General features: G+C 62.2%; 43 protein-coding genes, 1 tRNA gene and 5 pseudogenes (1 of these 49 running past the window's edge). 17 read left to right on the top strand and 32 right to left on the bottom strand.

Annotation, left to right across the window (positions count from 1 at the left end):
* A protein-coding gene (locus tag NLY44_RS00250) for a sugar ABC transporter substrate-binding protein (protein WP_081725578.1) crosses the window boundary here: on the bottom strand, positions 1-158 show its start. 820 nt of this gene lie to the left of the window's left edge; only the first 158 of its 978 coding nucleotides appear in the window; it begins with the start codon at positions 156-158; its stop codon lies beyond the left edge, outside the window.
* A 264-nt stretch (positions 159-422) separates the two neighbouring features.
* Between NLY44_RS00250 and NLY44_RS00245 the strand changes: the two genes are divergently transcribed.
* The 4 genes from NLY44_RS00245 (at position 423) to NLY44_RS00230 (ending at position 4,450) form a co-directional block, all read left to right on the top strand.
* On the top strand, positions 423-1,649 hold the full coding sequence (locus NLY44_RS00245; protein WP_023702241.1) for an ROK family transcriptional regulator: 1,227 nt from the start codon (positions 423-425) through the stop codon (positions 1,647-1,649).
* Positions 1,650-2,096 (top strand): RbsD/FucU family protein, encoded by a 447-nt coding sequence (locus NLY44_RS00240; RefSeq protein ID WP_023684581.1) that lies wholly within the window; start codon positions 1,650-1,652, stop codon positions 2,094-2,096.
* A complete protein-coding gene (locus NLY44_RS00235; RefSeq protein WP_023805744.1) occupies positions 2,093-3,016 on the top strand; it encodes a carbohydrate kinase family protein in 924 nt (307 codons plus the stop codon). The genes NLY44_RS00240 and NLY44_RS00235 overlap by 4 nt, the downstream gene beginning before the upstream one ends.
* A gap of 291 nt (positions 3,017-3,307) precedes the next feature.
* On the top strand, positions 3,308-4,450 hold the full coding sequence (locus tag NLY44_RS00230; protein WP_023805745.1) for a DegT/DnrJ/EryC1/StrS family aminotransferase: 1,143 nt from the start codon (positions 3,308-3,310) through the stop codon (positions 4,448-4,450).
* 1 nt (position 4,451) lies between these two features.
* Here NLY44_RS00230 and cysQ read toward each other — a convergent pair whose 3' ends face one another.
* The 3 genes from cysQ to cysD are packed head-to-tail and all read right to left on the bottom strand — an operon-like array spanning position 4,452 to position 8,096.
* Positions 4,452-5,240, bottom strand: a complete 789-nt coding sequence (cysQ, locus tag NLY44_RS00225; RefSeq protein ID WP_031196090.1) for a 3'(2'),5'-bisphosphate nucleotidase CysQ — start codon at positions 5,238-5,240, stop codon at positions 4,452-4,454.
* A gap of 10 nt (positions 5,241-5,250) precedes the next feature.
* Positions 5,251-7,188, bottom strand: coding sequence for a sulfate adenylyltransferase subunit CysN (gene cysN, locus NLY44_RS00220; protein ID WP_023805746.1), 1,938 nt, complete (start codon positions 7,186-7,188; stop codon positions 5,251-5,253).
* A gap of 2 nt (positions 7,189-7,190) precedes the next feature.
* Positions 7,191-8,096 (bottom strand): sulfate adenylyltransferase subunit CysD, encoded by a 906-nt coding sequence (gene cysD / locus NLY44_RS00215; RefSeq protein ID WP_023805747.1) that lies wholly within the window; start codon positions 8,094-8,096, stop codon positions 7,191-7,193.
* A 414-nt stretch (positions 8,097-8,510) separates the two neighbouring features.
* On the opposite strand from cysD, the gene NLY44_RS00210 reads away from it, so the two are divergent.
* Both NLY44_RS00210 and NLY44_RS00205 read left to right on the top strand, forming a co-directional pair.
* A complete protein-coding gene (locus NLY44_RS00210) occupies positions 8,511-9,803 on the top strand; it encodes an O-antigen ligase family protein (protein ID WP_031202480.1) in 1,293 nt (430 codons plus the stop codon).
* Entirely contained in the window at positions 9,800-10,735 is a 936-nt protein-coding gene (locus NLY44_RS00205) for an NAD-dependent epimerase/dehydratase family protein (RefSeq protein WP_023670715.1), read from the top strand. The genes NLY44_RS00210 and NLY44_RS00205 overlap by 4 nt, the downstream gene beginning before the upstream one ends.
* On the opposite strand, the gene NLY44_RS00200 is transcribed toward NLY44_RS00205, so the two are convergent.
* From NLY44_RS00200 to NLY44_RS00135, 14 genes are all read right to left on the bottom strand, one after another.
* Positions 10,723-11,262 (bottom strand): sugar transferase, encoded by a 540-nt coding sequence (locus NLY44_RS00200; RefSeq protein WP_023684586.1) that lies wholly within the window; start codon positions 11,260-11,262, stop codon positions 10,723-10,725. The two genes, NLY44_RS00205 and NLY44_RS00200, sit on opposite strands and share 13 nt — an antisense overlap.
* A 17-nt stretch (positions 11,263-11,279) precedes the next feature.
* On the bottom strand, positions 11,280-12,212 hold the full coding sequence (locus NLY44_RS00195) for a glycosyltransferase family 2 protein (RefSeq protein ID WP_023732070.1): 933 nt from the start codon (positions 12,210-12,212) through the stop codon (positions 11,280-11,282).
* A 138-nt stretch (positions 12,213-12,350) separates the two neighbouring features.
* Positions 12,351-14,339 carry a nucleoside-diphosphate sugar epimerase/dehydratase gene (locus tag NLY44_RS00190; protein ID WP_031356084.1) on the bottom strand — a complete coding sequence of 663 codons (1,989 nt, stop codon included), beginning with the start codon at positions 14,337-14,339 and terminating at the stop codon, positions 12,351-12,353.
* Between the two features lie 178 nt (positions 14,340-14,517).
* A complete protein-coding gene (locus NLY44_RS00185) occupies positions 14,518-15,885 on the bottom strand; it encodes a sulfatase (RefSeq protein WP_023805749.1) in 1,368 nt (455 codons plus the stop codon).
* Positions 15,885-16,664 (bottom strand): sulfotransferase family protein, encoded by a 780-nt coding sequence (locus tag NLY44_RS00180; RefSeq protein ID WP_156941022.1) that lies wholly within the window; start codon positions 16,662-16,664, stop codon positions 15,885-15,887. Before NLY44_RS00180 ends, NLY44_RS00185 begins: the two co-directional genes overlap by 1 nt.
* A gap of 77 nt (positions 16,665-16,741) precedes the next feature.
* Positions 16,742-17,290, bottom strand: coding sequence for a sulfotransferase (locus tag NLY44_RS00175; protein ID WP_286456394.1), 549 nt, complete (start codon positions 17,288-17,290; stop codon positions 16,742-16,744).
* Positions 17,291-17,497: 207 nt separating this feature from the next.
* A complete protein-coding gene (locus NLY44_RS00170) occupies positions 17,498-18,967 on the bottom strand; it encodes a rhamnosyltransferase WsaF family glycosyltransferase (RefSeq protein WP_023805752.1) in 1,470 nt (489 codons plus the stop codon).
* On the bottom strand, positions 18,967-19,692 hold the full coding sequence (locus NLY44_RS00165) for an ABC transporter ATP-binding protein (protein ID WP_023687183.1): 726 nt from the start codon (positions 19,690-19,692) through the stop codon (positions 18,967-18,969). Before NLY44_RS00165 ends, NLY44_RS00170 begins: the two co-directional genes overlap by 1 nt.
* Before the next feature lie 36 nt (positions 19,693-19,728).
* A complete protein-coding gene (locus NLY44_RS00160) occupies positions 19,729-20,463 on the bottom strand; it encodes an ABC transporter permease (RefSeq protein ID WP_245263838.1) in 735 nt (244 codons plus the stop codon).
* 124 nt (positions 20,464-20,587) lie between these two features.
* Positions 20,588-21,517, bottom strand: coding sequence for a dTDP-4-dehydrorhamnose reductase (gene rfbD, locus NLY44_RS00155; RefSeq protein WP_023735563.1), 930 nt, complete (start codon positions 21,515-21,517; stop codon positions 20,588-20,590).
* Complete coding sequence (rfbB, locus tag NLY44_RS00150; RefSeq protein ID WP_023725246.1) at positions 21,514-22,608, bottom strand: dTDP-glucose 4,6-dehydratase; 1,095 nt, start codon at positions 22,606-22,608, stop codon at positions 21,514-21,516. The genes rfbD and rfbB overlap by 4 nt, the downstream gene beginning before the upstream one ends.
* A gap of 25 nt (positions 22,609-22,633) precedes the next feature.
* Positions 22,634-23,188 (bottom strand): dTDP-4-dehydrorhamnose 3,5-epimerase, encoded by a 555-nt coding sequence (gene rfbC, locus NLY44_RS00145; protein WP_023670703.1) that lies wholly within the window; start codon positions 23,186-23,188, stop codon positions 22,634-22,636.
* A 1-nt stretch (position 23,189) separates the two neighbouring features.
* A complete protein-coding gene (rfbA, locus tag NLY44_RS00140) occupies positions 23,190-24,071 on the bottom strand; it encodes a glucose-1-phosphate thymidylyltransferase RfbA (protein ID WP_023698135.1) in 882 nt (293 codons plus the stop codon).
* A 272-nt stretch (positions 24,072-24,343) separates the two neighbouring features.
* Complete coding sequence (locus tag NLY44_RS00135) at positions 24,344-24,937, bottom strand: biotin transporter BioY (RefSeq protein ID WP_023703207.1); 594 nt, start codon at positions 24,935-24,937, stop codon at positions 24,344-24,346.
* Positions 24,938-25,054: 117 nt separating this feature from the next.
* Between NLY44_RS00135 and NLY44_RS00130 the strand changes: the two genes are divergently transcribed.
* The gene (locus NLY44_RS00130) at positions 25,055-25,963 is read left to right on the top strand and encodes an MBL fold metallo-hydrolase (RefSeq protein WP_023692735.1); all 909 of its coding nucleotides are present in this window, start codon (positions 25,055-25,057) and stop codon (positions 25,961-25,963) included.
* 2 nt (positions 25,964-25,965) lie between these two features.
* On the opposite strand, the gene NLY44_RS00125 is transcribed toward NLY44_RS00130, so the two are convergent.
* Together NLY44_RS00125 and NLY44_RS00120 are read right to left on the bottom strand one after the other, a co-directional pair.
* Entirely contained in the window at positions 25,966-26,748 is a 783-nt protein-coding gene (locus NLY44_RS00125; protein WP_023703206.1) for a DUF1499 domain-containing protein, read from the bottom strand.
* 122 nt (positions 26,749-26,870) lie between these two features.
* Positions 26,871-28,499, bottom strand: coding sequence for a fatty-acid--CoA ligase (locus NLY44_RS00120; protein ID WP_023703205.1), 1,629 nt, complete (start codon positions 28,497-28,499; stop codon positions 26,871-26,873).
* Between the two features lie 312 nt (positions 28,500-28,811).
* Here NLY44_RS00120 and NLY44_RS00115 point away from each other — a divergent pair, with 312 nt between their 5' ends.
* The gene (locus tag NLY44_RS00115) at positions 28,812-29,171 is read left to right on the top strand and encodes a hypothetical protein (protein WP_023670697.1); all 360 of its coding nucleotides are present in this window, start codon (positions 28,812-28,814) and stop codon (positions 29,169-29,171) included.
* Positions 29,172-29,330: 159 nt separating this feature from the next.
* A complete protein-coding gene (locus NLY44_RS00110; RefSeq protein WP_023805753.1) occupies positions 29,331-29,720 on the top strand; it encodes a DUF427 domain-containing protein in 390 nt (129 codons plus the stop codon).
* 165 nt (positions 29,721-29,885) lie between these two features.
* Here the strand turns inward: NLY44_RS00110 and NLY44_RS00105 are convergent, their stop codons facing one another.
* The 3 genes and pseudogenes from NLY44_RS00105 to ppdK form a co-directional block, all read right to left on the bottom strand.
* A complete protein-coding gene (locus NLY44_RS00105) occupies positions 29,886-30,656 on the bottom strand; it encodes a polysaccharide deacetylase family protein (protein WP_050485822.1) in 771 nt (256 codons plus the stop codon).
* 89 nt (positions 30,657-30,745) lie between these two features.
* Complete coding sequence (locus NLY44_RS00100; protein WP_023805754.1) at positions 30,746-31,846, bottom strand: glycosyltransferase family 9 protein; 1,101 nt, start codon at positions 31,844-31,846, stop codon at positions 30,746-30,748.
* 175 nt (positions 31,847-32,021) lie between these two features.
* Positions 32,022-34,726 (bottom strand): annotated as a pseudogene (ppdK, locus tag NLY44_RS00095) (pyruvate, phosphate dikinase).
* Between the two features lie 215 nt (positions 34,727-34,941).
* On the opposite strand from ppdK, the gene NLY44_RS00090 reads away from it, so the two are divergent.
* Positions 34,942-35,286 (top strand): VOC family protein, encoded by a 345-nt coding sequence (locus NLY44_RS00090; RefSeq protein WP_023805756.1) that lies wholly within the window; start codon positions 34,942-34,944, stop codon positions 35,284-35,286.
* Between the two features lie 110 nt (positions 35,287-35,396).
* Positions 35,397-35,471, top strand: a tRNA-Gln gene (locus NLY44_RS00085).
* Between the two features lie 576 nt (positions 35,472-36,047).
* Here NLY44_RS00085 and NLY44_RS32885 read toward each other — a convergent pair.
* The 9 genes and pseudogenes from NLY44_RS32885 to NLY44_RS00030 form a co-directional block, all read right to left on the bottom strand.
* Positions 36,048-37,037, bottom strand: a pseudogene (locus NLY44_RS32885) (recombinase family protein); the annotation flags it as partial.
* A gap of 160 nt (positions 37,038-37,197) precedes the next feature.
* Positions 37,198-37,407 (bottom strand): hypothetical protein, encoded by a 210-nt coding sequence (locus tag NLY44_RS00070; protein ID WP_023705513.1) that lies wholly within the window; start codon positions 37,405-37,407, stop codon positions 37,198-37,200.
* A gap of 158 nt (positions 37,408-37,565) precedes the next feature.
* Positions 37,566-37,916 (bottom strand): hypothetical protein, encoded by a 351-nt coding sequence (locus tag NLY44_RS00065; RefSeq protein ID WP_286456387.1) that lies wholly within the window; start codon positions 37,914-37,916, stop codon positions 37,566-37,568.
* Positions 37,917-38,242: 326 nt separating this feature from the next.
* Positions 38,243-38,887, bottom strand: a complete 645-nt coding sequence (locus NLY44_RS00060) for a hypothetical protein (protein ID WP_023705515.1) — start codon at positions 38,885-38,887, stop codon at positions 38,243-38,245.
* A 602-nt stretch (positions 38,888-39,489) separates the two neighbouring features.
* The gene (gene hyoA, locus NLY44_RS00050) at positions 39,490-43,926 is read right to left on the bottom strand and encodes an NACHT domain-containing antiphage protein HyoA (RefSeq protein WP_023805759.1); all 4,437 of its coding nucleotides are present in this window, start codon (positions 43,924-43,926) and stop codon (positions 39,490-39,492) included.
* A gap of 261 nt (positions 43,927-44,187) precedes the next feature.
* Positions 44,188-44,574 (bottom strand): hypothetical protein, encoded by a 387-nt coding sequence (locus NLY44_RS00045; protein WP_032905156.1) that lies wholly within the window; start codon positions 44,572-44,574, stop codon positions 44,188-44,190.
* Positions 44,575-45,628: 1,054 nt separating this feature from the next.
* Positions 45,629-46,702 (bottom strand): annotated as a pseudogene (locus NLY44_RS00040) (IS110 family RNA-guided transposase).
* Between the two features lie 64 nt (positions 46,703-46,766).
* Positions 46,767-46,991: a helix-turn-helix domain-containing protein gene (locus tag NLY44_RS00035; RefSeq protein ID WP_023816847.1), complete on the bottom strand. Its 225-nt coding sequence runs from the start codon at positions 46,989-46,991 to the stop codon at positions 46,767-46,769.
* Between the two features lie 210 nt (positions 46,992-47,201).
* Positions 47,202-48,388: pseudogene (locus tag NLY44_RS00030) on the bottom strand (IS256 family transposase).
* A gap of 323 nt (positions 48,389-48,711) precedes the next feature.
* Here NLY44_RS00030 and NLY44_RS00025 point away from each other — a divergent pair.
* The 6 genes and pseudogenes from NLY44_RS00025 to NLY44_RS00005 form a co-directional block, all read left to right on the top strand.
* Complete coding sequence (locus tag NLY44_RS00025) at positions 48,712-54,531, top strand: beta strand repeat-containing protein (protein WP_286456384.1); 5,820 nt, start codon at positions 48,712-48,714, stop codon at positions 54,529-54,531.
* Positions 54,447-56,174 carry a beta strand repeat-containing protein gene (locus NLY44_RS00020; RefSeq protein ID WP_286456382.1) on the top strand — a complete coding sequence of 576 codons (1,728 nt, stop codon included), beginning with the start codon at positions 54,447-54,449 and terminating at the stop codon, positions 56,172-56,174. Before NLY44_RS00025 ends, NLY44_RS00020 begins: the two co-directional genes overlap by 85 nt.
* Positions 56,175-56,346: 172 nt before the next feature.
* Positions 56,347-56,544, top strand: a complete 198-nt coding sequence (locus NLY44_RS00015) for a hypothetical protein (protein WP_286456380.1) — start codon at positions 56,347-56,349, stop codon at positions 56,542-56,544.
* A 125-nt stretch (positions 56,545-56,669) separates the two neighbouring features.
* Positions 56,670-56,810, top strand: a complete 141-nt coding sequence (locus tag NLY44_RS00010; protein ID WP_286456378.1) for a hypothetical protein — start codon at positions 56,670-56,672, stop codon at positions 56,808-56,810.
* Positions 56,807-56,881, top strand: a pseudogene (locus NLY44_RS33165) (hypothetical protein); the annotation flags it as partial. The gene NLY44_RS00010 and the pseudogene NLY44_RS33165, both read left to right, overlap by 4 nt.
* A 467-nt stretch (positions 56,882-57,348) precedes the next feature.
* On the top strand, positions 57,349-57,671 hold a 323-nt coding region (locus NLY44_RS00005), incomplete at its 3' end, for an Ig-like domain-containing protein (RefSeq protein ID WP_353654454.1).

The following is a 57,671-nucleotide window of genomic DNA, read 5'->3' as shown; positions in this document are numbered from 1 at the left end:
CCGTCGATCTTGCCGGCATAGGTCTTGAGGTCGACGCCAAGTTCCTTGGCCTTGGCGGTCGCGCCCTCCTTCATCTTGACGAAGAAGGGGTTGGTGTCGGTCTTGGTGATCAGGCAGGCGCCGACGCCGGCGGCCGATGCTGTCGAAGCAAACGCCATCAGGCCGAGGCCCGCCGCGGCGAACACGGTGGACTTCAATAAAGCTTTGGTCACGATCTTCCTCCCATGGAACCATGCGGATGCCGCCAACCGGCATCTTGAGCGCATCCACTGAAGTTCTCCCAGTGTGGACGCGCCCTCAAATGACACCAGCGGGAGCCGCCTGTCAATAATTAAATCACTCTTATTTATTATTGACAGCTTTGCGCGGTTCACTCATTCTGCCGCAAAAGCGGTAAGAATAAACCAAGGGAAGGAACAAGGGTGGAGACCGGCATTGCGAGGCACGGTTCGCCCGAGGCGGCCGCCAGCCGTCTCCACCGTGGCACCAACCAGAGCGGCATGCGCGACCACAATGAGCGGCTGGTGCTGTCGTTGGTTCGCCAGCACGGCAGCTTGGCCAAATCAGACATTGCGCGCATGACCGGGCTTTCAGCGCAGACCGTCTCGGTCATCATGCGCGAACTGGAGGAAGACAGCCTGCTGCTGCGCCAGGCGCCGTTGCGCGGCAAGATCGGCCAGCCCTCCATCCCGATGGCGCTGAACCCCGAAGGCGCCTTCTTCATCGGCCTCAAGATCGGCCGCCGCAGCGCCGAACTGGTGCTGATCGATTTCCTCGGAACTGTGCGTTCCATGCTGCAGCACTCCTACCGCTATCCGGCGCCGCGCGAGACGGTTGAGTTCGTCACCGAAGGCATGAAGACGATGCGCGCCGAACTGACACCTGCGCAGGACAAGCGCATTGCCGGGCTCGGCATCGCCATGCCGTTCGAACTGTGGAACTGGGCCGACACCGCCGGCGCGCCGCGCGACATCATGGACGAATGGCGCCATCGCGACATCCGTGCCGACATCCAGGCGCAGTGCGAATTCCCGGTCTATCTGCAGAATGACGCCACCTCCGCCTGCGGCGCCGAACTGGTGTTCGGCCAGACCGGCGGGGCGCGCGACTTCGTCTATTTCTATATCGGCGCCTTTGCCGGCGGCGGCATCGTGCTCAACGGCCGGCTGTTCGGCGGGCCAACCGGAAATGCCGGGGCGCTGGGTTCGATGCCGGTGCCGGGGCCGGACGGCAAGCCGACGCAGCTCATCGACGTCGCCTCGATCGCCATGCTGGAAAAGGCGCTTAACGCACGCGGCGTCGAGGCTTCGCATCTGTGGACGTCGCCTGAGGATTGGGGCGAGATCGGTCACGAGCTCGACGACTGGATCGCCAATGCCGCTCAGGCGCTGGCCTATGCCATCGTATCGGCGTCCTCGGTGATCGATTTCGAGGCCGCGGTGATCGACGGCTGGATGCCGCTCGCTGTCCGGCGCCGGCTCGTCGATGCGATCAGGCAGGCGATCGGTACGATCGATGGCGAAGGGCTGAAGCTTCCGGTGGTGCGCGAAGGCACCGTCGGCATCCATGCCCGCGCGCTGGGCGGCGCCAGCCTGCCGCTGTCCGAACGCTTCCTCATCGGTTCGACCACGATTTCCAGGAGCATCTGAATGCTGATCGGTATTCCGTCGCTGCTCGGTCCGGAGCTTCTGGCGACATTGCGCGCCATGGGCCATGGCGACGAGATCGCGCTCGTCGACGGCAACTATCCGGCGGAAGAACAGGCAAACCGGCTGATCCGCGCCGACGGTCTTCACCTCATACCGGTGCTTGACGCCATTTTGAGCGTGCTGCCGGTGGACGACTTCGTGCCGGAAGCGCTGTTTCGTGCCTCGGTAAAAGGCGATCCCTCGGTCGCCGATCCGGTCCACCATGAAATCGAAACGATCTGCACCAGGCGCGCGCCGGGCCGCAAGGTGGTTGCGCTGGCGGGCGCCGACTTCTATGCACGCGTCCGGTCGGCATATGCGATCGTCGGGACCAGCGAACCCCGGCTCTACGCCAACATCATCATCCGCAAGGGCGTGATCTATCCGCCGGAGAACAAGAAATCATGATCCTCTGCTGCGGCGAAGCCCTGATCGACATGCTGCCGCGCACCACGACACAGGGCGAGCCGGCCTTTGCGCCCTATGTCGGCGGCGCGGTGTTCAACACGGCGATCGCGCTTGGCCGCCTCGGCGCGCCCGCCGGCTTCTTTTCCGGCCTGTCGTCGGATCTGTTCGGCGGCCAGTTCCGCGAGGCGCTCGGCGCAAGCAAGGTCAGCTCCACCTATGCGCACACCTCCCCTCGCCCGACCACGCTCGCCTTCGTGCGGCTCACCAACGGCCAGGCGACCTACACTTTCTACGACGAAAACACCGCCGGGCGCATGCTGACGACAGAGGATCTGCCGACACTGGGCGCCGAGATCGAAGCCATGCTGTTTGGCGCCATCAGCCTGATTTCGGACCCGGCGGGTGCTGCCTACGAAGAATTCATGAAACGCGAGCACGAACGCCGCGTCATGATGCTCGACCCCAACATCCGGCCGAACTTCATCCCCGACAAAGCCAAGCACCTCCGGCGCATCCGCTCGATGATGGCGATGGCCGACATCGTGAAGCTATCGGATGAGGATCTGCACTGGTTCGGCGAGGCCGGCTCGCATGAGGACGTCATCCGCAACTGGCTGGATCGCGGCCCGAAGCTGATCGTCGTTACCCACGGCAGCGAAGGTGCCGTCGGCTACAGCAGGGAACACAAGGTCACGGTGATGCCGCATAAGGTGGAGGTGGTCGACACGGTCGGCGCCGGCGACACTTTCAATGCCGGCATTCTGGCCTCGCTGCACGAGCAAGGCCTGCTCACCAAGGCCGGGATCGGCGGCCTTTCGGAGGACGCCATCCGTCAAGCGCTGGCCCTCGGCGCCAAAGCGGCGGCGGTGACCGTGTCGCGGGCCGGCGCCAACCCGCCCTGGCGGCACGAAATCGCCTGATCCACGCTTAGTCCGCCGCCAGCCGCTGCAAGCAGCCGATCACTTTATGTTTCCGCGAGCCGGAAAGACGGACTGAATCAGCCGGATTAATAGGTGGCGAAGCCCGGATTTCCGGCATCTTGCGGCAATGCAGGGAAAGCCTGAAGTAACAGGCTGCGACACCTACACAACCCGTCCCGCGGCCGGTCCGGCTTTCTAGACCGGCCCAACTCTGGTACCAGCGGCCCGGTTAAGTTGTTGTTTCTGTGCGTGTCGTTGGGGCGGCCCGCACCACACCGTTTTGAGGCCGACATGCAATTCATCGATCTTGGCGCGCAGCGCGAACGTATCCGCGACCGGCTGAAGGCCGCGATCGACAATGTCGTCGAGGAAGGCCGCTATATCCTAGGGCCGCAAGTCACCGAATTCGAAAACAAGCTCGCAGCCTATATCGGCACCAAGCATGTCGTGGCCTGCGCCAACGGCACCGACGCGCTGCTGTTGCCGCTGTTTGCCGCCGGTATCGGCCCCGGCGACGCGGTGTTCGTGCCGAGCTTCACCTTTGCCGCGACGGCGGAAGTGGTGGCGCTTGCCAAGGCCGAACCGGTGTTCGTCGATGTCGACGCCGAGACCTACAACATCGACATCGCCAGCCTCGAGGCGGCGATCGCCATGATCCAGAAGGAAGGCCGGCTGAAGCCGAAGGCGATCATTCCCGTCGATCTGTTCGGGCTTGCCGCCGACTACGACGCGATCATGGCGATTGCCAAGCGCGAAGGGCTGCTGGTGATCGAGGATGCGGCGCAGTCGATCGGCGGTTCGGCCGACGGCACAATGTGCGGCGCCTTCGGCCATGTCGGCTCGACCAGCTTTTATCCGGCCAAGCCGCTGGGCTGCTACGGCGATGGCGGCGCGATGTTCACCAATGACGACGCGCTGGCCGACCAGCTGCGCTCGTTTGCGTTCCACGGTAAGGGCGAGACGCAGTATGACAATGTCCGCGTCGGCATCAATTCACGCCTCGACACGATCCAGGCGGCGATCCTGATCGAGAAACTCGCCATCCTGGAAGACGAGATGGTCGCCCGCCAGGTGGTGGCCAAGCGCTACGCCGAAGGTCTCGGCGACATCGTCAAGACGTCACGCAATCTGGGCGGTGGCCGCTCGGCCTGGGCGCAATACGCCATCGAGACGCCGAAGCGCGACGGGTTGAGGGCGCATCTCGGCGAAAAGGGCATCCCTTCGGTGATCTATTATGTGAAGCCGCTGCACGAGCAGGTCGCCTATCGCGACTATCCGCGCACGCCGACCGGGCTTGCGGTTTCGGAGGAACTGCCGAAGCGCATCCTGTGCCTGCCGATGCATCCCTATCTCAGCGAAGCCGACCAGGACCGCATCATCGAGACGATCCGCAACTACATTGGCTCGAACTCGGCGCATGTAGCGGCGGCGTAAGTTACGCCGCGTCCGCCGCCTTCCCGCTCGCAATAAAATGCGGGTTGGCGAAATCCTCGTCGTCGCTCTGTTTGCGCTTGCCATAGGTGAGCGGCTCGCCGTCCAGCGTGCGCGTCATGCCGCCGGCGGCGCGCAGTACGGCGTCGCCGGCCGCCGTGTCCCATTCCATGGTGCGGCCGAAGCGCGGATAGATGTCGGCTTCGGCTGCGGCGAGCAGGCAGAATTTCAGCGATGAGCCGACCGAGACGATCTCGGCGGCGCCGAGATCCTTGATGAAGGCTTCGGTCTCCGGGGTGTTGTGCGAGCGGCTGGCAACGACCGCCAGCGGCGTGACCGCCCTCCTAACCGAAATCCGCCGGCGGCCGACGATACGGAAGTCGCCATCGACCTCGATTGCTTCGGCCCAGCCCGGCCGTCCAGAGAAGAACCGCCCGCTGCACGGTGCGAAGACGACGCCGATCTCCGGCACGCCGTGCCGGACAAGCGCGATGTTGACGGTGAAATCGGTCCGGCGGTTGACGAATTCCTTCGTTCCATCGAGCGGATCGATCAGGAAGAAGGCGCCATCCAGATCGGGCGGCACAATGCCTTCGGCGACCTCTTCCTCGGCCACGCAGGGAATGTCGGGATAGGCCGCACGCAGGCCGGCGAGGATGATCGTCTCGCTCTCGCGGTCGGCTTCCGTGACCGGCGAGGAGTCCGACTTGCTGTCGACCGCGCAGCCGGCCTTGAAGACCCGCATCACCTCGCGTCCGGCTTCGAGCGCCAGGCGCTCGAACACGTCGAGCATCACTTCGTCGTCAGATGCCGCCGCCGCTGTCATATTGGTCTTCGGCAATGTCGCGCTCATTCAGCCAGTGTTCCAGAGCCTCTACCATCTCCTCGGCCGTCTTGCCGAGTGTCTTGAGATGGATTTCGGGATTTTCGGGAGCTTCATACGGGGAATCGACGCCGGTGAAGTTCTTGATCTCGCCATTCAGCGCCCGTGCGTAAAGGCCTTTCGGGTCGCGTCGGGCGCATTCCTCGAACGGCGTATCGACGAACACTTCGACGAACTCGCCGTCGGCCATCAACTCCCTGGCCATGCGCCGCTCGGCGCTGAAGGGGGAAATGAAGGAGACGATGACGATCAGCCCGGCATCGGCCATCAGCTTTGCCACTTCGGCGACACGGCGGATGTTTTCGACCCGATCGGCGTCGGTGAAGCCGAGATCGCGGTTGAGGCCGTGGCGGACATTGTCGCCGTCGAGAATGTAGGTGTGACGCCCCGAAGCGAACAGCTTCTTCTCAAGCAGATTGGCGATGGTCGACTTGCCCGAGCCGGAAAGACCGGTGAACCAGAATACGGCGGGGCGCTGGCTCTTGAGGTCGGAGCGGCCGCGCTTGCCGACATCGAGCGACTGCCAATGGATGTTTTCGGCGCGGCGCAAGGAATGCAGGATCATGCCGGCGCCGACCGTGGCATTGGTGATGCGGTCAATCAGGATGAAGGCGCCGGTATCGCGGTTGTCGGCGAAGGTGTCGAAGGCGATCGGCGCCCGGGTCGAGATATTGCAGATGCCGACTTCGTTCATCTCGAGCGACTTCGCCGCCTCGCGAGCGAAGTCGTTGACGTTGACGCGGTATTTCAGGTCGGTGACGGTGGCGCTGGTCTGGTCGGTCTCGGTGCGCAGTATATAAGAGCGTCCCGGCAGCAGCGCTGCCTCGTCGAACCAGACGATGTTGGCGGCGAACTGGTCGGCGACCTGCGGCCGTGCCGCCGGCGACACCAGCATGTTGCCTCTGGAGACCTCGACCTCGTCATCGAGCACAAGGGTGATGGCCTGGCCGGCCACCGCCTGGGCAAGATCGCCGCCTTGCGCGACGATGCGCTTGACCCGCGAGGCCTTGCCGGATTTGGCGACCACCACCTCGTCGCCCTGCGCGACGGAGCCGGACGCGATGGTGCCGGCAAAGCCGCGGAAGTCGAGATTGGGCCGGTTGACATACTGCACCGGAAACCGGAACGGCAGTTCGACCGCGGCCTCGTCGACCGATACGGTTTCGAGATGCTCGATCAGCGACGGGCCGGAATACCACGCCGTCTTGCCGGAGCGGCTGGTGACATTGTCGCCATAGCGGGCCGACATCGGGATCGGCACGATCGTCTGGAAGCCGAGCTCGTGCGAGAACTGCCGGTAATCCTCGACGATACGGTCGAACACCGCCTGGTCGAAATCGACGAGGTCGATCTTGTTGACGGCAAGCACGATATGGCGGATGCCGAGCAGCGAAGCGATGATCGAGTGGCGCCGGGTCTGGCGCAGCACACCCTGGCGCGCATCGATCAGCACGATGGCGAGATCGGCAGTCGATGCGCCGGTCGCCATGTTGCGGGTGTACTGTTCATGGCCGGGGGTGTCGGCGACGATGAACTTGCGCTTGGGCGTGGCGAAGAAGCGGTAGGCGACGTCGATGGTGATGCCTTGCTCGCGCTCGGCCTCGAGGCCGTCGACCAGAAGCGCGAAGTCGATGTCGTCGCCAGTGGTGCCGTGCTTGCGGGAATCGCGCTCGAGTGCGGCGAGCTGGTCCTCGAAGATCTGCTTTGTGTCGGACAGAAGACGGCCGATCAGCGTCGACTTGCCGTCGTCGACCGAGCCGCAGGTGAGGAAGCGCAGCAGCGACTTCTTCTCCTGCGCCGCCATGTATTCGCGCACGCCGTCGGTGGGAGCGAGGCTCTTGGCCAGGATATGGCGCATGCTTAGAAATATCCCTCGCGCTTCTTCTTTTCCATCGAGCCGGCTTCATCGCGGTCGATGAGGCGGCCCTGGCGCTCGGAGGTGCGCGCCGTCAGCATCTCGCCGACGATGGCTTCGAGCGTGTCGGCTTCGGATTCGATGGCGCCGGTCAGCGGATAACAGCCGAGCGTGCGGAAACGCACCAGACGGTTCTCCATCGTCTCACCGGGGCGCAATTGCATGCGATCGTCATCCTTCATGATCAGCATGCCGTCGCGTTCGACCACCGGCCGCTCCTTGGCGAAATAGAGCGGCACGATCGGGATGTTTTCCTGCAGAATGTACTGCCAGATATCGAGCTCGGTCCAGTTCGACAGCGGAAACACGCGGATCGATTCGCCCGGCGCGATGCGGGTGTTGAAGATCTTCCACATCTCCGGCCGCTGGTTCTTCGGGTCCCAGACATGCTGGGCGTTGCGGAAGGAAAAGATGCGCTCCTTGGCGCGCGACTTCTCCTCGTCGCGCCGAGCCCCGCCGAAGGCAGCGTCAAAGCCGTATTTGTCGAGCGCCTGGCGCAACGCCACCGTCTTCATGACATGGGTGTGGGTGTTCGAGCCATGGTCAAAGGGGTTGATACCGTCGCGCACGCCGTCTTCATTGACGTGGACCAGCAGGTCGAAGCCGAGCTTCTGCGCCATCTGGTCGCGAAAGGCGATCATCTCGCGGAACTTCCAGGTGGTGTCGACATGCAGGAAGGGGAAAGGCGGCTTGGCCGGATAGAAGGCCTTCATCGCCAGATGCATCAGCACGGAGGAATCCTTGCCGACGGAATAGAGCATCACCGGCTTGGAGAAGGAGGCGGCAACCTCACGGAAGATGTGGATGGACTCGGCCTCGAGCCGCTGCAGGTGCGTAAGCGCGATGTTCATGGACTGTGAGCGTTCTCTCGTGCAATCCAGACCTTGCATCAGATGGATCGGGCGTCCTTTTCAGCCGCCCGGTTCAAGCTTCACTGCTGGACACTATCGGTTCGTGCCGGCGTTCTAGCAGATCGCCACCTGATATAACAACGCTGGAAAGGCCGGCGGCCACACCGATCGGCAACGAATTTTCCATGAAAAGCCTAGAATCCGAAAATTCCTGCCCGCCGGAGCGATAGCATTCAAAGGCCGGGAAAAATCTTGCCTGAACCGAAAGAAACGCCCGCCCGACCTCGTCGCACTTTCGAAAACCGCACCCAGCCGCTATACCGGCTCCTGAACCTGCGCCGGGCGGCATGCCGCAAATGCCGCCGCCAAACATTGTCCGTCGCCACGCGACCCAGCGCATTGTGAACCAGAGCATTGACCCCGATCTCCGCCATCAAGCAGCACGTTTCGCCGTCACGGATCAACGTCACCTTCTCCATTTTGTGCTTCTTTTTCCCGCCGGTACTGGGATCGGCGGTCAGCTTTTTGTTCAATGGCGGCGGCCTGTGGTCGGTGCTTCTGCTTGCGCTGAAAAGACGGCGTTTCAACATCGACCGGCCGATGACCGCGATGACGGTGGCCATCTATGCCTATTGCGCAGCCAGCGTGCTCGCCTCCATCGTCAACAATTCGATCGCCAGGGATGCGCCGCATCTGGCAGGGCTGATCACCTTCCTGTTTTTCCCTGTCTCATACGCGACCTGGAGCATTACCGAGAAAACCACGCTGACGCGCATCGTCGTGCTGGCGAGCGCCGCCGCCTGTTTTGGCGCCCTGCTGCTGGCGGTCGTGCAATATCACGGGCTGGGCATACGGGCCGAAGGCGGCGCCGGCAATCCGATCGTGTTCGCGACCGTCGCCTGCCTCAGCATGATGATGTGCCTGGCAGGCGCCTTATCGGGTGTCGAAAAGAACAGGGCGTTGCTGGCCTGCGCGACACTGGCCGGCGCGGTCGCCATTGTCTATTCGGGGTCGCGGATCATCTGGCTGGCGATGCTGGTGGCCGGCATAGCGGTCCTGCTGATCAACCGTCGCAAGCTCAACAACAGAAACGCCATTCGGCTTTTGCTGATTGCGGGCGCGATCGGCATCGTCATCGCGGTCATTGGTCTCCCCATCATTTCCGAGCGCGCGGCCTTCCTGTTCAGCGACTGGGATGCGCTCGCCACGAAGGGCGACCACACGACCGCGCTCGGCTTGCGCGCCGCACTTTGGCAGATTGGGCTGAGCGCCTTCCACGACATGCCGATTTTCGGTCACGGCATTGCTGCAAGCCGTGAGCTGATAAAGGATGGATTCCACAATCAGTTCCACATGCCGTCCACGGGCTTCAGCCATTTTCACAATGGCTTCCTGACTGCATTGGTGGAGGCCGGGCTGCTTGGAGCCGTAACGCTCGCGGCTGTGTTCTTCGTTGCCGCGAGAAACGCGGCCATCGTGCTGCGCACCAGCACGGACGCGATCGAGCGGTTCGGCGCCACGATGATTGTCGTCACTGCGATCATCTACCTCATCGGCGGCCTGACCGGCATCCTGGTCGGCCACGACATCCTCGATGCCACACTGATGGTGTTCCTGGTGTCCGGGACATATCTTGCATCGGGCCGGCAACAAATGCTGCCGGAACAACAGGCACCGGCCCCGGCGCCCCAGGCAAGCCGGCCGTGAAAGTGCTGGTCACAGGCGCGACGGGTTTCATCGGCAGGCAGGTCGTCAACCAGCTGCGCGAAGCCGGGTTCGGGGTGCGCATGGCATCGCGCCACCCGGAACGGCTCGATCCCGTGAGCGATGCGGTTTTGTTGCCGGACTTCGACGCACCGGCTCAGGCATACCAGGCGCTGATGCGAGATATCACCCATGTCGTCCACTGTGCGGCGCTCAACAATGACCGCAAGGCGAGCGAAGCCGACTTCATGGCAGCCAACGCGACACTGACCGCGCAGCTGGCGCGCGCGGCCGCCTCGCGGACAAGCGGGCGCTTCATCTATCTGTCGTCGATCCGGGCAGTAGCCGGTCCCGGTTTCAGCGGAACGATTAGCGAGGCGACGCTCCCTGCCCCGCAATGCGCCTACGGGCGCTCGAAACGCGAAGGCGAGATCAAGACACTGGAAGCCTATGCGTCCAGGCCCTCCGATGCCACGGCGCTGCGCCTGCCGCCGGTCTATGGCGAAGGCATGAAGGGAAACCTGCGTGGAATGATGCGGGCTGCCGCCATTGCCTTACCATTGCCCTTAGGCGCTTTCACCGCAGTTCGTTCGCTGATATCGCGCGACGCGGTGGCTGGCGCCGTGGCGCATCTTTTGACTCGTCCCACGCCACCGCGCCCGACCTATGTCCTGGGCGATGCTTCCCCCGTTGCGATGTTCGAAATCTTGACTGCATTCAGGCACGGATACGACGTTCCGACCCGGCTCGTTCCTGTGCCGGCCTGGCCATTCAGGCTGTTCGCCACACTGCTTGGCAGAAAAGCAGCGTACGACGCTTCCATGGCGACACAGATTTGCGACCCGTCACTGCTGATCTCGGAAGGCTGGATGCCGGAAACCGACACGCTCGGCCGGATTGAGGAACTTGCACGACAGGCCCGTCAGGTCCGGTAGATTGTGCCAAGCAGGATTTTGACGTCGAGTCCGATCGAGGCTCCCCTGAGATATTCTGCATCGGTTTCGGCGCAGAGTTTCGGATCCGACATGTCGATGCCTCTCATCTGCGCAAGCCCGGTAATGCCTGGAAGTGCGGCAAGCACACCCAATTGCCTGCGGCGGTCGACCAACTCGGTTTGCGTGGGCAGGCATGGACGCGGCCCGACCAGGCTCATCTCGCCCTTCAGCACGTTCCAGAGCTGCGGCAGCTCGTCGATCTTGAATTTTCGCAGCACCTTACCGGCGGCGGTGACGGAGTTTGCCGGCGCCTGATGCGAGGGCAGAGATGGCGTTCCCACAACCATCGTCCTCAACTTGTGGCAGCGAAACAGCACCCCGTGCTGGCCGACGCGAGTTTGGGAGAGGAGTGCCGGTCCGGGCGACGACAGCCTGATTGCCAGTATGGCAAGCAGGGTGACGGGCGAGGTCAGCGGCAACAGAACCGCCGCCGCGACGAGATCGAAAGCTCGCTTGGGTCCCCTCATGGCCATCTCAGCATGCTCTAGATCCGCCGCCAGATGAAGGCCACATAGAGCCCAAGCGTCCCAGCCAGCGTCTGCCGGTAGACGCCGCTTTTCCTGAGAAGGCGCAGGCGTCGCAAGATACCGCCCTTTCGCGCCCTGATGAACAGGCCGAGACAGGCGGCGGCATCCCTCGTGAGGATGTCGCGATTGACGGCCAGGCCGCTCAGATTGTGATCGGTCCAGACGGCGAACTCGCCCCTGAAGAGGCGCCCCAGCCGCGACAGCCTCGCCTTCCACGACACGTTGGCGCCGACCAGGTTTGCCTCATGCTGGCGGTAGCGCACCAGCGGTCGCGGGTCATAGCGGACAATGCCGCCGGCAGCCGTGACGATCAGATAGGTCCACCAGTCATGGCTGACGAACTCGGTCCTTGCCGATGCCTTTGCCAGCAACTTTCGCGCGGCGCGGTTGATCATCATCGTGTTGCCGCCGGCAATGCTTTGCACAAGCGCATTGCGAAATGCGGGTGGATGCTGGAACAGCGGCGAATACCCTTGCGCTGCTCCGGTTTCGGACATGGTCGCGGTTCTGGAGCAAAACAGCAGCGGCGTTCCGGCGTCGTGCCCTTGCATCCAGGCAATGGCGCTCTCCAGCCTGTCCGGCTCCCAGATGTCGTCCTGGTCGCAGAAGGCGTAGTAGTCGGCCTCGATGCGCGGATCGATGATCATCGCGCGGAAATTGGCGGCAAAGCCTTGGCGAGGACCATTCGACAGGGTCAACCGGCCCTTGGACCAGCGGCTCTGCCAGGCGCCGATAATGGCCGAAGTGCCGTCTGTCGAACCGTCGTCGGAAACCCAGAGGTCGACAACAGGATGCGATTGCGCAGCCAGCGACGCGAGCTGCTCGTCAAGGAAAGCCGCGCCATCTTTCGTGCCCAGCAGCACGGCCACGCGCTGATCTTGTCTGCTCACTGGTTCAAAATCATCTGCAAACGCCTGGGAACGGCCATCGGATCGGTTTCAATAGCCAATCCCGGTCGATCAGGACAGGCTCTTTGTTTTGACGCAATCCCGGACGGAAAACCGCTCCACACTTTTCTTGGAATTGCTCTAACCAGCTTGCCCGACTGTTTTCGCAACGGTTTCCCGGCGTGCCTCACTTGGAGGCTCTTCCGCCTGATAGAGGCCGGCCATGACGGCGAGCGCCGAGGCCTTGTCCTGATCGCGCATGGCCGCCTGCAGCAATGTCAGCGCCGCCTGGACCTTGGGCCATCCCACGACATCGGTCCTGAGGCCGAAGATCTTGGGGATATCCAGCGCGACGATCTCCTCATTGCCGCCATGCAGCACTTCGTGAAGCTTCTCGCCCGGCCTGATCCCGGTGAAACGGATCGGAATGTCGGTGTAGGGGCTTTTGCCGGCCATGCGGATCATGGTTTCAGCGACTTCGAGGATCGGCACCGGCTTGCCCATGTCGAGCATGTAGATGGCGTAGTCGTCCTTGCCCTGGCGCCGCTCGGCGTCGGCCGCCGACATGATGACGAGGTCGACGGCTTCGGCCACCGTCATGAAGTAGCGGGTCATGCGGCGATCGGTGATGGTGACCGGACCGCCGGCCTCGATCTGCGCCTGGAAGATGGTGGCGACCGAGCCATTGGAGCCGAAGACATTGCCGAACCGCACGGCGATGAACTTGGTGCCGGAGCGACGGCCGCTGGCCCCGGTGGCGTGCGTTTCGTGCAGCGAAGAGACGATCTGCTCGGCGGCGCGTTTCGTCATACCGAGCACCGAGGTCGGATCGACCGCCTTATCGCTGGAAATCAGCAGGAACTGCGGCACCCCGCATTTGGCGGCAACCTCGGCGCAGACGAGGGTGCCCAAAATGTTGGTCTGGATCGCCGATTCCCAATTTTCCTCGAGCAGCGGCACATGTTTGAGCGCGGCGGCATGGAAGATGATGTCGGGCTTGAAATCGCTGACGACGCGGGTGATCTGGCGCCGGTCTGTGACATCGACGATGCGGCTCTTGAGCCGGACATGGTCCTTTTCGTCAACCTGCTGGTCGAGCTGGAAAATACCGAACTCCGAGATATCGGCGACCAGAACCGCCTCGGCGCCAAGTTCCAGCGACCGCTTGACCAGGATGCGACCGATTGAGCCGGCGCCGCCGGTGACCAGGACGCGCTTGCCACCGATAAAGCCGCCGATCCGCTCAATATCGGAAGCAACTGTGGAGCGGCGCAGGATGGTTTCCATCTCGACAGCGTCGAGTACCAGCTTTCCGCCTTGGCCGAGCTCCGAAACGCCGGAGAATTGGACGACGGCGATACCGCTGTGACGGGCGACACGGACCAGTTCCGAATATTCCTCGATCTCGCGTTCGGTGCCATTGCCGAAAATCAGCATGTCGAGGCTTTTGGTGCCTCTTGCATATTCTTCGAGGACCTCGACCAGGCGGGGCCGCACGGCCACCACCGGAACGCCCTGTATCTGCGTGCCCAACGGCGCGCCGTTCTCGATGGCCATGATGCCGGCGATGGAATATTCGGCCGGCTCGGCCGTGCGTGTGAAGCGGATGATGACGTCTGCTTCGCCAAGCCTGCCGACGAACAGCGCTTGTTTGATCGCCGCATTGTTTGCGTTGCGGCTCAGGATTCGCCAGCTCGCCCCGTCGCGCAGGAACCGGTAATAGAGCCGAGGCGCCGATATGATGGTGAAGGAGACGAGGAAAAAGACGATGAACTGGCGCTCGTTGAGGCCGGTCACCGGCTGAAACGAACGAACCGCCAGCGAGACGACATAGAGCGTGACGGTCAGGATGGCGCAGCTCTTCAGGATGTTGAAGAAGTCCGGCGTGGAGGCGAAACGCCACACGGTGTTGTAGAGGCCGCAATAGCGAAACAGCATATGGCTGAGAAAAACAATACTTGCCCAGCAGGCCAGGCCGGCCGTGGAGAGCGCGTCGAATGAAAGTCTCGACTGAGAAAGCCCCAGACTCAGCGCCACCGCGACCAGGACCATGACCAGATCCTGGATCATTATAATGGCGCGCCGCATCTTCGGCCGAAGTCCGGACACGACCTCTACATAGGATGTCATTGGGTAGTACTGAACTCCAGGCGCAAGGACATGGACACTAACGTGGTGCAAGAGCGACGGAAACCCGTCACCGATCACCTGTTTAGAGTGCCAATCCCCAGCCCCGCCGCTTTGTATCGCATAGCGTGGAGTTGTAGTGATCGCCAGATATTTTTTTGGAAATTCCCTTGGCTGGCCTTCAATCCAGGCGATCGGGCGGGAGGCGCGCACCGAGATCCATGCGCATTTGCTCAAAGCGGGCGTCGCCGGCCAGATTGTTCCACTCGTAAGGGTCGGCGCTCAAATCATAGAGTTCTTCCGACAAGTCGGAGTAGCGCGTGTAGCGCCAGCGGCTTGACCGCACAGAATGATTGCCGCGCAACCATGTCATGATCGCACAATGGTCTTCCATTTTGCCGCCCCGCGCCAAAGGCATGAGTGAACGGCCGTCTATGTCCGCTGGTGGCTCGAACCCGCAAAGATCAAGAAGCGTAGGAAACAAGTCGACCAGACTGACCGGCTGGTCGACGCGAGCCGATGTCGCCATACCTCGTGGCGGCACCAGAATGAAGGGCACTCGCGTTGCTTCCTCCCACAGCACGAATTTCCGCCAGTGCAGCTTTTCGCCCAGGTGGAACCCGTTGTCTCCCCAAAGGACCACGATCGTATTGTCGGCGGCGGGCGAAGCATCCAGGGCGTCAAGCACACGTCCAATCTGACTGTCGCAGTAGGAAATGGCCCCGAGATAGCCTTGGACGGCGTTGCGCCATTGCCCGTGTTTCAGGACGGTTTCGTGGTCAGGCGGCGACAGAGCCCAAGCCTTTGCGATGGCGGGAACGTCGTCAAGGTCGTCATTCTTGACAAAGGGCAGGCTGACCTTGTCGAGAGGATAAAGATCAAGGAATTGTTGCGGTACGTACCAGGGCAAATGCGGCTTGTAGAAACCCGTCGCGCAAAAGAATGGCTGCTCGTGCGGTTTTTGCAGGAAGGCGCAAACCGCGTCCGCAGTCTTGAAATCGGGCATCTCCGGCTCGCGAGCGGATTCGATGGCGCCCCAATCGAAGTGATGATTCATCGACGCTACGTTCGGGAAATCATCAAAATCAAACATGCGGTTGAGCGGCCGATGCAACGGCATCGGCTCGGCGGCGGTCGTATGGAATTCGTCCCACAAGGCTGGGCGGTTCTCGATGTCGCTCCATCTTGCCGACGGCGTCCTGTTGCGCCCTGCATCGGCGTAGTCGAAACTGCCATGGAACACTTTCCCCGCACCCATGCAGAAATACCCGGCCTCGCGCAGGCGCTCGAGCAGTGTGACCCGGCGCAGCGGCGCCTCCCAGAATGGCTCGTTCTGATAGACACCCGTTGTCGTCGGCAGGCATCCGGTAAACACGGACATCCGGCTGGCATTGCAATAGGGCGCCGTGCAGTAGGCGCGCAGAAACGTCGTTCCACGCGATGCGAGTCGGTCGATTGCAGGCGTCTTGACGTCCGGATGGCGGCCCAACGGCGCAATCCAGGAATTGAGGTCGTCAGCCACGATGAAGAGGATGTTGGGTCGCTCCATCAGCCTTCTACCGCCAAGCCCGAATCAATAGTCGGCCAGTCGGAAACCGACAGCCCCGAAAGTCGGGAGAATTCGACGGTGTCATCGTAAAAAATCTCGCGCAAATAGGTTACGTCCTCAGGTCGAAGCTCGTTCTCACATCGTCTCCCAAGCTGATCTGTTCGCGGAGCAAGGGGGAGAAACGGTTGGATGGAAAGGAACCCGGCAACGGCATCCAGCGTAGGTTGGTGATCCCTCAACAAATCCAGTGAACGCAGGAGCAGAACGTTCTCCCTTGGGAACAAGGCAAATAGCCGGCGTAGTTGGCGTGCGTAAAAGCCCCGTTCGACATAGCTATACACACGCCATGCCGGATCGGTCTGATCCAACCCCTTTAGTCGCCAGCGGCCTTGCCGGATCGCCAGGTGAAAAGGCAGATACTCCGACCGGTTACCGGTCTCCATACGCCATTGCGACCACGCTCGCTCGATCGGATCGCGAAAGATGAAGACAAGCTTAATTGCGGGATTGTATCGCTTTATCCGTTCCAGCGATGGCGGCCAGAAGAGATAGATCGGGGTCACGTCAAATCCGATGCCTCTCCCAGCATCGTCGGAAAAAAAGCTTCCCAACTTGCGATAGTCCGGCTCCGTCCAGTTCTGCGTCTCGTCGTCAAAGAAATGCATCTCCTTGACGGACGGCGTCGCCAGCTGTGGGTGTTGGCTGAGATAGCCGAACAGGCTGGTCGTGCCGGACTTCTGCACCCCACCAACGATGAAACCCAACACAGGCTGGTCCAATGCATGCGCCCCCATGCCAAGGTTACGTCCTTGTTACCACTGTCTCTCGCCCCCCGACGAAAGTGCCCGGCAAGCCATCAAGGAAGCCTAGACAGCGGCGTTTGCCAAGTCCAGTTCCTGATAATCCCGCCCGGAAGCGAACTGCTTGATGAAATCAAGCTGTCTTTCGCTGGGGGCTCAAGTCCAATAAAATCTGCGATCTCGCACAACAGTGACTCCGGGTTCAACAGCGAACGCTCATAGCTGACAAGGAGCGTCGGCCACTGCAATCGCTGCAGCAATTCCCAATATCTGCTGTACCTGATCAGCGCCAGGTCATAGGCTTGCTCGATCGAGGACTGCATCTGCTTGACTTCGGACTGGGCGACCGCAGCCATGTCACGGTTGACGAACACGATGAACGGGTTCCTCACGACCTCCGCTATCGCCCCGAGGTAAAGATCGGCAGACGGATCTTTCCAACCCCATAGATCATTGGCATCATTTCTCGCCTCGATGATCTCTTCCAGCTTCTTCAAGCCATCATCTGCCGAATCATCGATCAGGCGGCCATCGATGTCCCGACCCTGGGCCGCATAAACGAGCTCCATATCCTCGTGGATGATGGAATCGGGTGACGATCCCATGGGCACGCCCAGGATTATGGCCGCACCGGCGACGAGACTTGTGCCGCCCCGGCCACATCCGACCACTATCAGGGTTCGTGGCCCCGCGGCAACGCGAGTCTGACCGCCTTGTGTGATGTAGCCATCGCCACCGTCTTACGCTCCTAGTGTCCCAATGTTCGCAGTCGCCCCGACCGCGGCGCCGGCAATCGAAAAAATTCATGACGGTTATTGTTTGCCTGTTGCTGCTTTTTCCGCGCGAACCTGCAGGCGACGCTTGAAAAAATTCAGATGTTTGGCAGTGAGCGACTGGTCCCAATCCCGCGGATACTTCATTGCCTTGGCGAATTTGTACCTCTGCTCCAGGTCCTCGCTCCTCGACTTTGCCAGCTCCAAAGCTGAAACGATTTCATTCAATTCCGAAGCAGCCGGGATGATATTTCCGCTGAGGCCCTTCAAATAATCATCAGTTTTTGTCTTGAAGGTATTTGTCACAACGACACAGCCGGATCCGGCCAGATCCATCGGGATCATGCTCGGATGCGGAGAAGCCATCAGCGTGAGACAGATATCAAAACCCGAGACCTCCTCGATGTATTTGCTGAGGTCCATCCTTGGCAACGAAACCGATCGAACCCCGGGCTGCAGCTCGACAACACCTTCTCCCAAGCCCATGCCCACGCAATCCCATTCCTCGGGGTCGAAAATGCCCCGCCTGAAGGCCGTCGTAAGAGCTAACGCTGTAAGTTCGAACATATTCCGATCCACCACCGGCCGAGAATAGAAGACGATCGTCTTCTTTTTCTTTGCAAGATTGCGTTGGATGAACATGTCCTTGGGCAGGAGATTGGACGAGCAGGCGTTGTTGAAAAACGTATGCGACATGCCGCGAGACCTTATGCCGCCGACATCATTCGAAATGAAGAACTGCATAAGGCTTTCGCTTGAAAATATCGCGTCGTAGTCCATCGCGTATGTACGATCTGCAACGGCATATAGACTATTTGCCGGATAAAATGCAGCCTCATAGTCCTGTATCAGGTATATAAACTTCTTTCTCTCTGTGCGCGCTGTAATCTTTTCTGCAAAATAGGCTGAATACCAAACGGTTGCCACGGCATAATCGTAGCGCGATATAGCAAGAGGTTTCCGCCTCTCGCCGATATACTCGACTTCGAGTTCGTCGAAGACACCCTCCATACCGGGGTATTTCAAAACCTTTTCTCTGAAGTCGGCGATATTGAAATAGAAATTATCAAATAGGACGAGGCGAACATTGATGCCCGTCTTGCGCAAGAACAGCGCCATCTGGAAGACGCCGAAGAACCCGGCCGAGATCGATTTGAAGTCGAAAGCAGGAACCAGGACATTGATCGTCTGCGGCCGGCGCTCGTCTATCTCGACGTCCGGCATGTCGTAGATTCGATTCAGCCGCAGGTTCAAGAACTCGTGATCATAGACATGGTTTGGCGGAGCGACCGCCGGGACGAGCGGCAGCTGCGACAGGTAGGACAGTTGCAGGTCGGAGAGGAAGCCAAGGCGGTGCGCCGCCGACATGCACCAATAGGCAAGCCTGCCCCTATAGCTTTGCAGGGGAACGTCGGGGTCGAAGACCTTATGGTAGGATTGTTTCAAATCCTGGTGCCCGAAGATGCGGGCGCCGGCGCCGGCGAGCGTTGCAGTCAGCTGACGACGCATTAGCCAAAGGTCTCCTCTCTCACGACGCGACCTTTCTCGAGAAACACCGCGGAACTGCACATCGACCGGATCAGGGCATCGGAATGCGATGCCAGCACGACAATGGCGGCATTGTTGAGCCAATGCTCCATTCTCTCTCTGGCCTTCTTTTGAAATGACGCGTCGCCCGTGCCCAGCCCCTCGTCAAGAAGCACGATATCGGTCGGATATGCGGTGACAACCGAAAACGACAGCCGTGTCTGCATGCCGGACGAGTAGGTGCGTACCGGCAAATTTATGAAATCGCCCAGTTCCGAGAACTCGATAATCGATTCGGTCTGGCGCTCGATTTCACGGGGGGCGATACCGGTCATGAGGCTCTGGAGCCGGATGAACTCTCGGCCCGTGAGTTCGGGAGATAAACCCATGGAGGGCGTTATCAGGACGGCCGAGTCCCCGTTGATCACAGCTGTCCCGCTGGTGGGTTTGAGAATGCCTGCCAAGACGCGCAACAGTGTCGTCTTGCCAGCACCGTTGTGCCCGCTCAGCCCCAGCCGGGTGCCGGGTTTAAGATCGAGCGATACGCCATCGAGAGCCGCGACTTCGAAACGGCCGGAGTCACCGGCCAGCAAACGCCCGCCCGTGGTGAAACGGAGCGCGGCTTGCTTGAGAGAACGATTTGCCGGAGCGGACCAGACCGGAATTCGGACGGTGACGTCGCTCAGATGAATGGATGGCGGTGACATGGGGCTTCCAATATAATTGTGTGACGGCGTCAGAATTCAAAGCCAGTACGGAATTCGGTGCTCCGTCCTTCGATAGAGAAGATAGGCGGCGATGCTCCCCGCGCCGGCAATAATGGCGGACACGAGCACGCTCATGTAGTCGGTGCCGTCGCTCATCAGTGGAGTTCGCGCTGCATCGATGATGTAGGCGACAGGATTGTAGACCAGGAACGGAGAGCTGGTAGGGAGAACCTTTGCCGTCCAGATAATCGGCGAAAGCATGAACAGAAGCTGCATAACGGCAGCGGTGATCAGCGGAACGTCTCTGTATCGCACAGAAACAATCGCTACGATGGTCGATATCCAGGCGGCATGGGCAGCCAACAGCGCGGTTCCGACGATGAACATTGGTATGTTCAAGCCGGAGTTCGGATAGGCAATAATTAGAGTTATGAATATAATTAGCACATTGTGCATCAATATTATTATGTTCTTAGAGACACAACGAAATATGCATGAGGCCGGCGGGATCTTCGTATTTAGAAGAAGATCGTGAGATCCAATTAAAGTTTCCGAACCTTCAATTATTGCTCCAGATAGAAATTGCCACAAGACTACACTCGTAGCCAAGTGATGTATGAACTCCCTGATAGGCTGCTTAAACAAGACAGCATATAGAAGCCCAACTGAAAGGGCAAATATTGCCGTGTTCAGCGTAATCCAGAAAGGCCCGAAAGTCGAATTCCGGTAACGAAGCCGTATGTCAAACTGCGCGAGCCGAAGCCAAACCATTGATACACCCGACATTATGATACTTCCTTCAGTGTAACTTGCTCAGGCTTGGTAATTTCCGCGACAGACATGAAGGCGCCGCGATATGGCGACTCGGCCGACATAAAGATAGCGACAAGCTGTTTCATCGCTTAACAGACACAATCGCTACGTCTTTCCATGCTGCCGGCTGGGCTTGCAAGATGCGGCGCACCACAAGCCCTGTCGATTGCTGCCACCCCTGTGCCTCCGATCCGAATGCGGCTGTGAATTTTTGCGTCGAAAGACGCGAATTAGCCGGGCGACGCGCTTTGGTCGGGTAGTCGCGCGCCGTAATATCCCGTACCGCAGCATACGGCCCGCCATGTGACAGGCTTGCCTCCAGAATGTGGCGTGCAAAGCCGCTCCAGTTGACGTCTCCGGCTCCGGCGAGATGGTAGATCCCATAGCCGTCGAAGCTGTCGTCGCCGCGCAACACCGCCGCCGCATGCAGGATCGAGTCGGCAATATCAAGTGCGGATGTCGGATTTCCCCATTGGTCGGCGACCACGGCGATCTCGTCGCGGTCGCCGGCCAGCCGCAGCATGGTTTTCACGAAATTCTTGCCGAACGGGCTGTAGACCCAGGCGGTGCGCAGGATCAGATGGCGCGGATTGACGGCGGCCACGGCCAGCTCGCCGGCAAGCTTGGAGGCGCCGTAGACGCCGAGCGGTGCGGTGGCGTCGGTCTCGACATAGGCGCCGTCCTTGGTGCCATCGAAGACGTAGTCGGTCGACAGATGGATTACGGGCACGCCGAGCTTCGCGGCCGCCTCGGCGACCTTGCCGGCGCCGACGGCGTTCACAGCGAAGGCAAGATCGGGCTCGTCCTCGGCCTGGTCGACGGCGGTGTAGGCGGCAGCCGACACCACGATATCCGGCCGCGCTGCCGCGAGTGCGTCGAACACCGTATCGGGCCGCGCCAGATCGAGCACTGGGCGGCCGAGGGTGACGACCTCGATGCCATCGCGCCTCTGCCCGGCCTCCAGCAGGCTGGCAGCGACCTGACCGTCGCGTCCGGTGACAACCAGCCTCACGCCGCGCCCTTCCTGCCTTCAACCTGGCCGCGCGACCGGACTTGCCCCAGCCGCTCGCCGGCGTAGCGCTGCTCGCGGATCGGTCCCCACCACCATTTGTTGTCGAGGAACCAGTCGACGGTCCTTGCAAGGCCGCTGTCGAAACTCTCCGCCGGCGCCCAACCGAGATCCCGGCCGATCTTGGAGGCATCGATTGCATAGCGGCGGTCGTGGCCGGGCCGATCGGTGACGAAGCTGATCAAATCGCGGTAGCTCCTGCCGCCGCTGCGCGGACGCCTGATGTCGAGCAGGCCGCAAATCGTCTCGACGACGCCAAGGTTGGTACGCTCGGAATTGCCGCCGACATTGTAACTTTCGCCGGGCTGGCCCTTTGTGGCGACCAGTTCCAGAGCACGGGCGTGATCCTCGACGAACAGCCAGTCGCGCACATTGGCGCCAGCGCCGTAGACCGGCAGCGGCTTTTCGTCGAGCGCGTTGAGGATGACCAGCGGGATCAGCTTTTCGGGGAAGTGATAAGGCCCGTAATTGTTCGAACAGTTGGAGAGCACGACCGGCAGGCCGTACGTCTCGTACCAGGCCCGCACCAGATGGTCGGATGCGGCCTTGGAGGCGGAATAGGGCGAGGATGGCGCGTAAGGCGTCTCCTCCACGAACATGCCGCCATCGAAGGGCAGATCGCCGAACACCTCGTCGGTCGAGACATGGTGGAAGCGGAAGCGCGCCTTCCTGTCCTCGTCAAGGCCGCGCCAATATTCGAGCGCCGAATTCAGCACCCGGTAGGTACCGACGATGTTGGTCTCGATGAAGGCGCCGGGTCCGTCGATCGAGCGGTCGACATGGCTTTCGGCGGCGAGGTTCATGACGACGTCGATCTCGTCGCGGTGGAGGATGTCGAGAACCGCCCGCTCGTCACAGATGTCGGCCTGCGCAAATTTGTAGTTGTGTGCATTCTCGATGGTGCGCAGCGAGGCCAGATTGCCGGCATAGGTGAGCTTGTCGAGATTGGTCACATGGTAGGCCGGATTGGCGCACAAATGCCGGCACACGGCCGAGCCGATGAAGCCGGCACCGCCTGTCACCAGAAAATTCATGGCGCTCTCCTCACATCGTCGCGCGTCATGCGAACACCTCGGCCTCAGCAAGCGCCGACGCCTTGAGGTCCTTGGCCGAGAGCTCGAAGGCGCCGGCCGGCGACGGCCAATCGATGCCGATATCAGGATCGTCGAAACGGATCGATCGATCATGCGCCGGCGAATAGGTGTCGGTGACCTTATACAGAACCTCGGTGTCCGGCACGAGCGTGACGAAACCGTGCGCGAAACCCTTCGGCACGAGGATCTGGTTGCCTCTCTCGGCCGATATTTCGAGCGCGACCCATTTTCCGAAGGTTTTCGAGCTGCGGCGGATGTCGACCGCCACGTCGAGAATGCGGCCTCTGATTACGCGCAGCAGCTTGTCCTGCGCGTGTGGAGGCAGTTGATAGTGAAGCCCCCGCACGACACCTGCGGCAGCCGAATAGGAATGATTGTCCTGGACGAAACGCAGATCGATGCCGGCCTCGGCAAAGGCCTCGGCATTCCAGGTTTCGATGAAATAACCGCGCGCATCGCCGTGCCGCTTCGGCACGATTTCCAGCACGCCGTCCAAACCGAGCTGCCTGACTTCCAGCACCCTATGTCTCCGTCAGCTCGGTGACACGCCGGCGCAGATAGGCGGCGTATTCGTTCTTGCCCAGGCGCGTGGCGCGCTCAAGCACCTTGTCGGCGGTCAGCCAGCCCTGCTCGAAAGCGATTTCTTCAGGACAGGCGACCTTGATCCCCTGGCGGTGCTCGATCGTGCGCACGAAGGAAGAGGCTTCATGCAGGCTGTCATGCGTGCCGGTGTCGAGCCAGGCATAGCCGCGGCCGAGCTGATGCACATGCAATTTCCCGCGCTCGAGATAGACGTTGTTGACCGCCGTGATCTCGAGTTCGCCGCGCGCCGAGGGCTTGATCGTCGACGCGATGTCGACGACCTCATTGTCGTAGAAATAGAGGCCGGTGACCGCCCAGTTGGACTTCGGCTCCCGCGGCTTCTCCTCGATCGTCAAAGCCGTGCCGCTGAGCTTGTCGAACGACACCACGCCGTAGCGCTGCGGGTCCTCGACATGGTAGGCGAACACCGACGCGCCGCTTTGGCGCTGCGCAGCAGTGCGGCAGAGCTGCGACAGGCCCTCGCCGAAATAGATGTTGTCGCCGAGAATCATTGACACATTATCCTTGCCGATGAAGTCGCGGCCGATGATGAAGGCCTCGGCAAGCCCGTTGGGCTGCGCCTGCTCGGCATAGGAGAATTCGACCCCGAATTCCGAACCGTCGCCCAGCAACTCCCGAAACACCGGCAAGTCGCGAGGTGTCGAAATGATCAAAATCTGGCGGATACCGGCGAGCATCAAGACGCTCAGCGGATAAAAAATCATCGGCTTGTCGTATATCGGCAGAATCTGCTTAGAGATCGCTAATGTAAGGGGATACAGACGCGTCCCGCTGCCTCCTGCAAGGATTATTCCCTTCAACAAGCTCTCCTTGAATTACCGGCCCCCGCCTCGAAATCAAGTTGCCCGTGCTTAGGTTTCGCGCAATGGCTTGTCAATTCAATCTCGGCCGTGGATCGGCGCCAGAATTACTCTGCATCTGCCGCCTCGCGGCAATTTGACCGACCAGGCACAAGCTGACGGTGCAAATGGGCGTGGCGATTTGGCAACCGGCTTGCACCATCGGCTGGCGGACGCGTGACAACAAAAAGCCGGCGGGCCTTGGACCCGCCGGCTCATTCATTTGTCCGGTTTCAGGGCTGCTTGGGCAGCAGCGACCATACCGCCGGCACCAGGCTGGCGGCGAGCGCAACCTTGATCAGGTCGCCGAGGACGAACGGCAAAACGCCGAACTGCCACGCCTTTTCCGCGCCGATGAGGGTGGCCAGCCAGGCAAAGCCCATGGCCATCATGACGATTTCGGCGACCAGCATGGCGTTGAACAACTTGATCGGGTGGCGGTCCCAGCCGCGGTCGGCGGCCCAGCCGACAATGGCCGCCATGACGACGAAGCCGGCGAGATAACCGCCGGTGCCGCCGATCATGTAGGCGATGCCGATGCCCTTTTCAGGCGTGCTTTGGAAGACCGGGAAGCCCATGGCGCCTTCGGCCATGTAGAGAAGCAGGGTAGCGACGCCAAGCCGCAGGCCAAATGCAGTGGCGATCAGCAGGACGGCCAGCGTCTGCAGCGAGATGTCGACCGGCCCGAGCACGACTTTCGTCTTGGCCGACAGGGTCAAAAGCAGCGTTCCGGCGATCGCCAGCAAAAGCTGGGTTGCCAGGCGCTGCGCGCCCTCCTGGGGCAAAGCGAGAGAAACAAGCGGGCGCATCGTCGTTGCAAGTGCCATGGTCTTCCCCAATCCGGATTGCCGCAGATCGCGGCCTTGCGTTTTTCTATATTGGCTTCCGTGTTATGCGGCAATCAGTTTTGCCGTCTTCCTGAACAGAGATTCAACGACACCGCCATGGCGCTCAAATTCGACACCAGCTTCGATCCGGCATATGGCGAGGGCGTCACCGTTGCGCCGGACGTCTTGCGCGTCACCGCCAAAAACCCCAGCCCGTTCACCTTTCACGGCACCAACAGCTACATCGTCGGGCGCGATACGCTGGCGGTGATCGATCCCGGCCCCGATGACGAGGCGCATTTCCAGACGCTGCTCAAGGTGATCGCAAACCGGCCGGTCAGCCATATCTTCGTCAGCCACACGCATCGCGACCATTCTCCGCTGGCCGCCCGGCTGAAAGCGCACACCGGCGCTATTGTACTGGCCGAAGGCCCGCACCGCCCGGCAAGGCCGCTGCGGATCGGCGAGATCAACCCGCTCGACGCCAGCGCCGACACGGTTTTCGTCCCGGAGATCGCGTTGCCCGACAATGCGCTGGTCGAGGGCGATGACTGGACGATCCGGACGGTGCTGACGCCGGGCCACACCGCCAATCACGCGGCATTTGCGCTCGAAGGCACCGGCATCCTGTTTTCAGCCGACCATGTGATGGCGTGGGCGACATCGATCGTGGCGCCGCCGGACGGAGCGATGGCCGACTACATGGCCTCGCTCGACAGGCTGATCGCGCGCGGCGATCGCCTGCTGCTGCCCGGCCATGGCGGCCCGGTGACCGCGCCGCGCAGCTTCATGCGCGGCCTCAAGACCCATCGCAAGATGCGCGAACGGGCGATCCTCGAACGGATCCGCGACAGCGACCGGACGATCCCGGACATGGTCAAGGCTATCTACCGGGACACCGACCCGCGCCTGCATGGCGCCGCCGGCCTGTCGGTGCTTGCCCATCTCGAGGACCTGGTGGCGCGCGGCCTGGTTGCTACCCAGGGTGACCCGGCCATCGACGGCGTTTTTGTGCCGGTGGGGTAGAACTACTCAGCCGGCGCGGCACCCACCTGCCCTGCAACCTCCTGGTCGAGTTCGGCGAGGAACCCGACGATGCGCGCCGCATTGTCGCCGAGGTCGTAGCGGCCGTAGCGGGAGGCTGAGCGCATGTCGACGACGATGGTGTCGCCATCATTGCTGACCCGGATGGCGACGTCGGCGGGCAGGCCTACGACGAAGCTCCGGGCAACGGCCGATATCGTCACCTCGTCTTGACCGTCCGTCACCGGATATGGCGCAGTAAGTTGCCAATCGCGGCGGTCGAGCACGGTTTCAACGGCGTCGACGACGGTTTCGAACGGCAGATTGTAGCTGTGCCCGGTGACCAGCGGATAGGCGTCGGCCTGCAGGCGCACTTCGCCAGGCGTTGGCGGCGCGAGCACGTTCATGTCCTTGGTGCGGTCGCTGGTCTCGAGCACCGGCGGATTGTCGAGGTCCGTCGAAATGTCCCTCAGGGGCGGCGTGGTCGCCGCCAAATAGGTGGCAAAGCCGTAGGGCGTCAGCACCAGCAGCGCCAGCAGGGCGCCGACCGAGAGGTCGCGGCCGCCACGGTCACCGAAATGCCACAGCCGGGACAAAGCGAGGCCGGCAAACAGCAAAGCGAACGCGGCAAGCAAGGCGACGATCGCCAGCACCCACAGGAAGGCCGGCGTTTCGACCAGTTCGAAATGATGGCCGGCCAGCACGGTGAGCAGCAGGACCAGGGCAAAAGCGCCCGTGCGCCGCGACCAGCCGGCCGCCTTCGATGTCTGCCGCTCGTCAATTTCCATTGTCTTCAGCACCGCCCCAACCCGCACAGACGCTTAGAGCAAAGGATGCTCAAATTGAACATCCCCTGCCCTAACGTTTTTGCGGCCGGTAGCTTGAAGGTCAAGGAAACGCACGGTCCCGGTCAATCCGTCGGCAGGCGGTAGTCGCTGAACTGCTTGCGCAAGGTGATCTTCTGGATCTTGCCGGTGGCGGTGTGCGGGATTTCACTGACGAAAGCGACGTCGTCGGGTATCCACCATTTCGGCACCTTGCCGTCCATGAACGCCAGTATATCGGCCTTGCTCGGCTCCTTGCCGGGCTTGGCGACCACGACCAGCAAGGGCCGCTCGCCCCATTTCGAATGATGGACGCCGATCGCCGCGGCCTCGGCGACATCGGGATGGCCGACGGCGAGGTTCTCCAGGTCGATGGTCGATATCCACTCGCCGCCCGACTTGATGACGTCCTTGGCGCGATCGGTGATCTGCATGTAGCCGCCGGAATCGATATGGGCGACATCGCCAGTGTCGAACCAGCCGTCCTTGTCGAACTGCTCGGCTCCGACGCCGCCATAATAGGCGCTGGCGACGGCTGGACCGCGCACCTTCAGCCGGCCGAAGGTCTTGCCGTCCCAAGGCAGTTCCTTGTCGTCGTCATCCGTCACCTTCATCTCGACCCCGAAGGGCGGGTAGCCCTGCTTGCCCTGGATATCGAGCCGGTCCTCGCCCTCGAGCGCTTGATACTGCGGCTTCATGGTGCACAGCGTGCCGAGCGGTGACATTTCGGTCATGCCCCAGGCATGGATGACTTCGACACCGTAATTGTCCTGGAATTTCCTGATGATGGCGCGCGGGCAGGACGAGCCGCCGATGACGACTTTGCTGAGATAGGGAAGCTTCTTGCCGGTGTCTTCCAGATGCTGCAGCAGCATCATCCAGACGGTCGGCACGGCGGCGCTGAAGGTCACCTTCTCGGTGTCGAGCAGCTCGTAGATCGAGGCGCCGTCCATCTTGCAACCGGGCATGACCAGCTTGGCGCCGATCATCGGCGCGCTCTGGCCAAGGCCCCAGGCATTGGCATGAAACATCGGCACGACGGGGAGGATCGTGTCCCGCGCGGAGAGGCCCATGGCGTCGGGCATGGCAGCAATCATGGCATGCAGCACATTCGAGCGGTGGCTGTAGAGCACACCTTTGGGATCGCCCGTCGTGCCGGAGGTGTAGCACATGCCGGCTGCGGTGTTTTCGCCGAAAACCTTCCAGGCGAAGTCGCCATCGGCCTCGTTCAACCAGTCCTCATAGGCAACCACATTCGACAGCGTCGTTTCAGGCAGATGCGCCTTGTCGGTCAGGACGATCACCTTTTTCAGCGATTTGACCGCGCCGGCGATCTTTTCCAGCAGCGGCATGAAGGTCAGGTCGACGAAGATCCCTCTATCCTGCGCATTGTTCATGATCCAGACGATCTGCTCGGGGAACAAACGCGGGTTGAGCGTATGGTAGATGGCGCCGATGCCCATGATGCCGTACCAGGCCTCTATGTGGCGCGCCGTGTTCCAGGCCAGGGTCGCGATGCGGTCGCCGAGCACAAAGCCATCGCGCTCCAACCGTTGAGCGACCTTGAGCGCGCGGCGATGAACTTCAGCATAGGTGGTGCGAACGACAGGACCTTCGATCGAGCGCGAGACGATCTCGCGCGTCCCGTGCTGCCGCTCGGCATTGTCGATCAGCTTGTGGCAGAGCAGCGGCCATTCCTGCATCAGTCCGAGCATCTGGTTCCTCCCATTGCTTCCTCGTTTTTCCCGTCTTTTGTTCCATTGTGGGACGAACGGACGGATTGTCCAGCCATGACGTCTCCAACCGTTAACGGCTGAAGCAAGCAGTGATCGAAAGGCGGGGAAAACCGCCACAATCCGGCCATCGTCGACGTTAAGGTTCGTTAACGGGGTAGGGGTGCGGATTGGCGACTGAAAGAGGTTCGCATGGACACGCAGCTCGACGGCAAGCAGATCGACGGCAAGCAGATCGATTACAGGCAGATCGACGACAGGCAGCTGGATGACAGCGAGGCCCAAGACGTGCAGTTGGACGATATTCAACTCGACGACAAAGAGCTTGAAGACACGCTTGCCGCAAGTCTGGCCGATCTCGTGCCGGAGGCCAAAAAGGTCTCCGAAGACGAATTTGTCGAGGTGGTCGGCGGCGCCCTTGAAGCGGTCGGCGGCACGCTGCTGTTCAAAATGTGCGTCCAGAACGAAGGCGAAGGCCAGCATGTCGCCGCCGCATCGATCGGCGATGGCGGCAATCGCCAGTTCCTGCTGCTCACCTTGCCGACAGGCGGCGGCCCACTGAAGGTCGAGACGACGTCAAGAAGCACCAACCCGGTAGCCGGTATTGCCGCGGCCTATGCCGGCCTCATGGACGTGTTCAAGACCGCAGCCTGAGCATTCCACGCGGGATCGTTTTTAGTGATCGGAAGGCCAGCTCTGGGCTACTGGCGAAGGCTTGCGCAACGGGTTCTCCAGACACATTTTAGAGACATGGGAAGCATCCCGCACGCTCTCAATCGGACTGTGCTCCCAATCGAACAAGGAGAACCCCGCATGGACCAGATCGCCAACCCCGCCCCCGGCTTTCAGAGCAATCCCGGCAAGGTCATCACCGTCGAACCCTATCGCGGTACCGTGGTCGTGCGTGCCGGCGATACGGTGATCGCCTCATCGACGCGGGCGAAGCTTCTGTCCGAACCGCCCTACCGCCAGGCATTCTACATCCCCTTCGAAGACATCGACTTCACCCAGCTCGGCAAAACCACCCTGTCGACCCACTGCCCCTACAAGGGCGACGCCAGCTACTGGAGGGTGCTGCCGGCCGGCGAGACCGGCAAGGACGCGATGTGGGGCTATGAGCAGCCCTTCGACGAAATGGCTGAGATTCGCGACCACGGCGCCTTCTATCCCAACAGGGTCACTATCGAAGCAGCACCGGCCTGAGCAAGCGACTCAAGCCGCCGTTGCTCGCTTCGTCATCCCAGGGTCTTGGCGACGGAGCTTCGCTCCTGTTTCATCCTGGGATGACGAAGTTTAGAGGCCTCGGCTAATCTCAAATGTCGGCGACGTCAGTCCAAAGGCGATGAAACTGCCTGCCGCCGCCTAAGCCTAATCAGTCGTCCCGTCGTTGCCGACACCGTCGGCGTCATCCAGCCGCACGAACATCAGCCCCTTGGCCTTCAGCGCGAGCAGACCTTGCACGACGCCCTCGCCGGCGGCGTGGGTCGGCTGGTTGATGTGGGCGATGATGACATCGCCATCCTTGGCGGCGGCGATGCGCCGGGCGGTTTCTTTTGCGCCGAGCAACGAGCCGCCATCGCCGTTGATCGAAAAGCCGGCGACCTTGAAGCCAAGCTTGCGGATCATGGCGATAGCCGACGGGCTGTATTCGGCGGTCGCGCCGCGAAACCATTTCGGCGCCGGCTCGCCGGTGCCAGCGAGAGCGGCAGCGCCCGATTCGACTTCGGCCTGCACCGCTTCCGGGCTGCCGGCGCTGCGGATGCCATAGATCTTGCGCGGCGTGTCGACGGCCGGGATGTGATGGCCGCCATGGTTTTCCAGTTCGAACAGGTCCGGATGCGCGCGCATGATCTCGACGGCGGCGGCGTTGCGCTTCAGCCAGATACCGGTGACGAAGATCGTCGCCGGAATCCGGTTCTCCACCAGCGCCGACAGGATCCTCGTATCGGTCTGGCCGCCGCAGGCGTCGAGCGTAAGCGCGACGCGGCCGACACTGCTACCGTCCTCAGCCTTCAGATGCAGCGCCGGCTCGACAAGCGGCGCGGCCTGGGCCGAGGACACGGCCACGATAGATAGCGCCAAGGCGCAAAACAGCTTTTGCAAGGGATGCCTGTCTTGTCTGAGAATCGGCGCTGTCATAGCCGCATCCCAGGACCCGCAACAAGGCGGAAATCGGGATAGTGGCCGTGAGAAAGCTGATATCCCGACAATGTGACCGCCGCGCACCGTCAGACGGCGTGTTCCAGTTCCACATGCGTGCGTGACAGGACTTCGCGCACGGCCGCGACGACCGGTTCGACCTCGAGGCGCCAGACGCAGCAGGCCTTGCTGGGATCGAGCGGATTGCACAGGCTGCCCGCCACGCAATTGCACGGCATGGATGGCTGCAAGGCGAGGCTGGGCACGCCGACCGGTCCCCAGACGGCCGGGCTGGTCAGGCCGAAAAGGCCGACAACCGGCGTTCCGGCCGCTGCTGCCATGTGCATGGGGCCGCTCTCATTGCCGACAAACAGCCGCGCCTGCTGCAACACCGCCAGCAGCGTTTCCAGCGACAGCGCGCCGACGAGGTTGATGATCGACGCGGCACTGGCGAGGATCTGCTCGGCCGGCTTGCGCTCGTCAGGGCCGCCGACGAGTACGAAATCCAGTCCGGTTTCGCGCGAAATCGTGTCGATCACGGCGGCAAAGCGTTCATGCTGCCAGCGCCGGCCGTGAAAACTGGCGCCGGCATGCACCGCGACAAAGCCGTTTGGCCGCAAATGGTGTTTGTCCAGCAATGCCTGGGCCCTCGCCGTCTCCATCGGCAATGGCCGAATCGACGGCACCCGCACGCGCAGGCCGACGCCGAGCGGCTCGAGCGGCGAAAGGTAGCGGTAGAGATAGTGACGTTCGCCAAAACCGAACGGCTCAGCAAAGACATTGGCGGGCTGGCGCTCATGCCAGCGCAGCGGCCTTTCAGGAGGATTGTAGCCGATGCGGGTGCTGGCGTTGAGGAACCTGACGATGAGCCGCGATGTCTTTGAATCGGTGAGGTCGATGGTCAGGTCGAAACGGAATTGGCGCAGCTTGCTGATCATAGAATAGAGCTCGCGCCCACGCTCCAGCGGGGTGCCGCGCATGGCGGCGCGGCGGAAGCTGACGACCTCGGCGGCGATGCCGTGCGCGGTGACGAAACTGGCGAGGCGCGCCTCGCAGAGAAAGACGATCCTGACACCGGGATATTCGAGCTGCAGGTTCTTGGCGAGCGTGGAGGACAGAACAATATCGCCGATGAACTTGGTCTGGATAATCAAGATCGAGCGGAAGGGTCTGGGCGAAATCTGTAACATCTTTTTTCTCGGCACCGGGCGGGTTGGGGGGCCGTGAAATTGGGAAGAAACGATGTCGGGATTGCGTGTTGGGGCGCGCACATCAGCGTGAATTTGCTTACAAAATCGTAAGCTTAGCGCCAAACGGCCACCCACGGGTGGCCGTTTCATCGATACCGAAAGGACTGTGTCGAAATCAGGATGCCGCGGCGCTCTTTTTGGGGCGCGGCACTGCTGTTTTGGCAATCTGCACCGCGGCTTGGGCTGCGGCCAATCTTGCGATCGGCACGCGGTAGGGAGAGCACGAGACATAGTCGAGGCCGACCTCTTCGCAGAAGCGGATCGAGGCCGGATCGCCGCCATGTTCACCGCATATGCCGAGCTTGATGTCGGGCCGTGTCGCCCTGCCCTTTTGCGCAGCCATGCGCACCAGTTCGCCGACGCCCTCGATGTCGAGCGAGACGAACGGGTCCTGCTCGATGATGCCTTTCTGCCGATAGGTCTCGAGGAAGGACGCCGCATCGTCGCGCGAGATGCCGAAAGTGGTCTGGGTGAGGTCGTTGGTGCCGAAGGAGAAGAACTCGGCCGTAGCAGCGATGACGTGGGCGCGGATCGCCGCGCGCGGAAGCTCGATCATCGTGCCGGTGAGATAGTCGATCTTGACGCCGGTCTCGTCCATGACAGCCTTGGCGACCGCATCGATGCGCGCCTTGACGTAGTCGAGCTCCTTCACCAGGCCGACCAGCGGCACCATGATCTCGGGAACGACCAGCGCGCCGGCTTTCTTGCCGGCCTCGACGGCTGCCTCGAAAATGGCGCGCGCCTGCATCTCGGCAATCTCGGGATAGGAGACGGCGAGGCGGCAGCCGCGATGGCCGAGCATCGGGTTGAACTCGTGCAGGGCTTCGGTGCGCTGCCTGAGCTTGTCGAGCGAGACGTTCATGGCGGCGGCGACCTCCGCCACCTCCGCTTCCGTCTTGGGCAGGAATTCGTGCAGCGGCGGATCGAGCAGCCGGATCGTCACCGGCAGGCCGGCCATGATCTCGAACAGTTCGAGGAAATCCGAGCGCTGCATCGGCAACAGCTTGGCAAGCGCGGTGCGGCGGTCCTTCTCGGTATCGGCCAGGATCATCTCGCGCATGGCGACGATACGCTCGCCGTCGAAGAACATGTGCTCGGTGCGGCAGAGGCCGATGCCTTCGGCGCCGAAGGAGCGCGCCATGCGCGCATCGAGCGGCGTCTCGGCATTGGTGCGCACCTTCATGCGGCGCACCGCATCGGCCCATTCCATGATGGCGGCGAAATCGCCCGACAGTTCCGGCTGCAGCATCGACACGGCGCCCTTCAGCACCTGGCCGTTGCTACCATCGATGGTGATGATGTCGCCCTTGCGGAAGGTCTGGCCCATCGACATCAGCGTGCCGGCCTTGTAGTCGACACGCAGCGAGCCGGCGCCCGAAACGCAAGGCTTGCCCATGCCGCGCGCGACCACGGCGGCGTGGCTGGTCATGCCGCCGCGCGTGGTCAGGATGCCTTCTGAAGCATGCATGCCGTGAATGTCTTCGGGGCTGGTTTCGATGCGCACCAGGATTGCCTTGCGACCTTGCGTCTTCAGATCCTCGGCATCGGCGGACGAGAAGACGATCTCGCCGGTCGCGGCGCCCGGAGAAGCCGGCAGGCCGACGCCGATGACATCGCGCGCGGCCTTGGGGTCGATGGTCGGATGCAACAGCTGATCGAGCGAGGCCGGATCGATGCGGGCGACCGCCTCCTCCGTCGTGATCAGCTTGTCGCGCGCCATTTCGACGGCGATCTTCAGCGCCGCCTTGGCGGTGCGTTTGCCGGAACGCGTCTGCAGCATCCACAATTTGCCGCGCTCGATGGTGAATTCGAGGTCCTGCATATCGCGGTAGTGCTGTTCCAGGCGGTCGGAGATGTCGACGAAGGAGCGAAACGCGTCCGGCATCAGTTTCTGCAGCGACGGCTTGTCGGAGCCAGCGGCAATGCGCGCCGCCTCGGTGATGTTCTGCGGCGTGCGGATGCCGGCCACGACATCCTCGCCCTGTGCGTTCACCAGGAACTCGCCGTAGAGCATCTTTTCGCCGGTCGAGGGGTTGCGCGTGAAGGCGACGCCAGTGGCTGACGTCTCGCCCATATTGCCGAACACCATGGCCTGGACATTGACCGCCGTGCCCCAGCTTTCCGGGATGTCGTGCAGGCGCCGGTAGGTGATGGCGCGGTTGTTCATCCAGCTGGAAAACACCGCGCCGATCGCCCCCCACAGCTGCTCGTGCGGGTCCTGTGGAAACGGCCTGTCGAGCTCCTCCTCGACCTTGGCCTTGTAGAGGGCAATGACGCTCTGCCATTCCTGCGCTGTCAGTTCGGTGTCGAGCTCGTGGCCGAGGCTGGCCTTCTGGTCCTCGAGGATTTCCTCGAACACTTCGTGGTCGAGACCCATGACGACATCGGAATACATCTGGATGAAGCGGCGGTAGCTGTCATAGGCAAAGCGGGCATCGCCGGAATCGGCTGCCAGCGCCTCGACCGTCTCGTCATTGAGGCCGAGATTGAGCACAGTGTCCATCATGCCCGGCATCGAGGCCCTGGCCCGGAGCGGACCGAGACCAGAAGCAGCTTCGACGGATCGCCGAAACGGCGCCCGGTCAGTTGCCCGATATGGTCCAGCGCCTTGACGACATCGGCCTGCAACGCGGCCGGATAGCTGTTGCTATTGGCGTAATAGGCGTTGCAGACTTCGGTGGTGAGGGTGAAGCCCGGCGGCACGGGCAGGCCAAGACTGCACATCTCGGCCAGATTGGCGCCTTTGCCGCCGAGAAGGTTGCGGTCGCCCGCACGTCCCTCCGCGGCGCCATCGCCGAAGGTGTAGACCCATTTGGTCATGCTCGCCCTCCAAGTCCTCGGAAGATAGAACACCGGGGCCAAGACCCGGTTCCCCCGCGTTCCGACCCGAGCGTTATTATGCTGCAGTGCGAAAGGCAAGGTGTGGCAGCGAAGCCTGGCGACTACAATCGATTAAGCAAAAGCTGCGTCGAAAAGACTTGCCGGATCGCTGCCCAGGATATAGAACATATAGGGAACAAGTTGGGAGCAGCGTGATGAAACTCAACGGAAAACTCGACTATCTCGAACTGCCCGCGACCGGCGCGACGCTGGACAGCGTCAAGGCTTTCTACAGCGCCGCCTTCTCGTGGTCGTTCACCGATTACGGGCCGACCTATTCAGCCTTCGGCGAAGGGCTCGATGGCGGCTTCCAGGCCGATGCAGGCGAGGCTCCGGCGAAACCATTGCCGGTGCTCTATTCGCAGGATCTGGAAGCAACCCTCGACGTTGTCGAAAGCGCCGGCGGCACGATCGTCAAGCCGATATTCTCGTTCCCGGGCGGCAGGCGGTTCCATTTCACCGATCCCGCCGGCAAGGAGTTGGCGGTCTGGGGCGAATAGCGCTTCCCCGCGCGAAGCGGTGGATCAGTTTTGCATAGTGGCCAACTCGGCATTGAGCTTTCGTGCCGCTCGTCTTATAAGGCCGCGCGCAACGGGCAAAGCTCGCTTGCTGGGGCGTCGCCAAGTGGTAAGGCATCGGTTTTTGGTACCGACATTCCCAGGTTCGAATCCTGGCGCCCCAGCCAAATTGGATGCCTCGTCAACGACACATCCCCACCAGCTTGTGCAGCTGCCGCAGACGCGGCCGTTTGCGCAAGTAAATCAAACGGTTGCCTGAACATCGCGCGGACCTCGCCGCGATTCCATTCGCAGTTCGACAGCACCAGATTCAAAAGCCGTTTTTTCTCATTTGGGGCCTGGTGAGTGAACATTTGGCTGGCGTTGCGGGCCAGTTCGAGCAGTTGGATTCCATCATCCATGTATGATTCCTGCGCCTCGCCGTGGCGCTCGATCTCACGCATTAGACGCGTCTGTTCGACGCGCCATTGCGCCGACATGCGGTCATAGAAGGCATTGTCGATGCGGCCGTCGAGCTTGTCCAGGTACATAGCGTTGAGGCGATCTTCGAGACGCTTGTACTGAGTCTGACACCGCTCAATCGCCTGTTCCTGCTCCCGCCGCTCGTCTGCATGGCTCGCCTTCAACGCGTCCCGTACCCATTCCAGCACCTCCTCATCGAAATGGAGTTGGTCCAGGAGCCCCGCAAAGGTCTTATCCAGCACCTCCTCGCGAACATATTTGCGGCGACAGTCGGCATAGCCGCCCCGGCCTTTGTCGGCATGTCCCGTGCAGTGGTAGTAGATGTATTTCCCCTTCTTGACCTCCGCCACGACCGCACAGCCGCAATCAGCGCAGGTCATGAGGCCCGAGAAGGCGAATTCATAACCATAGGAATGGATAGGCGTCGCATGCCGGCCTGCCAGAACGCCCTGGACCCGTTCCCAGAGGTCGATCGATACCAGCGGCTCGTGCTTGCCCTGGTGCAGCCTGCCATTCCATTGAAACAGGCCCGTATAGAGCCGATTGCGCAAAATCGTATGCACGGTGCTGACCGGTACCGGATTGCCGCTCTTTGGATGGATGAGGCCGTCGCAATGCGCCGCCTTCGTGAGCGCCTTGAGTGAATACAGGCCAGTCGCGTACCGCTCGAACAGCTTGGTGACAACCGGCGCAACCACCGGGTCCGGCTCGATGACCTTCTTGCCGTTCTTGGCCGTGACGTTGAGATAGCCGAGCGGCGCCTTGGACGGCCAGATGCCCTGCTCCGCCTTTTCCATCTGCCCTTTCCGGGCTTCCTCAGAAAGGTTGTCGATGTAGTTTTTGGCCATCAGCACCTTGATGCCATGCATGAACTTTTCCGAGGATCGAGAGTCGCGCGACAGCACCACGCCCTCCTTGGCAAGGTGGATCTCGACATCGAGTTCGTCGAGAGTCACCCAATCCTTGAGGTTGCGGTAGAGGCGATCGGTCTTCTCGACCAGGATGACGCGTACGCCAGGATGCTTGCGCAGATATTTGACCATCTCGCCGAAGTTGGTCCGCCCGGTGTTCTTGGCGGTCTCGACATCAACATATTCCTCAACAATGCCAAACTGCCGCTGAAGAGCATATTCTCTCAGCAACTTGCATTGCGCCGGGATCGAAAAGCCTTCTTTCTCCTGCTCTTTTGAGGACACGCGCGCATAAAGCAGCGCTTTCACCAAGCTGCCGGGCTTCGCCTTCGGTGCTAGTCGCTTGTCGATCAGCTTCATCTCCGCTCCTTCGCGGTCACGAAACGGCGCGTGTGATTAACATGTCGCCCGGTCAGGACTGGCCACAACGTGCGAACCTGCAGTCGGCCGAACCGGTTCTCTCGTGTCATTTGAGACGGGCAAGAGTCATAGCGCGATATCAGGCGCGGGTCAGTTCGGCTCAATCCATCTTGTGCCATTCGGCAAGGATGCGAAAAAACCCGCTGACGTTTTCCACGATCTGGCGCGCATCTTCCTTGGATAGCGAACGACCGGTGCGTGCCTCGAAGAGTTGAACGGTTCGCTCGAGAAAGGCGTCGTCGACAGCGCGCGTCCGAGAAGATGGGCCGGGCTCGATCTGCCGACCGGCATCTCTGTGTGTTGCCTTCATTGCACTTGCCCGGTTTCGAACGCGCGATTGCGCGGTCAGAGCAAGCATCGTCGAAATCTGCGTAATCTCGCATGACCGTTATGTACGCTCCCGTTTCCTTTTCTACTTCCGTTTCGCTTCCGGGGGTCATTCCGGGGTTCTGGCACTCCCAGCGCCTGCTAAACAACGAGGCTGTGATGAAAGGAGCACTCCCGACCTTCGAAAAGGAAACATCTAACAAACCGGCGTTCGTCCGGGTTGGGTCCGGCAGACGCTACGCTCTCCTGCTTTGGGTCTACGACTGCCAGTTCCTCCCCCAATGCGGAGATCAAGGCCGACACACGGCTGCGCACCCGTGGATGAAGTTGCACCAGCCCTTCAATCAGGCGTCGGCCTTCCGCGCTGGCAATAAAATTGATGCGCTCATCGACCGGTAGCGTGGGAACGTCACGGTCAGTCTCATTGCCCGGTAGGCCTCCGAAAAAACGGCTGACCGGGACGGCCAGTGAACTAGCGATCTCGTAGAGCATGGAGGCACTCACGCGGTTTTTCGCGTTCTCATATTTTGAAGCTGCTGGAAACTGATGCCTATGGATCGGGCAAGCTGGGCCTGCGATACGTCCGACTGCACGCGAACCGCAGCGATCTGCCTGCCGACATATTGATCAGCAGGGTGCGGGCTACTCTCGGTTCCATGGTTTGCCGACGCGCTGAAGACGCGGGGGCGTCCTGGCTCCGCAAATGCCTTTCGGAACTGCATCAGTCGCTCCATGTGGAGAGAGTTTGTCTCGGTAAGCCCGGGCGAAAATCACCAAACCGCCGAATGATCGCGATTCGGAACCTTAGTGCCGAGGTTTCAGCTCGTGACTTTCTGCTCCCTGATCCGAGCTATATCGTCCAAAGCCGAGCGGATCTGTGGCCACGGGGATTCACCGTCGTGTAGCGAATACTCCCCTTCCCTAAGCACTGCATCTAGCTTAGCGGCTATACCAGCCAGTGACGTAGCAGGAACCTGGGATAAAAGTTCGAGCAATGCCTGCGCGCGCTCGGCAGCTTCGCACTCCGTAAGTAACGATGTCGAATAACCAATCTCCCTACCGGCGGCATCCCAGCGCGCCTGATGGGCTACGATTTCGGTTTCAGCCCGAGCGCGGGCTACTGTGTTCGCCGGACGAACACGCAGCAATTCTTGGAGGGCTCCAAGAGAGTGAACGGTCACGCTCTCGCCGTCGGACAACTTCACTGTCGTGCAAGGGAAACCAACGGTCTCGATAAGTACCCTCTCCAACCGCTGCTGCTGATTGCAAAGTTGTTCAGTCTCCTCCCAAGCCGCCTGCCATCGTCTCCACACCGACACAGCAGGATCAATGGCGTCATCACCCTCCAAGTCGCTGCGAGCAAACGATGTAGCCTGTGTCGCCGCCATTGCGATTGCTGTTCCCGCAAGCACCTTCCTGCGCGTGACGAAAGGCAAAGTCGTGTTATTGTCGGAATCAGCCATGATCCGAGCTCCCAGAAGCTTAGGCGTGGTCAGGCTAGGCATGGTGCGTCAACACCGCGTCTAGCCGCGCCCCAGACCAAAGGCCAAGGGTATCCACTGATACCTTTGGATCATAACGCAATGATCTAAAGGGATCAAATAGAAATTGGTAACAGCAGCACAAATGCGAGCGGCTCGAGCATTGATAGCTCTCTCACAATCGGAGCTTGCCCGTAGGGCTGGTGTTTCTATTCCGACGGTAAAACGATGTGAGAGCGACAGTGAGCGCGCCGCCGTCGTCTCCGATGAAACCCAGGACAAAATCCGTGCTGTTCTTGAGGCCGAGGGTGTTGAATTTACGAATGGCAATCATCCGGGCGTGAGGTTGCGGCGACCGTGATCGACTACGAATGAAGTAACGTCTGGTGGGATGGCGTCGAGTTGGGGCGAGACGCGTAGCGGCCAATCAGACGAGTTGCGAAATGGCCGCAACGGGGCCGGGCAGCGGCCTGGCAGCTTTTGCTTCAGGTTGAGCAAAGCTGACGCTCAGAACGTAGAGCTTGCACTCACGACTATCTGCACATACGGCAATCGGGCGCGTGAAATGTTGGGGCTCCTGCACCTTATTCGCCGCGCGTCGGTTTGCCCCGTTTGCCGGTTAAACTCGCACCTCTTTCTTCTCGTGGCTTTACAGAACCCGCCCTCTTGTCCTTCCCTGCGGACTTTCGCGCCTTAGTGGCTGCCTTGACCGTCTTAGTGTCGAGGCCACGCAAGGTTAGGTCGATGCCGACGACCGCCAGATCCTCTACATTGGGGTGTTGACTGAAAATCACGGACCAATGCTGGCGAAGTGCTGTGAGCAGGGCCTCGAAGCTCTCGGCTTTGCCACCGCCAGGTAAATCCCAGCTTTTCTTTGTACCGATATAAACGAGGAGAAAGATGCCCCTACTGGAGCGGGCATCGCGCAAATAGTCACCGCCGAGTTGCACCTCCATGCGCTCGAACAGATGCGGACCCGTCCAGTTGTCAGCGACCTTAAGCTCGACGGGAACCGGAGCGTCGAACTTCGCGCCTCGAAATCTCAAGTCGGGCCGCTTGGCGTCGGCCAATTCCTCTTCAGGCGGGATGCTATATCGGCCCCCAGCCCTGCCGCGAAGCCAGCCCCCAATGAATTTGCGGAATTCGGTTTCTTGATCGGTGCCCTGCAGGATCGAAGCGATGCTCTCATCCCCATGCTCGAGATCGTGTTTAAGATCCTCGAGCCGCTCGACGCCGAAATACCATAGGTCGCGGTGATTAGCTGGTGTCGCGACCCTGGCATCGTTGAACTCCTTGACTTGGCTCGGCTTCCAGGGAGCAAAATCGGCATCGAGGGTCGCCTTGGTCTTGGCGTGAAACCTCATCCACGGCCGAGATCTCGCGGCAGGGTGCGTGTGTTCCATCTCCACCAGCGCGAGATAGGCCTCTTTGCCCGGGGTCTCGCGGATGAAGGTGAAAAGTGCGTTACGGGCGTCCTGTGCATCGTCGCGGAGCCCTGGCGAGTACACGCCCTTCCCAGCACGCTCGATGTCATCTTCCTCGCGAATGTACCTCGTCATCAGAAGATATAGCGTCTTCATGTGCTCGACAGTGCGGTAGGCGAGCCGCGCTCGGCCTTCCTGCCGCCGCCCTCCTAGTAACGATACGACGAAGCGAAGGGCGAGATTGGTCTGTTCAACAGGATCGTTCAATGCCGCAAGACGGGCAGCGAGCGCCGGGATTGCCGCGTCTGGGTCAACGCCGGCCCATGTGGCAAACCAGATCGGGCTGAAAACCGGATCGTATTTCGCGCTTGCCTTTTGGGCCGCGATCTTGGCCAGCTCCACGTCGGATACCGATGAGCCCTGAATGATCGACAGAAGGTAGCCGAGGTTGCGCGGATTGACCCGTTTGCCCTTAAGCGTGGGCAACAGGGCTGTGGCGATCTGATCGCAGGCCCATCGGCCATGCCATGCCATGTTGTACAGGACGTAGTGGCTTTCACCGTCGCTGGTCTCATTCGTCAGTTCGTGGCGGATTTCCTTCAGCAGGACAGCGCCGACCTGCTCGGGAAACGCCCCGTAGAGGTCTGGCAGCCAAGCCGGAAATCCGTTCAGCTCGGCAAGCGCGTATTGCGCCGCCTTTTCGGCCTCGGCTCGACTCAAGCGCTGGAGCCATTCCTCCTCCTCGCGCGCTTCGATCGCGAGTCCGGTTAAACCGAAGATCACCGCGGAAGGGGTCTGATTGGTCGAGGCCCCCTGTGACTGGGTCCGAGGTTGGTAGTCGCGCCAGAACCGCACCGCGGCATCGCGGAACGCGCTGGCTACCGGCTCGCCGTAAGCCTCGATCAGCGAACGCCAATTGCCCTCGGTCCAGTGGTTGTTGTTGTCGTTGGCCGACAATCGCATCCGCTCATGCAGATAATGCTGATCGTGGGTGTAGATGCCTGGCTTGCCCGGATCGCGGATATGATCGACGCGTTCGGCTAGGAGCATCTTGTCTCGCTCCAGCCGCTTATCTCGGGCCACCGATATCCGCGCGTCCCGACGCTTCCACTGCGCCTCCTGCCTGCGATATTTCACCAGCTCGCCAGCAGGAGGATGCAGCAGAGCCTCCAGCTTCGAGCGCAAGGTTTCCTCTTTGTCGACGAGACGTTTCAACCGCTCGCGCCACTTCCGCGGACGCCCGCCAGCGACGAACAGACGGAATGCGAGGGTCAGCGCGATGAGGCGGTCGTCAGGTAGCGGCCGATTGGCGATGTCGTCTGCGATGATATCGAAGCCGGTTGGATCAAAGGCCCAGTAGCTACCGAAAATCGACACATGCCAATAGTCGGTAAGACGCTCGTCTTTCTCGCGCTCCCGCCACGCGCGCTCCTGTGCGACGGATTGCCAGAACACGCTATGGTTGAGGTCCGCCCATCCCTTCACGAGGTCCGGCAACCCTTTGCGGATGTCCTCGAAATCGTGGCCGCCATAGTCGCTCGCGATCGGGAGCAACCGGAGCGCCGTCAGAGTCGCCGACGACAGCGCCGCAGGGTCACGCGCCTCAATCAGCCGCATCGCCACGCGCGCAGTCGTCGAGGCCAGCCATCCATATTGCTGCGATATCTCACAATGCCGACGCTCGGCCACTGGCTCGCGTTGAAGGAGGCACACCAGACCCTCCATGAGCGGTCCGAGCAGTGCGAGCGGGAGCTCGTTGACGTAGCGCGCAAGAGGGTCATTCAGCGGATCGACCTGATGCGGATCCTTGGTTGCCGAGCCTTCAAGCGCCTCTATGAGCCAGGCGATCGCCTCCGTCGTGTAAGGCAGATCGACCAGCAGCTCGCCGAGGCAGTCGCGGGACAGCGATGGTCCCTCTCCCACGAAGTTCCGGCGCACTTCCGCGACATCGGTCGGGGTGCCGACGGTGAGGACTGCCCGGATCGCCGCGATGCGGGTATATTTGGCGCGCGAGGTGAGCGCGAAATGCTTGGCCTTGTCGGCCAGCGCCTCGAGACCACCCTGAAAAACCATTCGCAGCAAAAACCAAGTGATGTCGTCATCACCGGCATATCGGTCGAGCAGCGCGCGTATATCGTCGGCAAGATCGGGGTTGGCGAAACGCTGCACCGCCTCATAGTCCATGACGCTGCGACCCTGCGCAGGCTGCGCAAGCTGCTCACAGGTTTGGCACAGGATACGGCGCCTCGTCTCGAGCGGCAGCTTACTGGGATCGCCGCCCTCGAACAGGATCTCCGGTGCCATATCCACGACCTTGTTTAGGATTCGGCGGTCAAGCACCGCAAGCCACGGCAGCACAGGCCGCATCGTCGGCACGATCACCTCGATGCCATATTGCTTGCGGAAGAACAGGCTCTCGATCTTCGCGCGCGATCCTTCGTCAACAAGCAGCGAATGGAGCCACTCGGCGGTCAAATATTCTCGGACCGAACGATGATGGAAACGCACAGTCCCGTAGATCCCGGGATCGAAGATCGGACGGCTGAGCAAGGTTGTGCAATCCTGATCGTTCCAATCAGTCAGTACGTCCTTGATCGGCAGGCCCTTCGCATTCTGATGCCCGTCGGGAACCCGGATCGCGGATTCCTGACACAGAGTCGTGGCCGCCGCGACCAGTCGGGCACCTTCGCGAACTCGTTCAATGGAGATAGGTCGCGCATCGGCGCGGTCCTGGTCGCGCTCCTCCAATCGCTTGGCGATGCTGCTCGTCATCAGATCGAGACGTGACCCGATACTCTGGTGATCGTTCCAGAACTCGATCGTCTCGGCGAGATCAAGCGGCCGCGTGGTGAACGACCACGCCTCGGCACGATCGACCGCCTTTCTGAAGGACTTCAGATCCACGACGCCCTTGGCATGGGCGAATGTGTCGACTTGGCTTCCATGCAGATCCTCCAAGGTCACGATGCGGAACGGCCCTTTTTTGCTGGGCCGTTTGATGGTCCGATCGGGCGCAATGGCATATTCCCCCTGGAATTCGGGCTCGTCTTGTGTAGCCGTGGCCGGAATCATCCAGGGCAGATTATTCCTGCACAACAGAAGGTCAGTCGTCGGCCGCCACGCCTCTGTGCGGCCCGTAATGACGATGTGCGCATGCTGGAGAATGCGCTCGATCTTTCTACCGATCTTGCGGATTGCACGCTCGAAGTCCTTGGGGTCACGCAGGCGCGCCTCGTCGATGGAGTCGAGAAACAACCAACCGGGTTCGCCCGATGCGATCCACGCTTCGAATTCCTCGAGGCTCCCTTCCTCGAAGCTGGTCTCGAGATCCTCGACCACATGCTCAATACGCAGAAAGAACGCCTGCTTGCCGTCTTGCCGCTGGCGTCGGCAGACGTGCCGTATTTCCTCAGTCTTGCCCGATCCTGCCTCCGCCAGCATGATGACTCGAGGTTCCTTCAGAAGATCGGGCCAGCGGGTCGGTGTCTGGCGCTCCCAAAGGCGCACCATTTTCGCCTCATCGCCCTCATCATCGGAGATGGCGAGGTCGCGAAAGGTGCGATCGAGCTCAATGAAATTGTCGAGATCTCTGGACATGGCCTGAATGTGTCGTCATTGCTGCGATCGGTCTCAATATCATCCTCGTGTCTCGACGGTAACTACGTCGAGGCTTGTGAGCGCCTTGCATTTAGCTCGATGTAATGTGATTCATCCGTGACGCTGTTGGTGAAGGGAGGGGGATGATTGACGGCCTTCAAGTTGCGAGTCGGCGGCGTTCTGGAACTTGCCGAAGCTGGATGAACGGCCGGAATGAGGCGCATACCAGACATTCACACCTGACCATCCGCGCCGGTCAGATCAACCCTTCAACATCGTCGATTGAAGAACGGCCTGGGTATGCTCTGCGAGGTCGAGTTCGCCGCGCGCCTCGATCTCCAAAAGATATCGGGCCTTGGCCAGGCGATCCCCTTCCCCGACGGCAGGATAGCCGCAGATGGCGAGAAGCACCCTCTCCTCTTCCCGGCTGGCTCTGGCGGGGTCGTCGCTGCCACCGCCTATCTCGTGCAGAGCTTTGCCGAACTCAGTATAGGCTGTCTTGTGCGTCTCAATCAGCGCTCGCAGATAACTGGACGGCTCTTGGTCTCGGCTCGGCGGCTCTGCGCCGAGCGCCGTTGCCGTCATCGACGAGGCGACGACTGCGCTGCCGGAGTGGAGGAGCAAGGCGCGGCGGTTGATCCTAGACATGGCAACCTCTCCCAATTGCTTGATGGCGATAAGGCCAGTGGCGTAAAAACCATCAGACCGTAACACGACGATTTGCGTATTCGTGTCAGGATGGCCAGATCTCTGGCCGTCGAGAGCCCGTGCGGCAGGGCGATGCACGGCGCCTGCATCTCGGAAAGGATGCCGCGTCCGACCGCCCTGAGGAAGCTTCGATTTGGGCGCGGGCTTGTCGCGACCGGGCGCTTCCATTGGGGCGGTGAAGCCTATGTATCCGCCGTGCGGAGGATGGCGCCAGCCGACAAGCCTGCGCTCGGCTGCCATCCTATGGCCGGAGCTGGCGACGTCGGCTCTACGGGCCGAGGTGAAACCCCTCTGCTGCAGCGAGCCGTTCGCCGATCGCGGGCTAGATCGGCGAGGTTCTAACGTGGTCTGTCCAACCGCTCGTTATCTACTGACGAGCGGCGACCTCAAGAACAGTCTCAGACCACGCCTCCTTTCCCGGCCCAGCCCCCACAAAGGCCAGTCGGGCTGCCGCACATCGCACTAAGCTACGGACGAAGAACGAAAATCAACGATCTTGGGAGGTGCAGGGAAAACCCACACCTCGCGAAAATTGGGAATAACCTATTGGAATAACACGACCGCCACAGCCCGCACCTCGCGGCCTTTTATCTAGCCGTCTTAATCGGTCGTGCTAGGCGAGAATTTGTACGCATCGTCGTTTCTCCTTCCATCTACGATAATATACGAATTTATTCTCCACGCTACGTTTCCACGTTTTGGCGTCGAGTTCCGATGCGCCGAGCAGTCTTACGCGCTCTGCGACGGGTGTTTCGGCTGCACTGTGGCAGCGCTCGAACCGTCGTGGCGCACTTTTCCATCGGACTGGCGGAGCATCGTCACAGGCAATCGAGCGCGGTCCGGCCGTCTGTGGATCGGCGCGGCCGCAGGCAAGATAACGTGCGTTCCGTCGTTCCTGGTCTGCATCGGTCCTCATCCGCCAAGGCGGATCTTCGTGTTCAGTTGGCGTCGTTCACGTTGCTGACGCCCTGCGTTTCAACTGACGATCCCCTGCTCATCGATGGGCTCCGAGCAGCTTGCGGTCCTTGAGATGAGCGCGCTGGGCAGCGTCGGTTGGGCTTGCCGCCGGATCGCCGACGTAGAACGTTCCGTCGCTCCACATGGCGTGCATGATCACCGCCAGCTTGCGCGCCACCGCCACGCACGCCTTGCGATGGCAGGAGCGTTTGGCGATTTCCCGGCCCAAGCTTTTGCCCTTGTCCATGCCGCGGAGGCGCGTCATCAGCGCCGACGCCGCCTCGTAGAGCGCGCGCCGCACGGCCGCGTCGCCAGCCTTCGAGATGCGTCCCTGGACGTCGATCGATGTGCTCGACTGCCATCGCCGCGAGGTCAGCCCGAAGTAGGCGGCGACGTCACGCGAGCGGCGGAAGCGCGATCGTCGATCGCCGTCATGAAGGAGAGCGCCGTCACCGGGCCGACGCCGGGGATGGCCATGAAGCGTCGGCACAGCTCGCTACGCGCGACGATCTCACCACCAGATCGTGCAGCCGGCAATATTCCCGCCACTGAACGGCGCGCCCCCGACAACATGGCGTCCATCAACTCGGCTGACAGCGGATCGGCCGCGAGCACCGCCTGGTCGAAAGCGCCACGCGACGTGCCGCCAAGCTTGATGCCGAACGCCTTCAGCGAGTGCCGGAGGCGTTCTCAAAATCGACGAACTTGCGCTTCAGGTTGCGCCGGTGGGTCAGTAAAAGCCGCATCCGATAGCAATCCTGCGTCTTGATATGGGCCTGACGAAACCAGCCGGTGCGCATGATGTGGGCGATGCCGAGCGCATCGGCGGCATCCGTGTTGTTGCGCTGCGCCGACATCGCGGCGCCCACGTGCTGTGTCTCCAGGCAGATCGCCGGAAGGCCGCGTTTCAGAAGCTCGGGATTGAGCCAGGGCGACAGCGATCCGGCCTCGTGGCCGACGCGCCGCAGCCGCGCCACGAACGGCTTCAACACCACGAACAACGCATCCGGATCGGTCTCCACCTTGACCGTCAAATGCACCTCACCATGTTCGTCGACGACGGACACCGCAGTTTCGTCCACGCAACATCCAGTCCGCAAAAATATTCCATCAGCCGCCTCCTGCGTGGCTTGACAGGTGATTTCTTAGCAGTTGCCCTGCTGTACTTATATATACTACTCCACAACAAAGGTAATTTGAAACGGACTCAGCATTATGCCGCAGTCTCCATTCTCAGCGAAGACAAACCTGATACCTCCCTCCTCAAGAGTTTTTTCAATCGAGCTGAGTGTTCGTGGACCTATTGGAGTGCCAGCTTCCAATCGCGTGATCGTTGTCGGGGCGACCCCCGCAAGGCTGGCCAGCTCGCTTATTTTCAGTCCCAGCGCCGCCCGAGCCATTCTGCATTGGACACCTCGGATCGTCATTTCTCGTTGCCCCGGTGAACGAAAGTCCCTGGCAGAGATCATATAACTGCTATTCGCGCCATGGTTTCCCTTTCTGTTTTTTGAGAAGGCATAATCCGGCCATTTTGCCCGTCAGATCGTGTCCCGCGGCGTGGTGTAGCTGGCGGCATTAGTCGCCGTGCTCTCCGGCATGGGCCGGGCTGATCAGCGCGCGGCTGGCAGGCTGATCAGGGGATCATCGCTCATCTGGCTGATCGTTTCCAGAGTCATATATCTGGCCCGCTGCACTGCCCATTCATCGTTCTGTTCGAGCAGGATTGCGCCGACGAGGCGCACGACCGCATCGTCGTTCGGGAAGATTCCGACGACCTCGGTGCGCCGCTTGATCTCGCCGTTGAGACGTTCGATCGGATTCGTCGAGTGGAGCTTGGCGCGATGTTCCTTGGGGAAGGTCATGTAGGCCAGCACGTCGGGCTCGGCGTCGTCCATGATTGTCGCCAGCTTCGGCACCTTCGGCTGGATCTGGTCGGCGACGGCGCGCCATTGTACGGACGCGGCCTCGGGCGTTTCCTGGGCGAAAGCGGTGGCGATGAAGGCTGAGACGACCCTGCGGCCGCTCTTGCCGGCATGGGCCAGCACGTTCCTCATGAAGTGGACGCGGCACCTCTGCCATGTCGCGCACAGCACCTTGGTGACGGCCGCCTTGAGGCCTTCGTGAGCATCGGAGACGACGAGCTTGACGCCGCGCAGGCCGCGACGTGTCAGCTTGCGCAGGAACTCTGTCCAGATCGGCTCGGCCTCCGAGGTGCCAATCTCCATGCCCAGTACCTCGCGCCGGCCGTCCGCGTTAACGCCGACGGCGATGATAACGGCGACCGAGACGATCCGCCCACCGCTGCGGACCTTCAGGTAAGTGGCGTCGATCCACAGGTATGGCCAATCGCCCTCGATCGGCCGATCGAGGAAGGCCTTCACCTTCCCGTCGATCTCCTTGCACAGCCGCGAGACCTGGCTCTTGGATATGCCGCTCATACCCATGGCCTTGACCAGGTCGTCAACCGACCGGGTCGAGATGCCTTGCACATAAGCTAATGACGGCGGTTAGCGCCTTCTCGGCCATGCGGCGCGGTTCGAGGAAACCTGGGAAGTAGCTTCCCTTCCTGAGCTTCGGGATGCGCAGCTCGACCGTGCCGGCCCGCCTCTCTCCCGGTCGCGGTAGCCATTGCGCTGGGCGAGCCGCAGCGGGTTCTTCTCGCCATAGCTGGCGCCGGTGGCCGCGCCCACCTCATTTCCATCAGTCGCTCGGCGGCAAAGCCGATCATCTCCCGCAGCAGATCGGCATCCGGGGTCTTCTCCACGAGCGTGCGCAGGTTCATCATGTCGTCGGTCATCGGTGGTCCTTCCGAAATGGGTTGGCGTCAACAACCAAACCCTACCCGAAAGCGCCGATGACCACCCACACGCCGCTCGCTCGCTACAGCGCTACTAACGGCGCGCTCGTGAGCGGCTTCGCTACCGCCGAGCTACACCACCTGATGGGACACGACCGCCCGTTCACGGCAGGTCGCGCATAACATAGTATATCTCGCAAGTTAACTAAGCCTAAACATTCAACTGCAGCGTCATACCTGATTATATCAATCAGCCTTACAAGTGGTTGCAATTCTTTGGAGGTGCCTGTCTCTTGCCGGGAAATGCCGGAGGGATTTCAGCAATGACCACCAATATCGATTTGGACAGTTTTTCGGGTTTGGCCGACGAGCATTCCGGGCCGAATGAACACAGCAGCCAGGCAACGCCGGTAGAGATCCAGGTTGCGCAAGCAACTTCGACGCAGCCGCCCGCGCCGCCAGCGTCCGAACCGGTGCCGGTCGACGTCGGAAGCGGCGCGCCCGTTCAACCGGCGGCTCCCGCGGCGGCGAACGCAGCGGCGGCGCCCCATGAATATGTGGCCGACGCCAGCAACATGGTCAGGCTTCCGTCCAGCGTTTCCATCGACAACATCAAGGTCGACGGCCACAACCTTTTGCTCGAACAGGCCGACGGCTCGGTGATCGCGATCAAGGATGGCGCCCTGAACGTGCCGACCTTCATCATCGGCGACGTCGAGGTGCCGCGCGTTGCCTTGCTGGCCGCCCTTGAAGCAAGCCACGTCGATGTCGCCTTCGGCGCCGACGGTTCCATGTCGGCTGGTCCGGGAGGTGCCCCGGGCAGTGCTGGTGGGGACTTTACGGTTCCCCCAGGCGGTATCGGTGACGGATTCGACCTTTCGGCCTTGCTCCCCCCGACGGACCTGCAGTTTGGGCAGTTGGAGCCACGCGAGTTGACCATCGGCGTCTTGGGAAAGGACTCCACGCCATCGATTGGGCTCATAGGAGAGACCACCGTCTATGAGGCCGGCCTTCCGGCACGCGGCGGCGAGTCCGCGGGCTCGAACGCTGCCGCCAACTCGGAGACCACCTCGGGCACCATCGGCTTCACTTCGCCGGACGGCGTGTCGGTAGTCTCGCTCGGCGGCCATGTGCTGACCGGCGCCGCGCAGACCTTCACCGACGCCACCGGCTCGCTGACGGCAAGCTATGTCTACAATCCGGCCACCGGCGCCGGCACGATCAGCTATTCCTACACGCTCGTCGACAACACCACCGGCGACAACACCACCGCCAGCTTCGCAGTCGTCGTCACCGACACTGACGGCGACAGCGCACCGGCCGGCAACCTGGTCATCAACATCATCGACGACGTGCCGACGGCGCATGCCGATACCGACAGTGTAGCCTCCAACCAGTTCACGGCCGAGGCCGGCAACGTGCTGACGGCGGTGGGCACCACCTCGCCGGTGACCGGCATCGATGTCCTGGGTGCAGACGGCGCAGCGGTGGTTGGCGTCCAGGCCGGCGACACCAATGCCGACTTCACCGGCTCGCTCGGCGTGCAGATCCAGGGGACCTACGGCAAGCTGACGCTTAACGCCGACGGCTCCTACTCCTATGTACGCGATGCCGGCTCGCAGGGCGGCCACGACGACGTCTTCACCTACACCATCAAGGATGGCGACGGCGACACCTCGCACACCACGCTGACCATCTCGATCGGCGACTCGACGCCGACCGACAGCATTCCGACGCCGGGCCTTGCCTCGACCACCGTCTATGAGGCCGGCCTTCCGGCACGCGGCGGCGAGTCCGCGGGCTCGAACGCTGCCGCCAACTCGGAGACCACCTCGGGCACCATCGGCTTCACTTCGCCGGACGGCGTGTCGGTAGTCTCGCTCGGCGGCCATGTGCTGACCGGCGCCGCGCAGACCTTCACCGACGCCACCGGCTCGCTGACGGCAAGCTATGTCTACAATCCGGCCACCGGCGCCGGCACGATCAGCTATTCCTACACGCTCGTCGACAACACCACCGGCGACAACACCACCGCCAGCTTCGCAGTCGTCGTCACCGACACTGACGGCGACAGCGCACCGGCCGGCAACCTGGTCATCAACATCATCGACGACGTGCCGACGGCGCATGCCGATACCGACAGTGTAGCCTCCAACCAGTTCACGGCCGAGGCCGGCAACGTGCTGACGGCGGTGGGCACCACCTCGCCGGTGACCGGCATCGATGTCCTGGGTGCAGACGGCGCAGCGGTGGTTGGCGTCCAGGCCGGCGACACCAATGCCGACTTCACCGGCTCGCTCGGCGTGCAGATCCAGGGGACCTACGGCAAGCTGACGCTTAACGCCGACGGCTCCTACTCCTATGTACGCGATGCCGGCTCGCAGGGCGGCCACGACGACGTCTTCACCTACACCATCAAGGATGGCGACGGCGACACCTCGCACACCACGCTGACCATCTCGATCGGCGACTCGACGCCGACCGACAGCATTCCGGCGCCGGGCCTTGCCTCGACCACCGTCTATGAGGCCGGCCTTCCGGCACGCGGCGGCGAGTCCGCGGGCTCGAACGCTGCCGCCAACTCGGAGACCACCTCGGGCACCATCGGCTTCACTTCGCCGGACGGCGTGTCGGTAGTCTCGCTCGGCGGCCATGTGCTGACCGGCGCCGCGCAGACCTTCACCGACGCCACCGGCTCGCTGACGGCAAGCTATGTCTACAATCCGGCCACCGGCGCCGGCACGATCAGCTATTCCTACACGCTCGTCGACAACACCACCGGCGACAACACCACCGCCAGCTTCGCAGTCGTCGTCACCGACACTGACGGCGACAGCGCACCGGCCGGCAACCTGGTCATCAACATCATCGACGACGTGCCGACGGCGCATGCCGATACCGACAGTGTAGCCTCCAACCAGTTCACGGCCGAGGCCGGCAACGTGCTGACGGCGGTGGGCACCACCTCGCCGGTGACCGGCATCGATGTCCTGGGTGCAGACGGCGCAGCGGTGGTTGGCGTCCAGGCCGGCGACACCAATGCCGACTTCACCGGCTCGCTCGGCGTGCAGATCCAGGGGACCTACGGCAAGCTGACGCTTAACGCCGACGGCTCCTACTCCTATGTACGCGATGCCGGCTCGCAGGGCGGCCACGACGACGTCTTCACCTACACCATCAAGGATGGCGACGGCGACACCTCGCACACCACGCTGACCATCTCGATCGGCGACTCGACGCCGACCGACAGCATTCCGGCGCCGGGCCTTGCCTCGACCACCGTCTATGAGGCCGGCCTTCCGGCACGCGGCGGCGAGTCCGCGGGCTCGAACGCTGCCGCCAACTCGGAGACCACCTCGGGCACCATCGGCTTCACTTCGCCGGACGGCGTGTCGGTAGTCTCGCTCGGCGGCCATGTGCTGACCGGCGCCGCGCAGACCTTCACCGACGCCACCGGCTCGCTGACGGCAAGCTATGTCTACAATCCGGCCACCGGCGCCGGCACGATCAGCTATTCCTACACGCTCGTCGACAACACCACCGGCGACAACACCACCGCCAGCTTCGCAGTCGTCGTCACCGACACTGACGGCGACAGCGCACCGGCCGGCAACCTGGTCATCAACATCATCGACGACGTGCCGACGGCGCATGCCGATACCGACAGTGTAGCCTCCAACCAGTTCACGGCCGAGGCCGGCAACGTGCTGACGGCGGTGGGCACCACCTCGCCGGTGACCGGCATCGATGTCCTGGGTGCAGACGGCGCAGCGGTGGTTGGCGTCCAGGCCGGCGACACCAATGCCGACTTCACCGGCTCGCTCGGCGTGCAGATCCAGGGGACCTACGGCAAGCTGACGCTTAACGCCGACGGCTCCTACTCCTATGTACGCGATGCCGGCTCGCAGGGCGGCCACGACGACGTCTTCACCTACACCATCAAGGATGGCGACGGCGACACCTCGCACACCACGCTGACCATCTCGATCGGCGACTCGACGCCGACCGACAGCATTCCGGCGCCGGGCCTTGCCTCGACCACCGTCTATGAGGCCGGCCTTCCGGCACGCGGCGGCGAGTCCGCGGGCTCGAACGCTGCCGCCAACTCGGAGACCACCTCGGGCACCATCGGCTTCACTTCGCCGGACGGCGTGTCGGTAGTCTCGCTCGGCGGCCATGTGCTGACCGGCGCCGCGCAGACCTTCACCGACGCCACCGGCTCGCTGACGGCAAGCTATGTCTACAATCCGGCCACCGGCGCCGGCACGATCAGCTATTCCTACACGCTCGTCGACAACACCACCGGCGACAACACCACCGCCAGCTTCGCAGTCGTCGTCACCGACACTGACGGCGACAGCGCACCGGCCGGCAACCTGGTCATCAACATCATCGACGACGTGCCGACGGCGCATGCCGATACCGACAGTGTAGCCTCCAACCAGTTCACGGCCGAGGCCGGCAACGTGCTGACGGCGGTGGGCACCACCTCGCCGGTGACCGGCATCGATGTCCTGGGTGCAGACGGCGCAGCGGTGGTTGGCGTCCAGGCCGGCGACACCAATGCCGACTTCACCGGCTCGCTCGGCGTGCAGATCCAGGGGACCTACGGCAAGCTGACGCTTAACGCCGACGGCTCCTACTCCTATGTACGCGATGCCGGCTCGCAGGGCGGCCACGACGACGTCTTCACCTACACCATCAAGGATGGCGACGGCGACACCTCGCACACCACGCTGACCATCTCGATCGGCGACTCGACGCCGACCGACAGCATTCCGGCGCCGGGCCTTGCCTCGACCACCGTCTATGAGGCCGGCCTTCCGGCACGCGGCGGCGAGTCCGCGGGCTCGAACGCTGCCGCCAACTCGGAGACCACCTCGGGCACCATCGGCTTCACTTCGCCGGACGGCGTGTCGGTAGTCTCGCTCGGCGGCCATGTGCTGACCGGCGCCGCGCAGACCTTCACCGACGCCACCGGCTCGCTGACGGCAAGCTATGTCTACAATCCGGCCACCGGCGCCGGCACGATCAGCTATTCCTACACGCTCGTCGACAACACCACCGGCGACAACACCACCGCCAGCTTCGCAGTCGTCGTCACCGACACTGACGGCGACAGCGCACCGGCCGGCAACCTGGTCATCAACATCATCGACGACGTGCCGACGGCGCATGCCGATACCGACAGTGTAGCCTCCAACCAGTTCACGGCCGAGGCCGGCAACGTGCTGACGGCGGTGGGCACCACCTCGCCGGTGACCGGCATCGATGTCCTGGGTGCAGACGGCGCAGCGGTGGTTGGCGTCCAGGCCGGCGACACCAATGCCGACTTCACCGGCTCGCTCGGCGTGCAGATCCAGGGGACCTACGGCAAGCTGACGCTTAACGCCGACGGCTCCTACTCCTATGTACGCGATGCCGGCTCGCAGGGCGGCCACGACGACGTCTTCACCTACACCATCAAGGATGGCGACGGCGACACCTCGCACACCACGCTGACCATCTCGATCGGCGACTCGACGCCGACCGACAGCATTCCGGCGCCGGGCCTTGCCTCGACCACCGTCTATGAGGCCGGCCTTCCGGCACGCGGCGGCGAGTCCGCGGGCTCGAACGCTGCCGCCAACTCGGAGACCACCTCGGGCACCATCGGCTTCACTTCGCCGGACGGCGTGTCGGTAGTCTCGCTCGGCGGCCATGTGCTGACCGGCGCCGCGCAGACCTTCACCGACGCCACCGGCTCGCTGACGGCAAGCTATGTCTACAATCCGGCCACCGGCGCCGGCACGATCAGCTATTCCTACACGCTCGTCGACAACACCACCGGCGACAACACCACCGCCAGCTTCGCAGTCGTCGTCACCGACACTGACGGCGACAGCGCACCGGCCGGCAACCTGGTCATCAACATCATCGACGACGTGCCGACGGCGCATGCCGATACCGACAGTGTAGCCTCCAACCAGTTCACGGCCGAGGCCGGCAACGTGCTGACGGCGGTGGGCACCACCTCGCCGGTGACCGGCATCGATGTCCTGGTGCAGACGGCGCAGCGGTGGTTGGCGTCCAGGCCGGCGACACCAATGCCGACTTCACCGGCTCGCTCGGCGTGCAGATCCAGGGGACCTACGGCAAGCTGACGCTTAACGCCGACGGCTCCTACTCCTATGTACGCGATGCCGGCTCGCAGGGCGGCCACGACGACGTCTTCACCTACACCATCAAGGATGGCGACGGCGACACCTCGCACACCACGCTGACCATCTCGATCGGCGACTCGACGCCGACCGACAGCATTCCGGCGCCGGGCCTTGCCTCGACCACCGTCTATGAGGCCGGCCTTCCGGCACGCGGCGGCGAGTCCGCGGGCTCGAACGCTGCCGCCAACTCGGAGACCACCTCGGGCACCATCGGCTTCACTTCGCCGGACGGCGTGTCGGTAGTCTCGCTCGGCGGCCATGTGCTGACCGGCGCCGCGCAGACCTTCACCGACGCCACCGGCTCGCTGACGGCAAGCTATGTCTACAATCCGGCCACCGGCGCCGGCACGATCAGCTATTCCTACACGCTCGTCGACAACACCACCGGCGACAACACCACCGCCAGCTTCGCAGTCGTCGTCACCGACACTGACGGCGACAGCGCACCGGCCGGCAACCTGGTCATCAACATCATCGACGACGTGCCGACGGCGCATGCCGATACCGACAGTGTAGCCTCCAACCAGTTCACGGCCGAGGCCGGCAACGTGCTGACGGCGGTGGGCACCACCTCGCCGGTGACCGGCATCGATGTCCTGGGTGCAGACGGCGCAGCGGTGGTTGGCGTCCAGGCCGGCGACACCAATGCCGACTTCACCGGCTCGCTCGGCGTGCAGATCCAGGGGACCTACGGCAAGCTGACGCTTAACGCCGACGGCTCCTACTCCTATGTACGCGATGCCGGCTCGCAGGGCGGCCACGACGACGTCTTCACCTACACCATCAAGGATGGCGACGGCGACACCTCGCACACCACGCTGACCATCTCGATCGGCGACTCGACGCCGACCGACAGCATTCCGGCGCCGGGCCTTGCCTCGACCACCGTCTATGAGGCCGGCCTTCCGGCACGCGGCGGCGAGTCCGCGGGCTCGAACGCTGCCGCCAACTCGGAGACCACCTCGGGCACCATCGGCTTCACTTCGCCGGACGGCGTGTCGGTAGTCTCGCTCGGCGGCCATGTGCTGACCGGCGCCGCGCAGACCTTCACCGACGCCACCGGCTCGCTGACGGCAAGCTATGTCTACAATCCGGCCACCGGCGCCGGCACGATCAGCTATTCCTACACGCTCGTCGACAACACCACCGGCGACAACACCACCGCCAGCTTCGCAGTCGTCGTCACCGACACTGACGGCGACAGCGCACCGGCCGGCAACCTGGTCATCAACATCATCGACGACGTGCCGACGGCGCATGCCGATACCGACAGTGTAGCCTCCAACCAGTTCACGGCCGAGGCCGGCAACGTGCTGACGGCGGTGGGCACCACCTCGCCGGTGACCGGCATCGATGTCCTGGGTGCAGACGGCGCAGCGGTGGTTGGCGTCCAGGCCGGCGACACCAATGCCGACTTCACCGGCTCGCTCGGCGTGCAGATCCAGGGGACCTACGGCAAGCTGACGCTTAACGCCGACGGCTCCTACTCCTATGTACGCGATGCCGGCTCGCAGGCGGCCACGACGACGTCTTCACCTACACCATCAAGGATGGCGACGGCGACACCTCGCACACCACGCTGACCATCTCGATCGGCGACTCGACGCCGACCGACAGCATTCCGGCGCCGGGCCTTGCCTCGACCACCGTCTATGAGGCCGGCCTTCCGGCACGCGGCGGCGAGTCCGCGGGCTCGAACGCTGCCGCCAACTCGGAGACCACTCGGGCACCATCGGCTTCACTTCGCCGGACGGCGTGTCGGTAGTCTCGCTCGGCGGCCATGTGCTGACCGGCGCCGCGCAGACCTTCACCGACGCCACCGGCTCGCTGACGGCAAGCTATGTCTACAATCCGGCCACCGGCGCCGGCACGATCAGCTATTCCTACACGCTCGTCGACAACACCACCGGCGACAACACACCGCCAGCTTCGCAGTCGTCGTCACCGACCTGACGGCGACAGCGCACCGGCCGGCAACCTGGTCATCAACATCATGACGACGTGCCGACGGCGCATGCCGATACCGACAGTGTAGCCTCCAACCAGTTCAAGGCCGAGGCCGGCAACGTGCTGAGGCGGTGGGCACCACCTCGCCGGTGACCGGCATCGATGTCCTGGGTGCAGACGGCGCAGCGGTGGTTGGCGTCCAGGCCGGCGACACCAATGCCGACTTCACCGGCTCGCTCGGCGTGCAGATCCAGGGACCTACGGCAAGCTGACGCTTAACGCCGACGGCTCCTACTCCTATGTACGCGATGCCGGCTCGCAGGGCGGCCACGACGACGTCTTCACCTACACCATCAAGGATGGCGACGGCGACACCTCGCACACCACGCTGACCATCTCGATCGGCGACTCGACGCCGACCGACAGCATTCCGGCGCCGGGCCTTGCCTCGACCACCGTCTATGAGGCCGGCCTTCCGGCACGCGGCGGCGAGTCCGCGGCTCGAACGCTGCCGCCAACTCGGAGACCACCTCGGGCACCATCGGCTTCATTCGCCGGACGGCGTGTCGGTAGTCTCGCTCGGCGGCCATGTGCTGACCGGCGCCGCGCAGACTTCACCGACGCCACCGGCTCGCTGACGGCAAGCTATGTCTACAATCCGGCCACCGGCGCCGGCACGATCAGCTATTCTACACGCTCGTCGACAACACCACCGGCGACAACACCACCGCCAGCTTCGCAGTCGTCGTCACCGACACTGACGGCGACAGCGCACCGGCCGGCAACCTGGTCATCAACATCATCGACGACGTGCCGACGGCGCATGCCGATACCGACAGTGTAGCCTCCAACCAGTTCACGGCCGAGGCCGGCAACGTGCTGACGGCGGTGGGCACCACCTCGCCGGTGACCGGCATCGATGTCCTGGGTGCAGACGGCGCAGCGGTGGTTGGCGTCCAGGCCGGCGACACCAATGCCGACTTCACCGGCTCGCTCGGCGTGCAGATCCAGGGGACCTACGGCAAGCTGACGCTTAACGCCGACGGCTCCTACTCCTATGTACGCGATGCCGGCTCGCAGGGCGGCCACGACGACGTCTTCACCTACACCATCAAGGATGGCGACGGCGACAC

The sequence above is a fragment of the Mesorhizobium sp. C089B genome, from assembly GCF_030323125.1.
Taxonomy (GTDB): Bacteria; Pseudomonadota; Alphaproteobacteria; order Rhizobiales; family Rhizobiaceae; genus Mesorhizobium.
Note: the sequence above shows the minus strand (reverse complement) of the source record. Positions and strands in the feature narration are given on the sequence as shown.

Bases quoted from the DNA above. Each gene is read 5' to 3' on its own strand.
- NLY44_RS00165 (WP_023687183.1), bottom strand. From the start codon at position 19,692: ATGTCACCGCCATCCATTCATCTGAGCGACGTCACCGTCCGAATTCCG.
- NLY44_RS00135 (WP_023703207.1), bottom strand. From the start codon at position 24,937: ATGGCACTTGCAACGACGATGCGCCCGCTTGTTTCTCTCGCTTTGCCC.
- NLY44_RS00060 (WP_023705515.1), bottom strand. From the start codon at position 38,887: ATGGCTGATTCCGACAATAACACGACTTTGCCTTTCGTCACGCGCAGG.
- cysD (WP_023805747.1), bottom strand. From the start codon at position 8,096: ATGAACATCGCGCTTACGCACCTGCAGCGGCTCGAGGCCGAGTCCATC.
- rfbB (WP_023725246.1), bottom strand. From the start codon at position 22,608: ATGAATTTTCTGGTGACAGGCGGTGCCGGCTTCATCGGCTCGGCCGTG.
- hyoA (WP_023805759.1), bottom strand. From the start codon at position 43,926: ATGTCCAGAGATCTCGACAATTTCATTGAGCTCGATCGCACCTTTCGC.
- NLY44_RS00065 (WP_286456387.1), bottom strand. From the start codon at position 37,916: ATGCTCTACGAGATCGCTAGTTCACTGGCCGTCCCGGTCAGCCGTTTT.
- NLY44_RS00230 (WP_023805745.1), top strand. From the start codon at position 3,308: ATGCAATTCATCGATCTTGGCGCGCAGCGCGAACGTATCCGCGACCGG.
- NLY44_RS00160 (WP_245263838.1), bottom strand. From the start codon at position 20,463: ATGGTTTGGCTTCGGCTCGCGCAGTTTGACATACGGCTTCGTTACCGG.
- NLY44_RS00045 (WP_032905156.1), bottom strand. From the start codon at position 44,574: ATGTCTAGGATCAACCGCCGCGCCTTGCTCCTCCACTCCGGCAGCGCA.
- NLY44_RS00130 (WP_023692735.1), top strand. From the start codon at position 25,055: ATGGCGCTCAAATTCGACACCAGCTTCGATCCGGCATATGGCGAGGGC.
- NLY44_RS00200 (WP_023684586.1), bottom strand. From the start codon at position 11,262: ATGAGGGGACCCAAGCGAGCTTTCGATCTCGTCGCGGCGGCGGTTCTG.
- NLY44_RS00170 (WP_023805752.1), bottom strand. From the start codon at position 18,967: ATGCGTCGTCAGCTGACTGCAACGCTCGCCGGCGCCGGCGCCCGCATC.
- NLY44_RS00120 (WP_023703205.1), bottom strand. From the start codon at position 28,499: ATGCTCGGACTGATGCAGGAATGGCCGCTGCTCTGCCACAAGCTGATC.
- NLY44_RS00110 (WP_023805753.1), top strand. From the start codon at position 29,331: ATGGACCAGATCGCCAACCCCGCCCCCGGCTTTCAGAGCAATCCCGGC.
- NLY44_RS00105 (WP_050485822.1), bottom strand. From the start codon at position 30,656: ATGACAGCGCCGATTCTCAGACAAGACAGGCATCCCTTGCAAAAGCTG.
- cysQ (WP_031196090.1), bottom strand. From the start codon at position 5,240: ATGCTCGACGTGTTCGAGCGCCTGGCGCTCGAAGCCGGACGCGAGGTG.
- NLY44_RS00035 (WP_023816847.1), bottom strand. From the start codon at position 46,991: ATGGCTCGGGCGGCGCTGGGACTGAAAATAAGCGAGCTGGCCAGCCTT.
- NLY44_RS00240 (WP_023684581.1), top strand. From the start codon at position 1,650: ATGCTGATCGGTATTCCGTCGCTGCTCGGTCCGGAGCTTCTGGCGACA.
- NLY44_RS00190 (WP_031356084.1), bottom strand. From the start codon at position 14,339: ATGACATCCTATGTAGAGGTCGTGTCCGGACTTCGGCCGAAGATGCGG.
- NLY44_RS00090 (WP_023805756.1), top strand. From the start codon at position 34,942: ATGAAACTCAACGGAAAACTCGACTATCTCGAACTGCCCGCGACCGGC.
- NLY44_RS00175 (WP_286456394.1), bottom strand. From the start codon at position 17,290: ATGGGATCGTCACCCGATTCCATCATCCACGAGGATATGGAGCTCGTT.
- NLY44_RS00100 (WP_023805754.1), bottom strand. From the start codon at position 31,846: ATGTTACAGATTTCGCCCAGACCCTTCCGCTCGATCTTGATTATCCAG.
- NLY44_RS00235 (WP_023805744.1), top strand. From the start codon at position 2,093: ATGATCCTCTGCTGCGGCGAAGCCCTGATCGACATGCTGCCGCGCACC.
- NLY44_RS00185 (WP_023805749.1), bottom strand. From the start codon at position 15,885: ATGGAGCGACCCAACATCCTCTTCATCGTGGCTGACGACCTCAATTCC.
- cysN (WP_023805746.1), bottom strand. From the start codon at position 7,188: ATGCGCCATATCCTGGCCAAGAGCCTCGCTCCCACCGACGGCGTGCGC.
- NLY44_RS00070 (WP_023705513.1), bottom strand. From the start codon at position 37,407: ATGAAGGCAACACACAGAGATGCCGGTCGGCAGATCGAGCCCGGCCCA.
- NLY44_RS00125 (WP_023703206.1), bottom strand. From the start codon at position 26,748: ATGGAAATTGACGAGCGGCAGACATCGAAGGCGGCCGGCTGGTCGCGG.
- NLY44_RS00025 (WP_286456384.1), top strand. From the start codon at position 48,712: ATGACCACCAATATCGATTTGGACAGTTTTTCGGGTTTGGCCGACGAG.